The organism is Pseudomonas sp. MNR3A, from assembly GCF_009650575.1.
GTDB classification, from domain to species: domain Bacteria; phylum Pseudomonadota; class Gammaproteobacteria; order Pseudomonadales; family Pseudomonadaceae; genus Aquipseudomonas; species Aquipseudomonas machongensis.
This window is the reverse complement of record NZ_VZZS01000005.1, coordinates 57672-113585: the sequence shown is the minus strand read 5'-3', so window position 1 is coordinate 113585 and position 55914 is coordinate 57672. Positions and strand designations below refer to the sequence as shown.

The following is a 55914-nucleotide window of genomic DNA, read 5'->3' as shown; positions in this document are numbered from 1 at the left end:
AATGTGGCGTGCAGGCTTCAAGCGCTGGGTCGTGGTGCCGGAACCGGCGAAAGGGGCCAGGCGTCTCGGTGCGCTGCGGGAAAGTACAATATCCTTAACTTTAGTAGGTTTTTTGACGTCAATAATGCCACGGTGCCACTATTATTGACCAGTCATTCAATGTAACTACACGTACAAACAGATCCGTCATTTTTTGACGGATCTGTCAGGTTTATTCGCTTAAACGATGGCGATCATTGGATCGGCAGCGGCCAGGGCCTTGCTGCGATCAGCCTCTGGCGGGTAGATCCACACCGAGTTGATCTGGCGCTTGAGCTGCTTGCCTTCATCGCCCTGCAGCTTCAGTTCACGTTCCCAACCTTCGCTGAAGGCCGCGCCCCAGTCGCCCAGATCGAGGCAGGTGACGTACTTGGGCTGGCGATACACCACCGGCGCCTCGCCGAGCAGGTCGGCCATGGCATTGTTGCCCGAGTGACGGCCCATGGGGATGGCGTGCTGGCAGGTCATCAGCGCGTGGTTGCCCAGGTCATCGACTGCGGCCCAGGCCACGTCGCCGGTGGCGTAGATATGCTGCTGGCCGATGACCTTGAGGTGCTCGTCGACGCGCAGGCGACCCTGGGCATCACGTTCGCCGGCGATCTGCGCGGTCAGCGGGCTGGCCTTGACGCCTGCGGTCCAGATCACCGTCTTGCTGGCGATGTACTCGCCGTTGTCCAGGGTCACGCCACCGGCATCCACCGCGATCACCGAAGCATTGGTGAGCCATTGCACGCCGGCGTGCTGTGAGGCGGCAACGATGGCTGGGGTGATGCCGGCACCCAGGGCTGCACCGACCTGTGCGCCGCGATCAATCACGATCACGCGGATATTGGCCTGCTCGCCGAGTACTGCGCGCAAGCGGGCAGGCATTTCGGTGGCGGTCTCGATGCCGGTGAAACCGCCGCCGCACACCACCACGGTGTTGCGGGCCGGGGAGGCCGGCAGGCTGGCGAGGTCGGTCAGGTGTTGCTCCAGCTTGACCGCCGACTCCATCTGGTCGACATCGAAGCTGTGCTGGTCCAGACCCGGTACGGCAGGGCGGGCAACCTGGCTGCCGGCGGCCAGTACCAGGCGTTCGTAACCCAGTTGGCGGGTCTGGCCATTGGCGTCGATATAGGTGACCGAGCGTGCGTCGGCATCGATGGATTGGGCATGGCCCTGGATGAAATTCACCCCTACAGCCTCGAACAGCTCGCCAAGCGGCGCTTTCATCGTGTGCACATCGGCTTCGTAGAAGCGCGGGCGGATGCGCAGTTCGGCCTGCGGCGCGAGCACGCTGATGTGGATGTCGCCACGCTTGGCGAGGTCGAGCAGGCGGGCGGCGCTCAGGGCGCTCCAGACGCCGGCAAAACCGGCACCGATGATCAGGATGTGTGGGTTCATGGACAGGCTCCGCGAGAGGGTCGAAGGGGTTTGGGTCGAGGTTCGGCGTGCGTTGCTGCGCTTGCCGAATAACTACGACTCTATTGGTCGTAGTTTAAAACGACAAGCTTTTTTTTAGCGGGCAGTCGCAGGCGGCCCTCGCTTTGCGGGTGAAGCAGCGATAAGTCAGGTGTTCTGGGCGATTGAGAAAAATAGGCAGGCGACCGATGGTGGCCGATGGCTTTGCCAGTTCCTGGAGAAGGGCGTACTGTTTGCGACAAATTTGGTCGGAGATTGATATGTCGTTATACAGCGCGGGCGTCGAGTACGGCATTCACTGCCTGCTGTTTCTCATCGACGAGCGCGGCGATAGCCGCGAGTCCAGCGTGCGCGATCTCGCCGAACTGCAAGGGGTGCCGCAGGAATACCTGGCCAAGGTCTTCACCAAGCTGGCGCGTGCCGGGCTGGTGGCGGCCACTGAAGGCGTGCGTGGCGGTTTTCGCCTGGCCCGGCCTTCGGACGAAATCACCGTGCTGGATATCGTCAACGCCATCGATGGGCCGAAGAAGATCTTCGATTGCCGCGAGATCCGCGAGCGCTGCTCGCTGTTCGACGGTGCAGCGCCCGGCTGGGCCACCGAGGGCACCTGTGCCATCCATGCGGTGATGCTCAGCGCGCAGAAACGTATGGAAGAGGCACTGGCCCAGCAGACCATCCTCGACCTGGCGCGGCGCTTCGGGCGCAAGGCGCCGGCCGAGTTCGGGCAGAAGGTCAATGACTGGATGAGCGAGCGGCGTGATGGCAAGGGTGGGGCAGGAGACATCGCGCTCAAGCAGCTCTAGCGCGTAGGGGCTGTGTAGAACACTGCCAGCCAGACCGTCGTCGCATCGGCCTGCGTCCACTCCACGCGGTGTCGGCAATGCGGCGGGATATCCAGGTGGTCGCCTGCCTTCAGTACCCGCGTTTCGCTTTCGTGCTCCAGGCGTAACCCGGCGCTGCCGGTGAGAACCACCACCCACTCGCCTTCGGCCTGGTCGTACCAGAAATCGGGCGGGCTGCATTGGCCGCTGGAGACGATGCGCTCGATGCGCAGCCCTGGGCGGCGCAGCAGTTCGTCGAATTGCTCGGCGGCCGCAGGATCGAGCGGGGGCAGGGGGCTGAACAGGTTATCGGGCATGGACGTTTGCCTTTCTTGATTCCGGACGGTGATTGTAGGAAGGTTCCGGGATTTTCCGCACGGAGCTACGTTGTCACGGAGCTACTTTGCGGAACTACTTTACGGAACTATGTCACGGCACTGCGCAAGGAATCACGCCAATGGACAAGCTGCTGGCCATCAAGATGTTCATGGCGACTGTTGAAGCCCAGGGCTTTTCCGCTGCCGGTCGACGGCTCGGGGTCGCGACCTCGTCGGTGACACGCCTGGTCGATGCGTTGGAAAGCGAGCTGGGTACCAGCCTGCTCAACCGCTCGACCCGGCAGGTCAGCCTGACCGAGGCGGGTGTCGGCTACTACCAGCGCGCCCGCGCTATCGTCGCGGCCTTGGCCGAGGCCGATGCCAGCGTCGCCGATCGCGGGCAGGAACCGGTGGGCGTGCTACGCCTGTGCCTGCCGGTGGAGTTCGGGCGGCGGATGATTGCGCCGCACCTGGGCCGCTTCATGGCCCGCTACCCCTCGCTGGAGCTGGATATCGACCTGAGCGACCGCTTCGACGATTTGCTCGACGGGCGCTACGACCTGTCCATTCGCCTGGGTGATCCGGCGCCGAGCGACGAGCTGGTCAGTCGCACCCTGGGCACTTTTGAACGCTGGCTGGTGGCCAGCCCGGATTACCTGGCCAGCCATGCTGCGCTCGAACACCCCGCGCAGTTGAGCGAGCATGCCTGTTTGCGCTTTCGCTATAGCGGCCTGGGGCGACCTTGGCAACTGCGCCAAGGAGACGAGCTGATCGAGGTGGATGTGGCCGGGCCCTTGCGCTGCGCCAACTCCGACTTGCTGCGCGAGGCGGCGGTGGCGGGCAGTGGCGTCAGCCTGCTGGCAGACTGGCTGGTGCGCGACGATGTCGCTGCCGGGCGTCTGGTGCGGTTGTTCCCGGGCTGGCAGGCCAATCCGATCGCTGCCAGTTGCAATATCAACGCCCTGTACCTGCCCAACCATCGCTGGTCGCGGCGGGTAACGGCGTTCATCGAGTTCTGCGAGTCGTTGCTCAGGCCCTGAACGTGGTGGCTTTGCGCCTGGCGCAACGCCGCTTTGCGTTGCGTTCCGATTCCCTCTGCAGGCCCTGGCCGCTAAGGTGCGTGGCATGTCTTGCCATGTGTGAATAATCTGAAATGAGTGCTTCTTTAGCGACATCCTCTACATCCGGCACGTCACTGAGCCGAGGCCTGGTGACGCTGCTGGCGTTCTGCTGTGGTGCCATCGTTGCCAACATCTATTACGCCCAACCCATCGTCGGCCTGATCGCGCCGGACCTTGGGCTGTCCACCGAGCGTGCCAGCCTGATCGTCTCGCTCACCCAGCTGGGCTACGCCCTGGGGCTGCTGTTGCTGGTGCCGTTGGCCGACCTGGTGGAGAACCGTCGGCTGATGATCGCCACGGCTGTGCTGTCCTGCGCCAGCCTGCTCCTGGCGGGCAGCAGCGGGCACGGCCAAGGTGAGCTGTTTCTCGGTTATGCCTTGCTGATCGGCTTCAGTTCGGTGGCGGTGCAGATGCTGATCCCACTGGCTGCGCATCTGTCGCCGGAGCAACAGCGTGGCCGGGTGGTGGGCAACATCATGGGTGGCCTGTTGTTGGGCATCCTGCTGGCGCGGCCCTTGTCGAGCCTGGTGGCCGATCACTTCGGCTGGCGTGCCGTGTTCCTGGGGGCGGCGGTGCTGATGGCGGCAATCGTCGTGCTGCTGGCCGTGACCCTGCCGCGGCGTGTGCCGGAGCACAAGGCCAGCTACGTCGAGTTGATGGCCTCGCTGGGCGGGCTGCTGCGGCGCTACCCGTTGCTGCGCCAGCGCTCGCTGTATCAAGGCTTGATGTTCGCGACGTTCAGCCTGTACTGGACCGCCGTGCCGCTGGCGCTGGCGACCGAGCATGGCCTGTCGCAGAGCCAGATCGCGTTGTTCGCATTGGTGGGCGCGGTGGGCGCCATTGCGGCCCCGATTGCCGGGCGCCTTGCCGATGCCGGGCATGCGCGCCAGGCGTCGTTGCTGGCCCTGGTGCTGGCGCCGTTGTCGCTGCTGTTCGGGCTCAGCGCGCCGGGCTACAGCGTGATCGGCCTGGGGTTGACCGGGGTGCTGCTGGACTTCGCCGTGCAGATGAACATGGTGATCGGCCAGCGTGAGGTGTACGCCCTGGACCCAGCCAGCCGCGGGCGGCTCAATGCCGTGTACATGACCAGCATCTTCATCGGCGGTGCTCTGGGTTCGGCAGTGGCCAGTGCCTTGTATGCGGGTTATGGCTGGAATGGCGTGGCGCTGGTGGGCGCGGTATTGCCGGGGCTGGCGCTGGTGATCTTCCTGAGGGTTGCGCGGCGGGCTTGACCCACCCTTCGGTAGGCGCGGAACACGTCGCAGCGGCGAACCGCCGCGCCTACCGAGGCGAGAGTCAAGCCTGCATCTGTTCGATCAACGCCCACAGCCGTGGGTCGTTGTAATCCTCGATCACCAGTTGCGCGCCGGCCTGCAGCAGGCGCTCGGCCGGCTGGGTGGTGGCCAGGGCCACGGTGAAGATCCCGGCGTCGACCGCCGCCTTCACGCCGGGCAGCGAGTCTTCGAAGGCCAGTGCCTGCGCGGCCTTGGCTTCCAGGCGCTGGAGGCCGGTGAGGTAGGGCAGTGGGTCGGGCTTGGGCCGGGCCAGTTCGTCGGCCACCAGCACATGCTCGAAGCGCTCGCCCAGGCCCATGGCCCCCAGCATGTGCTCGGCGTTCAGCCGCGGGGCATTGGTCACCACGCACATGCCGATGCCATGGCGCTCGGCGTGCTCCAGCAGGCGCAGCAGGCCCGGCATCGGCTCGAGCGTGGGCGACATTTCGCGGAACAGCGCCTCCTTGCGGTCGGCCAGGTCCTTGCACTCGGCGGCATCGGCCTGGGGGAACAGCTCCTTGAACAGCAGGCCATTGGAGCGGCCGCTGACCTGGGCGTTGAATTGCTCCTGGGTCAGTTCGCGGCCGTCGTAATCGTGCAGCAGCTTGCGAAACGCCTGCAGGTGCAGGGTGTCGGTGTCGGTGAGGGTCCCATCGAGGTCGAACAGCAGGGCGGTCAGCATCGGGCATCCTGGCAGTGAAGAAACAATTCAGCAGCCATCATAGCCAAACTCGGCGACGAAGGGGGCTGTTCAGTGTTTTCGGAAAAGAGTACAAATGTGCTCCATGGACAAATTATCCCCCAAACGCCGCGCCATTCTCGAATTCATCCGCGAGCGCATCGCCGACCACGGCCAGCCGCCGAGCCTGGCCGATATCGCCGAGCGCTTCGGTTTCGCCTCGCGCAGCGTGGCGCGCAAGCACATCACTGCCCTGCATGAGGGTGGTTACATCGAGGTCACGCCTAACCAGGCGCGGGGCATTCGCCTGGCCGAACCGCTGCGCCGACCGGAAATCCTCGAGATTCCGGTGCTTGGCCGGGTCGCCGCCGGTGCGCCGATCGGTCCGGACCTGGGCATCCACGAACAATTGCTGATCGACCCCAGCCTGTTCCGTCGCACGCCCGACTACCTGCTCAAGGTGCGGGGCGATTCGATGATCGGCGACGGTATCCTCGACGGCGATCTGGTTGGCATTCTCCAGCAGGGCGATGCCCGCGACGGGCAGATCGTCGTTGCGCGGCTCGATGGCGAGGTCACCATCAAGCGCCTGCAACGGGTGGCGGGTGGCTATCGGCTGCTGCCACGCAACCCGGCCTATGCCCCCATCGACGTGGGCCCCGAGCACGACTTCTGCATCGAAGGTGTGTTCTGCGGCCTGCTGAGGCGTGACTGATGGGCGCGGTAGTCGATCTCGATGGGCTGCTCGACCAGCGCCGAATCTGGCGTGGGCGGCAGGTCCAGGCACGCCCGCTCGGCTTGCAGCCCACCGGTCATGCCGCGCTGGACGAGCGCCTGCCTGAAGGGGGCTGGCCATCGGCGGCGCTCAGCGAGTTGCTGCTGGCCAGCCCCGGTTGCGGTGAACTGCAGTTGCTCTGGCCGACCCTCGCCCGGCTGAGCGGCGAGGGTGGGCGGGTGGTGCTGGTAGCGCCGCCGTTCATTCCCTACGCGCCGGCCTGGCAGGCGGCAGGCGTCGATCTGCGCTGGCTGGCGCAGGTCGCGGCCGAGCCAGACCATGCCCTGTGGGCTGCCGAGCAGTGCCTGCGCTCTGGCAGTTGTGCGGCGGTACTGTGCTGGCCGGAGCGCGCCGACGACCGCTCATTGCGCCGCCTGCAGGTTGCCGCTGAAACTGGTGAGGCGCTGGCCTTCGCCTGCCGACCACAGCAGGCGGCGCACAATCCGTCGCCTGCGGCTTTGCGTATCGCCATCGATACGCGTCCGGCGCAGTGGCGAGTGCTCAAGTGCCGTGGCGGCCTGGTGCCGGCCACGCCCATCGCCGCTCCCGGACGAGGCTGATGCGCCATGCTCTGGGCCTGCATCCTGCTGCCGCAGCTGGCGCTGGACACCGTTCAGCGCGGGCGTGACGACGCCGATTCGCCGCTGGTACTGCTTGGCGGCCCAGCGCAACGACGGGTGTTGCAGGCGGTCAATGCGGCGGCCGCCGACCTGGGGCTGCGCGCCGGCCAGACGCTGACTGCCGCCCGCGCCCTGGCTGACGGCTTCACCTGTGTCGAAGCCGATCCGGCGCGCATCGACGAAGTACAGCAACTGTTGGCGGCCTGGGCCTACCGGTTCAGCGCTCAGGTCAGCCTGCACTATCCGCGTGCGTTGTTGCTGGAGGTGGGGTCGAGCCTGCAACTGTTCGGTCCGTGGACGAGTTTCGAGGCGCGTCTGCGTACAGAACTGCAGGAACTCGGCCTGCGTCATCGCATTGTGCTGGCGAGCAATCCGGTGGCGGCGCGCATGCTGGTCAACGGGCACGATGGCCTGGCGCTGACCTGCGCCGAGCAGACGCGCGCAGCATTGGCGAACATGCCTCTGGATCGGGTCGGCTTGCCTGCCGATGCCGCCCAGGCCCTCTCGCGCATGGGGTTGCGCCGGCTGGGCGAGGTCATGGCCTTGCCGCGTGATGCCCTGGCCAAGCGTTTTGCCGCGCCTGTGCAGTTGCACCTGGACCAACTTTTCGGCCAGCGTGCGCTGGGGCTGGATTTCTATCAGCCGCCAGACCGGTTCGAGTCCAGGCTGGAGCTGAATTTCGATGTGGAATCGCACCAGGCATTACTGTTTCCCCTGCGCCGGCTGATCAATGACCTGGCCGCTTTTCTTGCTGGGCGCGACTGCGGCGTGCAGCGCTTCGAGCTACATCTGGAGCATGTAGAAGGGCCGGATACCGTGCTGAAGGTTGGCTTGCTGGCGGCCGAGCGCGAAGCGGCGATGCTCTTCGAACTGGCCCGTGGCCGGCTGGAGCCGCTGCGGATTTCGGCGCCGGTGCGCAACGTGCGCCTGCTGGCCGCCGACCTGCCAGCGTTCGTGCCACAGCATCGCGCGCTGTTCGATCCGCGTTCGCAGCAAGCCCAGCCCTGGGAGCAGTTGCGCGAGCGCTTGCGTGCCCGGTTGGGCGACGAGGCGGTCAAAGGCCTGCGCGCAGAAGCCGATCATCGCCCCGAGCACGCCTGGCAAGCCAGCGAGCAGGGCGCTGCGGGCAGCCTGGCAGTCGCGCCCGGCAGCCGTCCTGGCTGGTTGCTGCCCCAGGCCCTGGCCTTGCCCGAGGGTGGCCTGCAATGGCTTGGCCAAGCCGAGCGCATCGAATCGGGCTGGTGGGATGGCGGAGATGTGCGCCGTGACTACTACCGCATCGAAACCCGCGAAGGGTTGCGCGGTTGGGCCTACCGCGACCTCGCCCAACCCGGCCCCTTGTGGCTGCAGGGCTGGTTCGCATGAGCCTGCCTGAGTACGCCGAGCTGCATTGCCTGTCGAATTTCAGTTTTCAGCGCGGCGCCTCCAGCGCCGACGAGCTGTTTCGTCGTGCCCAAGAGCAGGGCTATCAGGCCCTGGCAATCACCGACGAATGTACCCTGGCCGGGATTGTCCGCGCCTGGCAGGCGGCCCGCGAGCATGGCGTACGACTGATCGTCGGCAGCGAAGTGCAGGTGCAGGATGGGCCGCGCCTGGTGCTGCTGGTGGAGAACCTGACCGGCTACCAGAGCCTCTGCGCGCTCATTACCCGCGCGCGGCGTCGGGCAGAGAAGGGCGAGTATCGATTGCTGGCCGAAGACCTGCAGGCGCATTGCTCAGGCTTGCTGGCGCTGTGGATCGCTGACGACCCTGGCGACCCCGAACCCGGCCGCTGGTTGCAGGCACTGTTCCCCGAACGGCTGTGGCTGGCAGTGCACCAGCACCGTGGCAGCGACGACGCAGCGCGCTTGCAGCGTTTGCGTGCCCTGGCCGGGCAACTGGCGATTCGTGCCGTGGCCTGTGGCGACGTGCACATGCATGTACGTGGTCGTCGCGCCTTGCAGGACTGCATGACCGCGATCCGCCAGCACTGCACGGTGGCCGAGGCCGGGCGTTACCTCTACCCCAATGGCGAACGCCACCTGCGTAGCCGCGAGCAACTGGCCGAGCTGCACCCCGGCGACCTGCTGAGCGAAACCCTGGTCATTGCCGAGCGCTGCCGCTTCGACCTGAGCGAGCTGAAGTACCAGTACCCCCGTGAGCTGGTCCCTGAAGGCCACAGCCCGGCGAGCTGGTTGCGTTACTTGTGCGAGCAGCGTCTGTCGATACGCTGGCCGCAGGGTGCCAGCGCCGAGGTGTACCAGACGCTTGAGGGCGAACTGACGCTGATCGAGGAACTGGGCTACGAAAGCTACTTTCTCACCGTCCACGACATCGTCGATTTCGCCCGCCGGCAGAATATCCTCTGCCAGGGGCGGGGCTCTGCCGCCAATTCGGTGGTGTGTTTCGTGCTGGGGATCACCGAGCTCGACCCGATGACTCACCGCCTGCTGTTCGAGCGATTTCTCTCACGTGAGCGCAATGAACCGCCCGACATCGACGTGGACTTCGAACACGACCGCCGCGAAGAGGTGATCCAGTATGTGTTCAGGCGCTATGGCCGGCACCGCGCGGCGCTTACCGCGGTGGTCAGCACCTATCACGCTGCTGGCGCCGTGCGTGACGTGGCTCGGGTGCTGGGTCTGCCGAGCGACCAGGTGGATGCCCTGGCCAAATGCTGCGGGCGCTGGAGCGATCGCATTCCCGATGCGCAGCGCCTGGCCGAGGCTGGTTTCGAGGCGCAGAGCCCATCGTTGCGGCGTATCCTGGTGCTGGCGGGTGAGCTGATCGGTTTCCCTCGACACCTGTCGCAACACCCTGGCGGTTTCGTGATCTGCGAGCAGCCACTGGACCAGCTGGTGCCGGTGGAGAACGCCGCCATGCCCGAGCGCACGGTGATCCAGTGGGACAAGGACGACCTGGACATGGTGGGTCTGCTCAAGGTCGATGTGCTCGCCCTGGGCATGCTCAGCGCCCTGCGCCGTTGTTTCGACCTGCTCCGGCTGCACCGTGGCCGCGAGCTGACCCTGGCCAGCATCCCCCAGGAAGACCCCGCCACCTACGCGATGATCAGCCGCGCCGAGACCATGGGGGTGTTCCAGATCGAGTCGCGGGCACAGATGGCCATGCTGCCGCGCCTGCAGCCGCGCACCTTCTACGACCTGGTCATCGAGGTGGCAATCGTGCGGCCCGGGCCGATCCAGGGGGACATGGTGCATCCCTATCTGCGGCGGCGTCTGAAGCAAGAGCCGGTCACCTATCCTTCGAAAAAACTCGAGGCGGTTTTCGAGCGGACCCTCGGTGTGCCGTTGTTCCAGGAGCAGGTAATGGAACTGGCGATGGTCGCGGCCGACTACACCCCAGGCGAAGCCGACCAGTTGCGCCGCAGCATGGCGGCGTGGAAGCGTCATGGCGGGCTGGAGCCGCATCGGCTGCGCTTGCTCGACGGCATGTTGCGCAATGGTTACGAGCTGGCCTTTGCCGAACGCATCTTCGAGCAGATCAAGGGGTTCGGCAGCTATGGCTTTCCCGAGTCCCACGCCGCCAGTTTCGCCTTGCTGTGCTACGCCAGCAGTTGGCTCAAGTGCCACGAGCCGGCGATCTTCACCTGCGCGTTGATCAACAGTTGGCCGATGGGGTTCTACAGCCCCGACCAGCTTTTGCAGGAGGCGCGTCGACAGGGCATCGAGGTGCGACCGGTGGATGTCGTTCACAGCGTCTGGGACTGCACCCTGGAACCGCAAGGCGGTGATGCCCTGGCGATTCGCCTGGGGCTGCGGCAGGTCCGTGGTTTCGGCGAGGACGATGCCCGGCGCCTGGAGCAGGCGCGGGCACAGCGGCCATGGCGGGATGTCGAGGATCTGTGCCTGCGTGCGTCCCTCGACAGCCGCGCCCGCGCGCGCCTGGCCGATGCCGGTGCCTTGCGTGCCCTGGCTCGCGATCGCCATCAGGCACGCTGGCAGGTCGCTGCCGTGCAGGCGCAACTGCCGTTGTTCGCTGGGGTCGAGTCTGCGCCTGAAAGCGAAGTGAGCTTGCCGGCGCCGAGCATCGCCGAAGACCTGTTCGCCGACTACGCGACCCTGGGCACCACACTTGGCCCGCATCCCTTGACGCTGCTGCGTTCACGCCTGCGCGCGCTGGGTTGCCGCAGCTCTCGTGAGCTGGATGGCTTGAGCCATGGCGACAGCGTTGCCGTGGCCGGCATCGTCGTGGGTCGCCAGCGCCCGCAGACGGCCAGCGGCGTGACCTTCGTCACCCTGGAAGACGAGTTCGGCATGCTCAACGTGGTGGTGTGGCGGGATCTGGCCGAGCGACAGCGGCGAGCCCTGGTGGGCTCGCAATTGCTCAAGGTCAGTGGCCGGCTGGAGCAGGAAAAGGGTGTCAGACACCTGATCGCGCGGCGGTTGGAGGATGTCAGTGGGTTATTGCGGGGGTTGGATGTAAGGAGTCGGGATTTTCATTAGCCTCGCCTGACATGCCGCACCAACACCTTCTCCAGCAACTCCCACATCCCGGGATCCGTACTGAACGCCACATTGAACCGCATCCACCCCGTGGCCTGCGCATCGACCATGAACAACTGCCCAGGCCCAAGCATGATCCCCTGTTCCAGCGCATCGTCGAGCAGCGCCGCACTATCGGGAATGGCCGGGTGGCGGGTCCAGATGTACATGCCTTCATCCGACTCGATGAACAACTCGAAGCCCAGTCGATGCAGGTGCCGACCCACTTCCTGATGCGCTTCTGCCAGGCGCTGGCGCAGGCGCTTGAGGTGCTTGCGCCAGCGTCCGTCGATCACTGCGGCGTATACCACCCGCTCCATCACCTGCGAGGTGGTCAGCCCTGAACGCATCTTCAACTGCAACAGCTGCTGCATCACCTCGGCTTCGGCCACCAGGTAGCCCACCCGCACGTTGGGCGAGATGCTCTTGGAGTAGCTGCCCACGTATACCACCTGCTGCAGATGATCGAGGCTTGCAAGGCACGGCTGCGGCTCGGCGATCATGTCGGCGTAGAGGTTGTTCTCCACCAGGCGCAAACCATGCTGCGACGCCAGTTGCAGCAGGCGGTGCAACTGCGCGAGCGGCGTACGCGAACAGGTCGGGCTGTGCAGGTGTGGCTGGGTGAAGAACACCGTCGGGCGATGGTGGGCGAGCAAGCGCTCCAACTGGTCGAGGTCGTAGCCCACCGGTGTGCGCGGGACGCCCACCAAGGTCGCGCCCTGAAAGCGCAGGATGCTCATCAGGTTGGGATAGCCTGGGTCGTCCACCAGCACCACATCACCCGGTCGCACCAGGGTGCGCACGGCCAGGTCCAGCGCCTGGCTGGCGCCATGGGTGAGCATCAGTTGCGCAGGGCTGGCGACGATCGACAACTCCTGCTGCAGGTTCTGCGCGGTCAGCGCGCGCAATTCAGGCAGGCCCATCGGATCACCATAGCCAGACAGCTCCAGCGGGCTGCCGGCCACCTGGCGCATGCCGCGACGCAAGCCATCTTCGTACATCCAGTCGTTGGGCAGCCAGCCGCAGCCGGGTTTGAACGGCAGTTGGCGGGTCTCGAAGATCTGTTGCAGGTACCACTCGGAGTTGAACGATAGTCGGGTTGTGTCAGCTTGCGGGGTATGCGTGTCGAGCAACTCGCCCGCCGAGCGGCTGACGAAGAAACCCGCGTTGCCGCGACTGACCAGCAGCCCCTGGGCCACCAGGCGGTCGTAGGCTTCGACCACGGTGAAGGTGCTCACCGAGTAGGTCGAGGCAAACGCGCGGATAGACGGCACCTTGGCGCCGGGCTTGAGGGTCTGGTTGTCGATGAGCTCGCGCAATCCGTCGATGATCTGGTTGACCAGCGGGGTAGGGGAGTCTGGATGTAGTCGCAGCATGGGGTGCCTTCAGGTGTGCATAACGCCAAGCGCCTGCAGGGTGTCGCGGGTGTATTGCATTGGCGGCCTGTACAGTGCAGTGCGAGTTTCATGCCACTGTGCATGGCTCTATGTGGCGGACATTTTTACATTAGGTGTCAGATATCGCCAGATGCAACACGTTCAGTTCGCCCGAGCGGCAACCCTCGGGCGCGTCAGCAGGCCGCCATGGATGGTCTGCGTGTGTTCTTCACACCTCCTGCCCGCAATAGCGCTGATGTACAGGTGAGGCCGATAACCATCGGGGTTTCACAGTTTTTCCTTGGATAAAAAGAAGCACGGGGTACACAACTGATGGACGCAACATCCACATCCACCACTTCCGCGGAAGGCGGGCACGAGAGCAAGCTCAGTGCCTCGCTCAAGTCGCGCCACCTGACGATGATGTCGATCGCCGGGGTCATTGGCGGCGCCTTGTTCGTCGGCTCCGGCAGCGTGATCCACAGCGCCGGCCCAGCGGCTGTCTTGGCGTACCTCGCCGGCGGCATCCTGGTGGTGCTGATCATGCGCATGCTCGGCGAGATGGCGACTTCCTCGCCGGACACCGGCTCGTTCTCGACCTACGCCGACCGCGCCATCGGGCGCTGGGCCGGTTTCACCATCGGTTGGCTGTACTGGTGGTACTGGGTCATCCTCATGGCCTGGGAAGCCTACGTGGCGGGCAAGATCCTGCATGGCTTCTTCCCTGATGTCAGCGTCAACGTGTTCGTGCTGGCGACCACCTTGTTGCTGATCACCGTGAACTTCTTCAACGTCAAGCACTACGGCGAATTCGAGTTCTGGTTCGCCTTGATCAAGGTGGTGGCGATCGTCTGTTTTCTGGTGGTGTGTACCGCCGCCGTGATGAACGTCTGGCAGTTCGGTGAGGTGCGCGGCATCACCCACCTGACCGCCGAAGGCTTCATGCCCAACGGCATCACCACGGTGATCGGCGCCTTGCTCGGCGTGATGTTCGCCTTCCTCGGTGCCGAGATCGTGACCATCGCGGCTTCGGAAGCGAAGGACCCGGCTACCCAGATCGTCAAGGCCACCAACTCGGTGGTGTGGCGTGTGTGCCTGTTCTACGTCGGCTCGATCTTCCTGATCGTCTGCCTGGTGCCGTGGAACGATCCGCACCTGGGCGTTTCCGGCTATGGCGCCTACCGTCGCACCCTGGAACTGCTGGGTGTGCCGTATGCCGAGCTGCTGATGAACTTCGTGGTGTTGACCTCGGTGAGCAGTTGCCTGATCTCCGGCCACTACACCGCTTCGCGCATGCTCTTCTCGCTGTCGCAGCGCGGTGATGCACCGTCGTTCTTCAAGATCACCCGCACCGGGACCGGCGTGCCGGTATACGCGATCCTCGGCTCCTGCGCCGTGGCGGTGGTCTGTGCGCTGATCAACTTCAGCGAGACCCTGCGCCCGAAGGACGTACTGGAAACCCTGATGAACACCACCGGCATGATCGCCCTGCTGGTGTACCTGGTGATCGCCTTCTCGCAGCTGCGCATGCGCCGCAAGCTGATCGCCGAGGGCCGTGAGGTGCGCCTGAAGATGTGGCTGTTCCCCTGGCTGACCTACCTGGTGATCGCCTTCATCGTTGCCGCACTGGTGACCATGGCCTTCATGCCTGACTACCAGATCCTAGTGATTTCCACCGGTATCGCCGCGGCCATCGTGGTGGCCATGGGTGTGGTGCATCAGATCCGTAGCGCCAAGCGGCACTGATCGCTACCTGGGTTGTACTGAAAACGCGGCCGGCTCCTCCAGGGACCGGCCGCGTTTTCATTTGCGCCGCACCACCGTCAGCCAATCGGTGTAACGGGCGACCTTGATCGGCAGGGCGGCCTGCAGGTCATCCAGGGCCTGGTCGGTGTCGTCCAGGGCCAGGTCGTCGGCGACCTTCAGGTCGGCCAGCGAGGGGGCATCGAACAGCAGCAGGCCACGGTGGTGCCGGGCCAGGCGCTCGAGCGTTTCGTTCAACGGCTGACCATCGCCGGGTAGGCGCTCCAGATACCAGGCTGCCTGGGTATCGCCGGTATCGACCTGGGTCAGGGTGCCGGGGGTGATGCCATCGAAGCGCAACTGCTGGCCGCGGTTGAGCGAGCGTTGGCGGTCGTTGCCCGCCAGTTCGACCCGCCCCTCCAGCACGGTGACTTCGCTGCTGTCCTGCAGCCGTTCGACGATCAGTTTCGCGTCCAGCGGCCGCAGGCTGCCGTGTGGGGTGACGATGAACAGCGGGCGCGTATCGCCCCGCGCCACCTCCAGCAACAGTTGGCCCTTGAGCAGGTCGATCCGTCGCTGGGCGCGGTCGAACGTCAGGTCCACGGCCGACCCGTTGTCCAGGGTCAACAGGCTGCCGTCCTCCAGTTGCCGGGTCAGGCGGTTCTGGCTGTCGGTGGACAGGTCGGACAGCTCGAAGCCCTGGCCCATCCAGGGCGAGGCGAGCAGGAAGGAGGCGCCGATCAACGCAAGGATGGCCAGAGGCAGGGCAAGACGCGGATAGGGGAAGGCATTCATGGCAAGCGACGTGTGGAGGTTATGCGGATGACCTCCAGCATAGGCTGTCGGTTCCTGTTTTCGTTCAGGCGAAGCGGATCGGTCAGGCCGATACCCCGGACGCTCGGCAAAAGGCCTATGCTAGCGCTTCCAACTGCCGAAGGAGTCGCCCATGGCCTGGTCCGCCACCCAATATTCGCTCTTCGAAAATGAACGCACCCGCGCCGTGCGCGATCTGCTCGCGGCCGTGCCACCGCGGCCGGTGCGCCATGCCACTGACCTTGGTTGCGGCCCTGGCAACTCCACCGAGGTCTTGCTGCAACAGCATGGCGACGCCCAGGTGCTGGCCTTGGACAGCGACCAGGACATGATCGACAAGGCGCGCGAGCGACCACGCCTGAACGTGCCACGGGTGCGTTGCGAGGTAGCCGATATCGCCACCTGGAAGGCTGCCGAACCCCAGGACCTGATCCTCGCCAACGCGTCGTTGCAATGGGTGCCGAACCACCGTGAGCTGTACCCGCACCTGATCCGCCAGCTTTCCGAGGGTGGCAGCCTGGCGGTGCAGACTCCCGACAACCTTGACGAACCTGCCCACAAGCGCATGCGCGAGATTGCCAGCCAAGGCCCGTGGAAAGACAAGTTCAGCGATTTTTCCTTGCCACCGCGACACAGCGGCGCGTTCTACTACGACCTGCTCAGCCCGCTGTGCGAACGCGTGGATGTGTGGCGTACCACCTATCACCATGTCCTCGAAGGCGGCGCGAGCGCCGTGGTGGAATGGTTCAAGGGTTCGGGCCTGCGGCCGTACCTGGCGCGGCTGGACGAGGCCGAGCGCGAAAGCTTCCTGCAGCTCTACTTGCAGGCCATGGAGCAGGATTACCCGAAAGCCACCGATGGCAAGGTGTTGCTGCCGTTCCCGCGGTTGTTCGTGGTCGCTACCCGCTAGCACGCCACCCGCGCCAGAGCACATAGCCATAGATGCCAAGGTTGAGCAGCAACACGATCAACCCGAGCAGCACCTGGATCTGCGGTGTCAGCCCGGCAGGGTAGATCAGCGGCCAGACATAGTGCTCGACGAACCCACCTTGGTAGCCAGCCTGGCCGGCTGCCAGGCGCATGCGGTTTTCCCAGCCGGTCAGCGGGCACTGCAGATGCAGGCATTCCACCGAAAGCCCCCAGGCCAGGGCCGGCAGATGCAGGAGCAGGGCGCGACGCCAGCGCAGCACCAGCAGGCCGCCGAACAGCACCAGCAGGATGAAGGCCAGGTGCAGCAGGACCAGGGCGTCGGCGCTTAGGCGGTAGAGCATGGTGGGCGGGGTCCGCTGTGGGGCGAGTCATCAGCATAGGGCAGATTGCAGGGTTGTCGGGGCCGGCCTGATCGCAGGGGCGGCACCGATGGAGTCACAGCGCCTCTTGCACCATCTGCAGAAACGTCGCCACCACTCGTCGCGTGCGTTGTTCGCTCAGGCACACCAGCGTCTCGGTCAGGTGGCGTTGGCAATCGACGATGGGCAGCGCGCACACCCGTGAGTCGGCGCCGAACTCCGCCGCCGACACCACCCCCACGCCAATCCCCACCACCACCGCTTCACGCGCCGCTTCACGTCCCTCGACCTGGATGGCCGGGCGGATGCGCAGGCCCGCGCGCTGCATCTCTTCTTCCAGGGTCTGGCGTGTCACCGAGCCGGGCTCACGCAAGACCAGCGGCGTGTCGTCCAGGTCGGCCAGGCTGATCGAGGCGCGGCTGGCCCAAGGGTGGTCCCGGGACACGAAGGCCACCATCGGGTCACGCCGCATCGGCACGCAGAACAGCCGCTCGTCATCGACGTCGCGCCCGAGCAGGGCCAGGTCGGCCTGGTAGCTGAACAGGCGCGCCAGCGACTCATCGGTGTTGCCCGTCTCGATCTTGACCTGAATCCCCGGGTAGCGCTGGCAGAAGCGCGCAACCTGCGGCAGTACGTGCACGGGGGCATCCACCGCCAGCACCAGGCTGCCGGTGTGCAGGGCTCGCGAATCCTGCAGCAGCTCCAGGGCTTCGGCTTCACAGGCGAACAGGCGTTGGCTGATGCCCAACAGGCGTTCGCCCAGGTCGGTGAGCTGCACCGAGCGCTTGTTGCGCTGGAACAGCAGCACGCCGAAGCGTTCCTCCAGCTTGCGCACCTGGTCGGACACCGCCGGCTGGGTGAGGAAGAGTTTCTCGGCGGCCCGGGTGAAGCTGCCGTGTTCGGCCACGGCGTGAAAGGCCTTGAGCTGCGCTTGCGAGACCGACATGAACACCTCGGAACAGGTTCATTTAAAAGCTGGGCTTATGTGTGAAATACGATAAATCGATTTTATTTATCAGTCATCAGCTGCTTCCATGTCGCTCAACCCGAGGCGGCGCCAAAAGCGCCTGCACCGGGCCATGGTCCAGCCAGATGACGTCCCTCCGTCATGCAGTGCGCAACACAACAACAAGACAGGCGTTTCTTCACATTCTGCCGGCACACTCAGCAAGAGGTCAGAGTCAAATGAACCAGTCTTTCGGTGCCATCAAGCGGTGGCGCATGCAGATCTTCGCCATCACCTGGCTGGCCTACGCCGCCTTCTACTTCACCCGCAAGGCCTTCTCGGTCGCCAAGCTTGGCATTGCTGAAGATCCAGGCTTCATGCTCGACAAGGCCGCCATGGCCAACCTCGACGCGATCTACCTGGCGGCCTACGCCGTGGGCCAGTTCACCTGGGGCATGCTCGCCGACCGCTTCGGCCCACGCGTGGTGGTACTCGGCGGCCTGCTGATCTCGGCCGCAGCAGCGGTGGTGATGGGCAGTTACGCGACCTTCCCGATCTTCGCCACCTGCATGCTGATCCAGGGCCTGGCGCAGTCGACCGGCTGGGCAGGGCTGTGCAAGAACATCGGCAGTTTCTTCCCGTCGTCCCAGCGTGGCCGGGTACTTGGGCTATGGAGTTCGTGCTACGCCTTTGGCGGCCTGGTGGCCTCGCCCTTTGCCGGGTGGTGGGCGTACACCCTGGTTGGCAGCTGGCACGCAGCGTTTTTCTCCAGCGCCGTGGTGGTGGCAGCGGTAGCGCTGCTGTTCTTCTTCTTGCAGCGCAACAAGCCCGAAGACGTCGGCCTGCCGGCGGTGGAGCCGGAGCCGCAGAGCATGACGCCAGGCGCGAACCTGTGCAGTGTCTGGGCGCCGCTGCGCGAAATCCTGCGCAACCGCACGGTACTCACGTTGGGTCTTGCCTACTTCATGCTCAAGCCGGCGCGCTACGCCATTCTGCTGTGGGGGCCGGTGATCGTTTTCGAGCAGATGCCCTCGGTAGGCAAGGTTGGCGCGGCGATCATTCCCACAGCCTTCGAGCTGGCCGGGTTGCTCGGGCCGATCCTCATCGGCCTGGCCTCGGACAAGCTGTTCGGTGCCCGGCGCATGCCTGCCTGCGTGATCAGCCTAGTGCTGCTGACCTTCACCCTGGCGGGTTTCATGGCCGCAATGCACAGCGGCAGTGTGGTTCTGGTCGTTGCGCTGTTGTTCGTCATGGGCCTGACCCTGTACGGACCTGACTCGATGATCAGCGGCGCGGCCGCGATCGACTTCGGCACCGCCAAGGCCGGCGCCACGGCAGCCGGGTTCGTCAATGGCTGCGGCTCGGTGGGTGCGGTGTTGGGTGGCCTGCTGCCGGGCTATTTCGACAGCGTCACGGTGTTCATCGTGTTCGCCGGCGCTGCGCTGTTCTCCGCCCTGGTGCTGCTGCCGCACTGGAACAGCCGCCCGGCCAGTGCGGAGGCGGTACATGACGTGGCCCCCAACACCGGCATGGCGATCAAGCCGGTACGTACCTGAAGGAAAGTGAAACGATGAGACCGTTCTGGCTGCAACAGGCCCTGGATCCGCAAAACGAAGCGGTATGCCCGCCGCTGCAAGGTGATGTGCGCTGTGATGTGTGTATCGTCGGTGGCGGCTATACCGGCTTGTGGACCGCGCTGATGCTCAAGGAGGCGGTGCCGGCGCTGGATGTGCTGCTGATCGAGGCGGATATCTGCGGCGCCGGTGCCAGCGGGCGCAATGGTGGTTGTGCGCTGTCGTGGTCGGCCAAGTACTTCACCCTGGAGCGCTTGTTCGGTGTGGCCGAGGCGGTGCGCCTGGTCCGTGAGTCGGAGCGCAGTATCGCGGCCATCGGCACGTTCTGCGCCGAACATCACATCGACTGCGACTACCGCATGGACGGCACCTTGTATACCGCCACCAATGCCGCCCAGGTCGGCAGTACCGATGCGGTGATCGCGGCGCTGCAGCGCCAGGGCATCAACTCGTTCCAGCGTCTGGCGCTGGATGAGGTGCAGCGTCGGGCAGGCTCTGACCGCCACCGGGAAGGCTGGTTCTCGCCAGCGGCCGCCACGGTACAGCCGGGCAAGCTGGTGCGTGGCCTGCGCCGGGTCGCGCTGCAGCTCGGCGTGCGCATCCACGAGGGCACGGCGATGACCAGCCTTGAGCACGGCGTCCCGGTGCAGGTGCGCACTGCCCACGGCACCGTGCGTGCCGACCGGGTCGTGCTAGGCCTGAATGCCTGGATGGCGCGACAGTTTGCGCAGTTCGAGCGCAGCGTGGCGATCGTCTCCAGCGACATGGTGATCACCGAGCCGTGCCCCGAACTGTTGCGCCAGACGGGCCTGGAGACCGGCATCAGCGTGCTCGATTCGCGCATCTTCGTGCATTACTACCACAACACCCCCGACGGTCGGCTGATGCTCGGCAAGGGCGGCAATACCTTCGCCTATGGCGGGCGCATGCTGCCGGTCTTCGATCAGCCATCGCCCTATCGATCGCTGCTGAAACGGACCTTGGGCGAGTTCTTCCCGGCGCTGGCCGAGGTGCCGCTGGCCGCGAGCTGGAACGGGCCATCGGATCGCTCGGTGACCGGCTTGCCGTTCTTCGGCCGGCTGGACGGGCAGGGCAACGTGTTCTACGGCTTCGGCTATTCCGGCAGCGGGGTAGGGCCTTGCCACATGGGCGGGCAGATCCTTTCGTCGCTGGCCCTGGGGATGGACAACGCCTGGACGCGCTCGCCCCTGGTCAAGGGGCCGCTGGGGCAGTTCCCGCCGGAGCCGATCCGCTACCTGGGGTCGCTGATGGTGCGCGATGCCGTGCGGCGCAAGGAGCGCGCCGAAGACCGAGGGCTGCGCCCGCGGCGGCTGGATGTGCGGTTGGCGAAGTTCGCGGCGGCGGCGGGGAAGGCGGACAAGGGCTGAGTCGGTGTGGGCTTTTTCGCGGGCAAGTCGGGTCGCCGCACCGCCGCTCCCACAGGTACCCACCGCTTGCAGGGGCGGCGGTTCGCCGCTGCGAGTTGCCCGCGAATGTCCGCCATGCGATTTCTTGTCGATCCCACCCGCGAGGGCGTATAAACTCTCCCCACTTTTGGCCGGTCGCTTCCTGAACCGGCCGCTGAGACAAAGAGAGTCGAGATGGGCGCACAGTGGAAAGCCAAGCATAGAGAAACGGCCGCCAACGCCAAGGGCAAGATCATGGGCAAGTTGGCCAAGGAGATCCAGATCGCGGCCAAGTCGGGCGCCGACCCGGACATGAACCCGCGTCTGCGCTTGGCGATCGTCCAGGCCAAGAAAGCCTCGATGACCCGCGAAACCCTCGAGCGTGCGATCAAGAAAGGCGCTGGCCTGGATGGCGAGGCGGTGCAGTACCATGCCGTCAGCTACGAGGGCTTTGCCCCGCACCAGGTGCCGCTGATCGTCGAATGCCTGACCGACAACGTGAACCGTACCGTCGCCCAGATCCGGGTGTTGTTCCGCAAGGGCCAGCTCGGCGCAAGCGGCTCGGTGGCCTGGGACTTCAACCATGTCGGTCTGATCGAGGCTACCCCGGAAGGTGATGCCGACCCGGAAATGGCCGCCATCGAAGCTGGCGCCCAGGACTTCGAAGACGGCGAGGAAGAGGGCTCGACCCTGTTCATCACCGACACCACCGACCTGGACGCGGTGCAGAAGGCCCTGCCCGAGCATGGTTTCACCGTCACCTCGGCGAAGATTGGCTATACCCCGAAAAACCCGGTGAGCGCCGCCAGCCTGAGTGCTGAAGCCCTGGCCGAGGTCGAGGCCTTCCTCGAGGCGATCGACGAGAACGAAGACGTGCAGAACGTCTATGTCGGTCTGACGGACTGACTTCCTGCCGGGCCGCCTCGCGGCCCGATGGGCCCCGCCATGGGGCCCTCCACCTCACCCGCGCAGGTCACCCCATGACCCCCACCTTCGCCTCACTGAGCCTGGCCCACCTGCGCACCCTCGATTGCCTCCTGCAATTGAAGAACCTCAGCCACGCCGCCGAGCGCCTGGGTTGCAGCCAGTCGGCCCTCAGTCGGCAGCTCGCTCACCTGCGCGATGCCTTCGGCGACCCGCTGCTGGTCCGCCAGGGGCGCGGCTATGTGCTCAGCGAACATGCCGAAACCTTGGTCGAACCCTTGCGCCAGGTGCTCGATGAGCTCAGCGCCCTGCGCCAGCCTGCCGCCTTCGACCCGGCGCGTTGCGAGCGGCGTTTCTGCATCGCCGCCTCCGACTATGTGGCCGAGCACATCCTTCCGGACCTGGTGACGGCACTGGAGCATGAGGCGCCCGGGGTATCCCTCGAGTACCGCACCTGGCAGGCCGGCCAATACGCCTCGCTGGCCAGTGGTGAGGTCGATCTGGCCACCACACTGTTCGATGAGTCCCCGCCCAACCTGCATGGCCGGCTGCTCGGTGAAGACCGTGCGGTGTGCCTGATGGCGGGCGGGCATCCGCTGGCCGCCTGCACCACGATCAGCCAGGACGACTACCTTGCCTACCGCCATGTGCGGGTTTCCGGCGGCGGCGACAAGGACAGCTTCATCGACCGACACCTGCGTGCCCAGGGCCTGCAGCGGCGCATGCAGCTGCAGGTGCCGTTCTTCAGTGCCATGGTGCAGGTGATCGGCAATGGTCAGGCGTTGGCCACGGTGCCGGAGCATATCGCCCGCCAGCTTTGCCGTTTGCATGGCCTGGCCTGGCGGCCGCTGGGCTTCATCGAGCACAGTCAGCGCTACTGGGTGGTCTGGCATCAGCGCTTGCAGGCCTCGGCCGAGCACCGCTGGTTGCGTAACCGGGTATTCGAGCTGTGGCGCCAGTCGTCGTTTGGCGTGCAGGGCGGGGATGCGCGGTTGCGATAGCAGCTATGCGCGAAACGGGGTTATTGCCCGACGGCGGGTTGCCTAGACTGGGCTGATTGCGGGGTGTCGGTGCTGACACCTCATCCCTTCGCCCAGGAGCCAGCCCAGTGACCCCCGAACAATTCCGCCAATACGGCCACCAGCTTATCGACCTGATCGCCGACTATCGCCAGACCGTCGGCGAGCGCCCGGTGATGGCCCAGGTCGAGCCCGGCTACCTCAAGGCCGCGCTGCCCGAGGCTGCGCCGCAGCAGGGCGAGCCGTTCGCCGCCATCCTCGATGATGTCTCCAGCCTGGTGATGCCCGGCCTGTCGCACTGGCAGCATCCCGACTTCTACGGCTACTTCCCCTCCAACGGCACGCTGTCGTCGGTTCTCGGCGACTTCCTCAGCACAGGGCTTGGCGTGCTCGGCCTGTCCTGGCAGTCCAGCCCGGCCCTGAGCGAGCTGGAGGAAACGACCCTCGACTGGCTGCGCCAACTGCTGGGGCTGTCGGCGCAGTGGAGCGGGGTGATCCAGGACACGGCCTCCACCAGCACCCTGGTCGCGCTGATCAGCGCACGTGAGCGCAGCACCGACTACATCCTCGCCCGCGGCGGCCTGCAGGCCCAGGACAAGCCGCTGATCGTCTACGTCAGTGCCCATGCCCACAGCTCGGTGGACAAGGCCGCGTTGCTGGCCGGATTCGGCCGCGACAACATTCGTCAGATCCCGACCGATGAGCGCTTCGCCATGATCCCCGAAGCGCTGCAGGCCGCCATCGAGCAGGACCTGGCCGCCGGCAATCAGCCCTGCGCCGTGGTTGCCACCACCGGCACCACCGCCACCACGGCCCTGGACCCGTTGCGCCCGGTCGGTGAGATCGCCCAGGCGGCGGGGTTGTGGCTGCATGTCGATTCGGCGATGGCAGGCTCGGCGATGATCCTCCCCGAATGCCGCTGGATGTGGGACGGCATCGAGCTGGCCGACTCGGTGGTAGTCAATGCGCACAAGTGGCTGGGCGTGGCCTTCGACTGTTCGATCTATTACGTGCGCGACCCGCAGCACCTGATCCGGGTGATGAGTACCAACCCCAGCTACCTGCAGTCGTCGGTGGATGGCGAAGTGAAGAACCTGCGCGACTGGGGCATACCGCTGGGGCGGCGGTTCCGTGCGCTGAAGCTGTGGTTCATGCTGCGCAGCGAAGGGGTCGAGGCCTTGCAGCAGCGCCTGCGCCGAGACCTGGAAAATGCCCGATGGCTGGCCGAGCAGGTCGCGGCGGCGCCGGGTTGGAAGCTGCTGGCGCCGGTGCAGTTGCAGACCCTGTGCATTCGGCATGAACCAGAGGGGCTGGACGGTGAGGCGCTGGATGAGCACACCCGTGGCTGGGCAGACCGGCTCAACGCTTCCGGCGATGCCTACGTGACCCCGGCCACCCTGCAAGGCCGGTGGATGGTACGGGTGTCGGTCGGCGCGCTGCCGACGGAACGGGCGGATGTGGAGCGGTTGTGGAGGAACCTGCAGGCGGTGGTCAAGGCTTGAGGTTGCCGGGGCCGCTGTGCGGCCCCGACTGTCTTACGGGCTCACCACCTCGAAGCTGCTTTTGCGGCTGGCTTCATAGGCGTCTTTTTCCAGCGGTTTGGCCTGCGGGTTACCCAGGTCTTCCATCGCCATCCGGTAGGTTTCAGGCGCCACATAGGCAGCCAGTGCACACACGCAGGTGATGGCGAAGGCCAGTGCCCCGACCACCAGCCAGATATGCTCCGAACCGGGTGGGGCGACGGCCGCGAACAGTGCCGGCAGCATCGCCGTGAGCATGGTGCCGATGTTCTGTGCGATGGCCATGGCCGACACCCGGTAGCGGGTCTGGAACAGCTCGGGGTAGAAGCTTGGGAACACGGCGTTGTAGCCCTGGTAGACCATGCCCCACATCAGGATCGAGCCGACGAAGGCCAGTGGCACGTTCTGGATGCTGATCGCATACAGGTAGACGAACGCCAGCAGGCCCGATCCCAGGCACCCGGCAATCATGGTCGGGCGCCGGCCGATGCGGTCCGACAGGTTGCCCACGAACGGGATCACCAGCACCGCGACGATATTGCCCACCACCGGGATCCACAGGTACACGCTCTTGTCGAAACCGATGCCGTAGGCCGGCTGCACGGCATAGGCCGCACCGAAGATGGTGGCGACCACCGGGATCACGTTCATCAGTGCCATGAACATCACCAGCACCATGTGTTTCCAGCTGTGGCGGAACGCTTCGCCGATTGGGGACTTGGCCACCTTGTCCTGTTTTTCTTCCTGAACGAATGCCGGGGTTTCGTGCACTTCCTTGCGGATGATGAAGCCTGCGATCAGCACCACTGCACTCATCAGGAACGGAATGCGCCAGCCCCATTCGTTGAACGCTTCGCTGGGCATGAAGTAGGCCAGTGGCAGGAATACCGCAGCGGCCATCACCTGGCCGGCCTGCACGCCTTGCAGGGTGTAGCTGGCGTAGTAGCCGCGACGCCCGAAGGGCGCGTGCTCCATGATCATGGAACTGGCGCCGGAGATCTCTCCGGCCACGGCGAAGCCTTGGACCAGGCGCAGGACCACCAGCAAGGCAGGGGCGAGGAGGCCGATGTCGTGGTAGGTGGGCAGCAGGCCTACGGCCATGGTCGAGATGCCCATCAGGAACATGCACAGCAGCAGCACGTTCTTGCGTCCTCGCGTGTCACCCCAATGGCCGAGCACGAAGGCGCCGACCGGACGAGCCAGGTAGCCGACGCCATAGGTGGCAAGGGAGGCGATGATGGCCATCTTCGGGTCACTGGACGGGAAGAAGATCTGCGGGAAGATCAACGCTGCCGCCTGGGCATAGATGAAGAAATCGTAGTACTCGAGGGCCGAGCCGATCCACCCGCTGGCGGTGGCTTTCTTGGCCTGTGAAGAGTGGGCCATGGTGTCTCCGTTGTTCTTGTTGGTTGTCGGATGGCGGTCGCCCCCGGGCAGGCATGAGCCCGGATGGCGGCGACTGAATCCATGGTGGTCCAGGGTTCTGCGGTGAATCAATTCGCCTGGCTGGCTTTTGTTCGATTATCGAACACAAACTAACCATTTCGTACAAAGTGCATTGCCGTCCCGACTTTACCTGCGAATAATCGATCCTGCCATCGTCGAGAACAAGCAGGCTCATGGGTCAGACGAACCTGCGCCTGTACAAACAACAAGGAACTCAACATGCAGCGTTCGATCGCCACCGTCTCACTCAGCGGTACCCTGCCTGAAAAGCTCGAAGCCATCGCTGCCGCAGGCTTTGATGGCGTCGAGATCTTCGAGAACGACCTGCTCCATTACGCCGGTGCCCCGCGTGAAATTCGGCAGCGGTGTGCGGACCTGGGGCTGGCCATCACGCTGTTTCAGCCGTTTCGCGACTTCGAGGGCTGCCGCCGTGATCGTCTGCACAAGAACCTCGACCGCGCGGCGCGCAAGTTCGACCTGATGCAGGAACTGGGCACCGACCTGGTGCTGGTGTGCAGCAACGTGCAGCCCGATGCGCTGGGCGATGAGCAACTGCTGGTCGATGACCTGCGCCTGTTGGCCGAGCATGCCGGGGCGCGGGGCCTGCGCATCGGTTACGAAGCTTTGGCCTGGGGGCGTCACGTCAACACCTGGCAGCAGGTGTGGCACCTGGTGCGCAAGGTCGATCATCCGGCGCTGGGGGTGATTCTCGACAGCTTCCACACGCTCTCGCTCAAGGGCGATCCCAGTGCGATCCGCGATATCCCTGGCGAGAAAATTTTCTTCGTTCAGATGGCCGATGCGCCGATCCTGGCCATGGACGTGCTGGAGTGGAGTCGGCATTTTCGCTGTTTCCCCGGCCAGGGCGAGATGGACCTCGCAGGTTTCCTTGCGCCGATCATCGCCAGTGGGTATCGCGGCCCGCTGTCGCTTGAGATTTTCAACGATGGCTTTCGTGCCGCACCTTCGCGTCAGAACGCCGCCGATGGTCTGCGCTCGTTGCTGTACCTGGAGGAAAAGACCCGCGTGCGGCTGGCCGAGCAGGCGGTCGCAGTGGAACCCGGCGTGCTGTTCGCACCGCCTGCGGCGAGCCGTTATGACGGGGTGGAGTTCGTCGAGTTCGCCGTAGATGACGCGGTCGGTGCGCGGCTGGGTGGGTGGTTGAAGCGCCTGGGGTTCGCCGAGGCCGGTCAGCACCGCAGCAAGGCGGTCAGGCTGCTGCGCCAGGGTGATATCAATATCGTGCTCAACGCCGAACCCTATTCCTTTGCCCACAACTTCTACGAGGCTCATGGTCCATCGCTGTGCGCTGCAGCCTTGCGCGTGGATGACGCCCAGGCGGCGCTGCAGCGGGCAATGGCCTATCGTGGTCAGCCATTCCGTGGTCTGGTCGGCCCCAACGAGCGGGAAATCCCGGCGGTGCGCGCGCCGGATGGCAGTCTGATCTACCTGGTGGAGCCGGCCGGGGCAGGGCAGAGCATCTATGACAGTGATTTCTGCCTCGATCCGTCGGCCACTGCCGGTGGCGGGCTGCAGCGCATCGACCACATGGCCTTGGCCTTGCCGGCCGAGGGTCTGGACAGTTGGGTGCTGTTCTACAAGAGCCTGTTCGACTTCACCGCCGACGACGAAGTGGTACTGCCCGACCCTTATGGACTGGTCAAGAGCCGCGCCCTGCGCAGCCCGTGCGCGACGTTGCGCCTGCCGCTGAACATCTCCGAGAACCGCAACACGGCCATCGCCCACGCCCTGTCGAGCTACCGTGGTTCGGGCGTGCACCATATCGCCTTCGACTGCGCCGACATCTTCGCCGAGGTCACACGGGCCAAGGAGGCTGGCGTGCCATTGCTGGAGATCCCGATGAACTACTACGACGATCTGGCGGCGCGCTTCGAGTTCGACGATGAGTTCCTCAGCGAGCTTGCGTACTACAACGTGCTGTACGACCGCGATGCGCAGGGCGGCGAGCTGTTCCATGTGTACACCGAACCGTTCGAGGGGCGTTTCTTCTTCGAGATCCTCCAGCGCAAGGGGGACTACGCGGGGTATGGCGCGGCGAACGTGGCGGTGCGCCTGGCGGCGATGGCCAAGCTGCGTGCGAGTGCGGGCAGCTAGCACGTTTCACATTCCACCCTCGCGCTTCCCTGCATCGCCCGGCTCACGGATAATCCCCGCACATTCCAAACAACAGCCTGTGAGTCGGTATGAGTGATCCGCAAGTCAGCCTCGGTCAGCCCGAGGGCGGGGCGCGCAAGTCGCGCAAGAACAACCCGGAGAAAACCCGCGAGGACATTCTCCAGGCTGCGATCCACGAGTTCGTCCAGCAAGGCCTGGCCGGCGCGCGGGTCGATGCGATCGCCGAGCGCACCGCCACTTCCAAGCGCATGATCTACTACTACTTCGGCAGCAAGGAACAGCTGTACCTGGAATGCCTGGTCAAGCTCTACGGCGACATCCGCAAGACCGAGCACAGCCTGGACCTGGAGTCGCTGCCGGTCGAGCAGGCGATCCGCCGACTGGTGGAGTTCACCTTCGATCACCACGACCACAATGTCGACTTCGTACGCATCGTCTGTACCGAAAACATCCATTACGGTGAGTTCGTCAAGCAGGCGCCGGTGATCCGCGAAATGAGCAGCCTGGTGCTCGAATCACTGGCGCGCACCCTGCAGCGCGGGGTCGAGGAAGGCATGTTCCGTGCGGGCATCGAGGTCATCGACCTGCATATGCTGATGAGTTCGTTCTGCTTCTATCGGGTCTCGAACCGGCATACCTTCGGCCAGATCTTCCAGATCGACCTGGCGGACGACGCAATCAAGCTGCGCCACAAGCAGATGATCTGCGAAGCCGTGCTCAACTACATCCGCGCCTGATGCCCAGCATCTGTCACTCGCCCAGCCGCTGCTCACGTGAAGGCGGGTAGCCGAAATACGCCGCGTAGCACTTGCTGAAGTGCGACACCGAAACGAACCCGCACGCCACCGCCACTTCCATGACCGACAGGTCCGAGTACTGCAGCAGCCGCCGGCTCTTGGTGATGCGCAGCTCCATGTAGTAGCGCCGCGGCGAGGTACCGAGCTGGGCCTGGAACAAGCGGTCGATCTGCCGACGCGAGCGGCCGCTGTAGGCGGCCAGCTGATCGAGGCTGAGGGTCTCTTCCAGGTTGTTTTCCATCAGCTCGACAATGGTGCGCAGTTGCAGGCTCATGGACTTCTTCGCCCCGGGCCCGACCTGGCGATAGCGGGCGCCGGAGAACGACAGGATCTCTTCGACACCTTCGGCCAAGGCATCGCCATACAGCCGACGTACCAGGCCCAGCATCAGTTCCATGGCGCCATTGGGGCTGGCGGCGGTCAGGCGATCGCGATCAAGGGTGAAGCTGGCCGGCGTGATGCGCGTCTGCGGGCTGCGTTCGGCGAGGCTGGCACGCTGTTCGGGGTGGATGCTGCAACCGTAGTCGCCCAGCACCCCGGCGCGGCCGAGGAACCATGCACCGCTCCACAAACCACCCAGGGCCATGCCGTGGGCCGCGCAGTCGCCCAGCAGGCGGTCGAGTTCGGGGTATTTGAGCGGGGTGCGCAGGCCGGCGCAGATGACCAGGAGGTCGGGCTCCTTGAGCTTGCGCGGGTCCAGCTCGCTGGCCACCAGTTCCAGCCCCAGGTCACTCAGCACTCGGTCACCTTCGAGCGACAGCGGGGTGAAGCGGAAGCTGTCGGCTCGCAGCAGGTTGGCGGTGACCAGCACGTCCATCGCCACGGTGAAACTGGCCATGGAAAAATGCTCGAGCAGAACGAAGTCGACGCGGTACGGCACCTGTTCGTCGCTGGCGCCGGATTTGAGCCGCAACATGTTACTGGTGCTAGTCTTCTTGCTGAACTGGCGAGGCGTGGGCACAGCGGACTCCGTTTCCTTCGATGGCGCAGGGAGTGTGCTGGGAGTTGCGGGGAAAGACAATCACTGGCCGGATAATGCCGCGAGCCCTGCACTGGCGGTACGCGGATTGGAATGAACCCTTGGCGCCTGGCGTGAACAAATGCATTACATGCTCACAGGAGAACGCTCATGGAAATCGGAACGGTCTGGATCCTCGTCGCAGTGCTGGTGATTCTTCTGCAGATCTGGGCGATATGGCACATCATCGGCAGCGAGCGCCGTGCCGAGCGCAAGATGTTGTGGGTCGTGTTCGTGGTTTGGGCGCCGTTCCCCGGCCTGTTGTTCTGGGCCTGGCGCGGGCCGCGGGCGGTGAAGGGCAGGGCCGTGCTGGAAGAGAAATGAGCCTTGCCTGGCGCCTGTCGCAAGGACAGGCGCCACGGACTTGGATCTCGGTGCCGATCCCTGGAAAAACCTGTCTGGGCGGGTAGAATCGGCGCTCCTGCCTTCAGCGAGCCTGCCCCTATGTCAGCGCCGTCACTCGAGCTGTTCCCGACCGGCCCTGAACACGCCGAAATCATCCGCAATCTTTACCAGTTCTATGCCTACGAGTCCTCGGACTGGGAGCAGGAAGACGTCGAGGCGGATGGACGTTTCTACCTGCACGAGGCGCACATGGCGCGCTACTGGCAATCGTCCGGTTGGGGCGCCAGCCTGGTGCTGGTCGACGGCTTCATCGCCGGTTTCGTGCTGGTCGAGCGTAGCGAGCTGCCAGGGGTCGAGGCCCTCGAGCTGGCCGACCTGTTCATCCTCAAGCGCTACCGTCGCCAGGGCATTGGCCGGGCAATAGCGTGCCAGATGCTCTGCAGTGGCGCGCATGACTGGCTGTTGCGCTGCTATCGGCAGGATGAAGCGGCCATGGCCTTTTGCAGCCGCGTCGTCGCCGAGTTGCCGCGCGCCGTGCAGGCAATCGCGTCGGAAGATGACCCGCAGTTGCACACATGGCGTGTCGCGGCGGTGCGTCACTGAGGTCCAGCATGCGCGAATTTTTGTGATCCACTTCACAAAATCCTGTCGCTCAACGGCATAATGCCAGTATCTTGAAAAACGGCCCCGCAGGTTCAGGAAGAATGCCATGTCGCTAGTCGCGAGCCCCGACGTCATGTACCGGTTGTTGATCCAGAGCGTGGTGGACTATGCCATCTACCTGCTGACCCCGGAGGGGGTGGTCGCCAACTGGAACCCGGGGGCGCAGCGCGCCAAGGGCTATGAGGCCGCCGAGGTTGTCGGGCAGCACTACTCGCTGTTCTACAGCGAGGCGGACCGCGCTGCCGGCCTGCCGCAAGCCAACCTCGAGCAGGCGCGCCGCTGTGGTCGTTTCGAGGAGCATGGCTGGCGCCTGCGCAAGGACGGCAGCCTGCTGCGCGCCCATGTGGTGATCGAGGCGGTGCATGACGACGACGGGCAACTGGTGGGTTTCGCCAAGATCACCCGTGATTGCACCGAGCAGTACCATGCACAGATGGCCCAGCGCGAGCAGGAGCGGCATTTCCGCCTGCTGGTGCAGGGCGTGCGCGACTATGCCATCTACATGCTCGACAGCGCCGGCCATGTGATCAACTGGAACGCCGGGGCCGAGCGAGCCAAGGGCTACAAGGCCGATGAAATCGTCGGCCAGCATTTCTCGGTGTTCTACACCCATGAAGACCGCGTCGGCGGCCTGCCCGAGCAAGGGCTGGAGACGGCCCGTCGGGAAGGGCGCTTCCAGGCCGAAGGTGTACGCCAGCGCAAGGACGGCTCGCATTTCTGGACCAGCGTGGTGATCGAGGCCATCCATGACGAGGACAGCGGCCAACTGATCGGTTTCGCCAAGGTGACCCGTGACATCTCCGAGCGTCGTCGCTACGAGCTGGAGCTGCTGCAGGCCAAGGAGCTGGCCGAGCAGTACAGCCAGGAGATGAGTACCCTGTCGCAGTTTCTCGATTCGGTGATCGCCAATATTCCAGCCTGTGTCATCGTCCAGGACCTGGTCAGCCAGCGCATCCTGTTGGCCAACCAGCAGGCCGAGCGCTTGTTCGGTGGCCAGGGGGCGAGCCTGATTGGCACGCTGCCCGCAGATTGCGCGGTGCCGGCTGCCGCCGAGTTTCTCGAGCAGCAACTGGCGCGCGGCGCACGCAGTGCCAAGGGCTACGCCGCTGAAACCCGTGTCGAAACCGTCGCGGGTGCCCGCACCTTGCGCAGTCGCGCGCTGCTCAGCCAGAACCGCGACAACCAGGCCGATTACGTGCTGTTCATCGCCGAGGACGCCACTGAAGAACTGGCAGCCCATGCGCAGATTCACCACATGGCCCATCACGATGCGCTGACCGGCCTGCCCAATCGCACCTTGTTCCATGAGCGCCTCAAGCAGGCGCTGGCGCGCGGCGAGGACAGTGGCAAGCTGACCGCCACCTTGTGCCTGGACCTGGACAACTTCAAGAACATCAACGACTCCCTCGGCCATGCCTTCGGCGACAAACTGCTGCGTGCCCTGGGCAAGCGCCTGCGTCGGGAGCTGCGCGAGCACGACACCTTGGCCCGGCTAGGTGGGGATGAGTTCGCCGTGGTTCTGGCCGGGCTGGACAACCGCGAAGCGGCCTGCAATACCGCCCGACGCCTGATCGATGCGATCTGCCCGCCGTTCCAGATCGAAGGGCACCAGTTCGCTGTCGGTGTGAGCATTGGCATTGCCTTTGCGCCCGAGGACCAGGACAACGCCGAGCAACTGCTCGGCTACGCCGACATGGCCCTGTACGAAGCCAAGCGCAATGGCCGCAACCGCTACGAATGCTTCCATGTCGAACTCGACGTTGCCGCACGCCAGCGCCGCCTGGTGGAGACCGACCTGCGCACAGCCCTGCACCTGGGGCAACTGCAATTGCACTACCAGCCGGTGGTGGACCAGCAGTGCAACAGCGTCACCGGCTACGAGGCGCTGCTGCGCTGGGAACACCCCAGTCGTGGCCTGATCATGCCCATGGATTTCATTCCCATCGCCGAGGAGACCGGGCTGATCCACGAGATTGGCGCCCGCGTGTTGAATCTCGCCTGCCAGGAGGCGGCGACCTGGGAAGGGCAGGAGGTGGTGTCGGTCAACCTGTCGCCGGTGCAGTTCAAGAACACTGGGCTGGTGCACACCGTTTCCCTGGCACTGTCGGACTCAGGGCTTGCCCCGCATCGCCTGGAGCTGGAGATCACCGAGTCGGTGCTGCTGGGCAACAGCGAGGAGAACGTGCGGATCCTGCGGGAGCTGAAAGAGCTTGGCGTGTCGATCTCGCTGGACGATTTCGGCACCGGCTATTCGTCGCTGGGTTACCTGCGCTCGTTCCCGTTCGACCGGATCAAGATCGACAAATCCTTCGTCCACGACATGTGCGACAGTCGCGAGGCGATGTCGATCATCCGCGCGATCACCGAGCTGTCCAACAGCCTGAAGATCAAGACTACGGCCGAGGGCGTGGAGTCGGCCGAGCAGATGGAGCGCCTGGCGGCAGAAGGGTGTTCGCATTTCCAGGGCTACTTCTATGGGCGACCGGCACCGGCCAGCGAGCGCCTGAAGAAGCCGGGCAGGATTGTCAGGGACTAAGGCACGGTGTCTGCTTCGCGGGTAAACTCGCCCTGACGCGGGCAAAAACACTTGCCATCCGGCGCCCCATCTCTTCTACACTCGCAAGGTTCGTCCTGCCCAGAGATCCGCATGACCACCCGCACCCCGCTGTCCGGCGTCAACCACCCCTTGCGCGGCATCGCCCTGGTGGTGGCCGCGACTTTCCTGTTCGCCAGCCACGATGGGCTGTCGAAATTCCTCGGTGGTATCTACCCGGTGATCATGGTGGTCTGGGCGCGCTATGTGGTGCATACGCTGCTGATGGCCGCCATCTTCATGCCCCAGGCGGGGCTGCGTGTGCTGCGCACCCGGCGTCCGTTGCTGCAGACCTTGCGGGCCTTGAGCCTGCTCAGCACCAGCCTGTTGTTCACGGCGGGCCTGCAGTACCTGCCGCTGGCCGAGGCCACGTCGGTCAACTTTCTCGCCCCGGTGCTGGTCACTGCGCTGTCGGCTCCGCTGCTCAAGGAGCGGGTCACGCTCGGCCAGTGGCTGGCGGTAGTGATGGGGTTCATCGGGGTACTGGTGGTGGTGCATCCGGGCGGGGCGATGTTCACCCCGGCGATCCTGTTTCCCTTCGGTTCGGCCCTGGGTTTCTGCTTCTACCAGCTGCTGACCCGGATTCTGGCTGCCCATGACAGCCCAACCACCAGCAACTTCTACGCAGGCCTGTGCAACACCCTGATCATGAGTGCGCTGGTGCCGTTCTTCTGGCAGACACCGCAATGGCAGCACGTACTGCTGATGCTCGCCCTTGGCGGTTGCGGCATGACCGCCCACCTGCTGCTGACCAAGGCCTTCCGCCATGCAGCTCCGGCGCTGCTGGCGCCGTTCAGCTACTGCCAGATCGTGTTTGCAGGTGTGCTGGGCCTGGTGGTATTCGGCCAGGTGCCGGATACCACCAGCATCGTGGGCATCGCCATCATCTGCCTGAGTGGCCTGGGTGCCGCCTGGATGCAGCGGCGCAAGTGACCGTCAGCCTTTGACCAGGGCCTTGAGCGAGGCGTCGAAGCTACGCAGGGCGTCGGCCTGCACGTTTTGCTCGACCTGCAACTGGCGGGCGACATTCGCCGTGTCGCTGGGCAGCGCTTCACGGGCCTGGCCTTCGGCGCGGCCGATGTAGGTCAGTTGGTCGTCGTAGAAGCGTGCGACCACCTGGGTTTCGATGTCCGGGCTGGTGGCGCTGGCGAGGCGGCTCTGGGCATCGAGCAGCACGATCACGTCGGGGCGATCGGCGAGCAGGGTGTCCAGATCGTCGTAGAAGGTGACCTCGGCGAAGGTTTGCGCCAGCGACTGCGCCAGCCAGCCATAGGCCTGGCTGCCACTGTTGAGCGTGGCCACTTGCACGGCACGCGAGGCGCCAGGCACTGAAGGAGGGACCTCGCGATGGCGCTGCAGGTAGTCCAGGGTGGCAGCGGCATTGCGGCCCAACAGCACGGCGACATGTTGGCCCGGTTTCAGCGACACGCTGGACAGCTCGGTGGCCGAATAGAAGTGGCCGTAGGGTTGCGCCACCTGCGAGGTGGCCGAGGCGGCACAGCCACCCAGAGCGGCCAGCAGGGCCAAAATCGCGGCGAGCATACCGCCTTTGCTGATCGATGCCATGATCGATGCCTCATCGAAGGTTCAATGAAGCCATCTTCCGCCTCCGGGCCCAGCGGTGGAACTTGAAGATATTCATGGTCGCTATCGACGATGTCGATGGGGCGCGGCTGCCTCGTCCTGCCTGACAGACCCAGCCTATCGCCCTTCAATAGTCGCTCTATTAGACCTCTGCCCATGCTGGGCTAGTCTTTCCCGTGGCCTCGCGATTTGCGCGTGCAGCGCCGCGGGCCTGCGTCGGCAACAGACCGACCACCCCCTGATGAAGAGAAGGCCCGAGCCTTGCGGCTCGGGCTGCAGAACACCTGGCATAGACCGGAAATCTGGACAACCGACCCATAAGGTACCCGCAGATGTCGAACGAATCGAAATGCCCGTTCCATCAAACCGCAGGCGGCGGCACCACCAACCGTGACTGGTGGCCCGACCAGCTCAACCTCAGGATTCTCCACCAGCACGGCAGCCAGTCCGATCCGATGGACCCGGCTTTCGATTATGCCGAGGCGTTCAAGAGCCTTGACTTCCAAGCCCTGAAAAAAGACCTCACCGCGTTGATGACCGACTCCCAGGACTGGTGGCCTGCGGATTTTGGCCACTATGGCCCGCTGTTCGTCCGCATGGCCTGGCATAGCGCAGGCACCTACCGCATCGCGGACGGCCGCGGTGGCGCGGGCTCCGGTCAGCAGCGCTTCGCCCCGCTCAACAGCTGGCCCGACAACGTCAGCCTGGACAAAGCCCGGCGGCTGCTGTGGCCGATCAAGCAGAAATACGGAAACAAGATTTCCTGGGCCGACCTGATCGTGCTCACCGGCAACGTCGCGCTGGAGTCGATGGGCTTCAAGACCTTCGGTTTCTCCGGAGGCCGCGCCGATGTCTGGGAGCCGGACGAAGATGTGTACTGGGGCTCGGAGAAGGTCTGGCTGGGGGGCGACACCCGCTACGGCAAGGCCCAGCCGCCCGGTAAAGGTGATCTGGTGGCCGAGCCTGCCAAGCATCCGGAGGAGCAAAGCCGTACCGAGCCGGCAGGGCGCAACCTTGAAAACCCGCTGGCAGCCGTGCAGATGGGCTTGATCTACGTAAACCCTGAAGGCCCGGAGGGCAATCCTGACCCGGTCGCTTCGGGCAAGGACATTCGCGAGACCTTCGGCCGCATGGCGATGAATGACGAAGAAACCGTGGCCCTGATCGCCGGCGGCCACGCCTTCGGCAAGACCCACGGTGCAGGCCCTGCGGACAACGTCGGTGCCGAACCTGAAGCCGCCGGGCTCGAGCTGCAAGGGCTGGGTTGGGCCAACAAGTTCGGCACTGGCAAGGGTGGCGATACCATCACCAGCGGCCTGGAAGTGACCTGGACATCGACCCCGACCCGCTGGAGCAACGAGTACCTGAACAACCTGTTCAACTTCGACTGGGAACTGACCAAGAGTCCGGCGGGCGCCCATCAATGGCGTCCCAAGGATGGCAAGGGGGCCAACAGCGTGCCCGATGCCCACGATCCGGCCAAGCGCCATTCACCGATGATGCTCACCTCTGACCTGGCCTTGCGCTTCGACCCGATCTACGAGCCGATCGCCCGGCGTTTCAAGGAGCATCCCGAGCAACTGGCCGACGCCTTCGCCCGTGCCTGGTACAAGCTGATCCACCGTGACATGGGGCCACTGGCCCGTTACCTGGGCCCGGAAAACCCGCAGGAAGAACTGCTCTGGCAGGACCCGATCCCCAAGGTCGATCACCCGCTGGTAGACGAGCAGGACATCACGACGCTCAAGGCCAAGGTGCTGGCCTCGGGCCTGAGCGTTGCCGAACTGGTGTCCACCGCCTGGGCGGCAGCTTCGACCTTCCGTGGCTCGGACAAGCGCGGTGGCGCCAACGGCGGGCGCCTGCGCCTGGAACCTCAGCGCTCCTGGGCCGCCAACCAGCCTCAGCAATTGGACAAGGTGCTCAAGGCGCTGGAGAAAATCCAGGGCGAATTCAACAACGGCGGCAAGAAGATTTCGCTGGCCGACCTGATCGTGCTGGCCGGCTCCGCTGCGGTCGAGAAGGCCGCCCAGGACGCTGGACACACTGTCAACGTGCCGTTCCGGCCGGGTCGCACCGATGCCTCCCAGGCGCAGACCGATGTCGAGTCGTTCGCCGTGCTGGAGCCGCTGGCAGACGGCCTGCGCAACTTCACCAAGGCCAGGTACAGCGTCAAGGCCGAGAAGCTGCTGCTGGACAAGGCCCAGTTGCTGACCCTGACCGCGCCGGAACTGACCGTGCTGGTCGGTGGCCTGCGGGTGTTGGGCGCCAACCATGGTGGCAGCCAGCATGGGGTGTTTACCGACAAGCCTGGCAGCTTGAGCAACGATTTCTTCCGCAACCTGCTGGACATGAGCGTGGAATGGAAGCCGACCTCGGCTGACAACGAGACCTTCGAAGGCCGTGACCGCAAGACCGGGCAGGTGAAATGGACCGGCACGCGGGTTGACCTGGTGTTTGGTTCCCACGCCCAGTTGCGGGCGTTGAGCGAGGTGTACGGCAGCAGCGATGCCAAGGAGAAATTCGTCAAGGACTTCGTGGCGGCCTGGGTGAAGGTGATGGAACTCGACCGGTTCGACTTGTAGAAGCGGGACTGTAGGGCGCTTTTTCGCGGGTAAATCGGAGCGGCGGTTCGGCGCTCCGATTTACCCGCGAAACAACGCCGAGGTCATCAAGATTCAGGCGACAGCCTTCTGCGCCTCGGCCACCTTGGGCTTCGCCGGCTTGAGCCGTGATACACCCAGCAACACCAGAACCAGCCCGGCAATCTGGTAGCCCGAGATCGCCTCGCTGAGGATGGCCCAGGACGCCAGCATGGTCAGCACCGGCCCCAGGTTGCCGACCGCCGCAGTGTGTGTCGGGCCTAGGCGCTGGATCGCCAGGGCCACCTAGTAGATCGGCAGTACCGTGGAAAACAGCGCCATCATCGCCGCGTTGGCCCACACCGCAGCGGGCAATTGCGCCAACTGGGTGACATCCGCCACCAGCAGGTAGTGCGCCAGCACCATCAGCGACGAGGCCGAACCACACAGCCCGGCCATGCGCATCGAGCCCATGCGCTTGAGCATCATTCCGGTACCGGAGTAATACAGCGCGTAGGTGACGGCGCTGGCGAACACCCACAGCGACCCCACCAGCACTGCGTGCCCACCGCCGGCGGTGCCCAGGTCATGCACGAAGGCGATCCCCAGCCCCAGGTAGCACAACCCCATCGCCACCAGGGTGCGAGGGGTAGGGCGCTCACGCAGAGCGACGGCCTGGAAGATCAGCACCAGGGTCGGGTAGGTGAACAGAATCAGGCGTTCCAGCCCCGCGCTGATGAACTGCAAACCGTAGAAATCGAACAGGCTCGACAGGTAGTAGCCCAGCAGCCCGAGCACAGCCACGCGAAACCCGTCACCCAGGGTCAGCGGGGTACTCGCCGAGCCACGGCTGGCCCACACCAACCAGGCGAACAGCGGCAGCGACAGGCCCATGCGCAGCGCCAGCAAGGTCACTGCATCCACAGGCCCCGCGGCGTAGGCGAGCTTGACGAAGATCGCCTTGAAGCTGAAGCCCAGGGCAGCCAGGACGGCATAGAGGCTGCCGCTTTGCAGGTGTCGCTCAAGTGAGGTACGCAGGCTGTTCATGCTGAATCCGCAACAAAATAAGTCAGAGGCTTATTCTGAATAGAAGGCTCAAAAGCTAGAATCGCTTTTTCTCGAACATGGCGTTCGTTTTTGGAGAAACCCCATGCACTTCGATCTTCAGGACTTGCGCCTGCTGGCTGCCATCGCAGCGACTGGCAGCCTGAGCAAGGCCGCGGCCAGTTTTCCGGTGGCGGTGTCGGCGGCAAGCACACGCTTGCGCCTGTTCGAGGAGCGCAGCGGTCTGATGTTGTTCACCCGCAGGGCTGACGGTATGCAGTTGACCCCATCTGGGCGGTTGGTACTGGAGTCGGCCCGTGGGGTGCTGGGCGAGGCGCAGAAACTGCAGGACACGCTCAAGGAGCTGGCCGGCCAGCGTCGAATCAACCTGCACCTGGCGGCCTCGACGGTCACCAACAGCACCTTGCTGCCGGCGGTACTGGGGCCGTTCCTGGCCGACTACCCCGAGGTCGACCTGCTGCTGGTCGAGCACAAGAGCGTCGATGTATTGCGGGTGGTGCTGGCTGGGGAGTGCGAGATCGGCGTGTTCGACGGCAACCTGGTCAACGATGGGCTGGTGTCGCTGCCGTTTCGCACCGAGCGTCTGGTGCTGCTGGTGCCTGCCGATCATGAACTGGCGACGCGTGAGCAGCTGCGTCTGGTCGATGCCCTGGATCATGCCTTCGTCTGCCTGCCGGCAGAGCGTGCCATGCAGCGCTTTGTCGAGGAGCTGGCGATGAACCTGGCCATGCCGCTGAAGATCCGCGTGCGCGCGCCCAGCTTCGAGGCCATCGCCCAGCTGGTGGCCCAGCGCGCCGGGCTGGCGATTGTCCCGGAGATCGCGGCCTTGCGCGCCGAGCAGGAGTTCGCGGTGCGCAGGGTGGCGCTGGAGGAGCGTTGGGCGACTCTGGAGCTGCGCATCTGCTTTCGCAGTTGGGAAGGTCTCAGTTCCCACGCCAGGCAACTGGTTACCTTCCTTTCCGGGCAGTAATCCGATGAGGTGGCACTCTGCAATCCTGGCCGGAGCGCTTACAATCACCGCTTTTGCCCTCCAAGACAGGCACGCCGGTCAATGACGCTCGACCCCCCAACCCTCCTGGCCCTGACCGTCGCCCTTGCGGCAGCAGCTGCGCTATACCTGGCGATCGAATGGCGCAGTGTGCGCGAGTCGTCGTTGCTCTACTGGAGTGCCGGTTTCGCCACCATCACCGTTGGTTCTACCCTCGCGCTGCTGCGCATGAACGGTTTTCTGCTGATTGGTATCTGGTTCGCCAATGGGATGCTGGTGTTTGCGCATTTCTGCTTCCTGCTGGGCGTTGCTCGTTTCACCGAGGTGCGATTGTCACGGGGCTGGCTGCTGGTCGTGCTGGTGTGGGTGAGCCTGCTGTTGCTGCCGGAAGGGCCGTCGTGGTCGAAGATCATGCTGGTGGTCAATTCGCTGCTGGTGGCCCTGGTGTCGCTACGTGCCAGTTTCCTGCTGCGTCCGCACGGCGTGTCGCTGAGTGTGGGGGCGGTGCAACTGCGCTACGTGATGCTGATCCACGGGCTGTTCTACGTGATCAAGGCCCTGACCGTGGTGATTCCGGGAACCTTGATCGACCTTGCGGCATTTCGCGGTGAAATCATCCAGATTTCGCTGATCGAAGGGGCGATGGCGATCATGCTGATCGCCTTGTCGATGACCGGCACCGAGCGCTACCGGCGTGAGGAGCGCATCGCGCTTCTCGCCGCGCGTGATCCGCTCACGGCGCTGTTCAACCGCCGCGCCCTGGAAGTGCGTGCGCCGGTGTTGCTGCGGGCGACAAGCCACGAGCGCCCTGGCGCCGTGCTGTTGATCGATATCGACAACTTCAAGCTGGTCAACGACCTTTACGGCCATACCGCAGGTGACCGGCTGCTGGTGGCGCTGAGCGAAACCATTCGTGGCCTGCTGCCGGCCAATGCCCTGGCAGCGCGACTGGGGGGTGATGAGTTCGTCATTCTGCTGGGCAATGCGCGCCGCGACGAAGTCGAGGTGCTGGGCACTATTCTGCGCGAGCGCTTCCAGGACATCGCTGCACAATCCTTCGTCACCCCGATGGCGGTGACCCTGAGCATCGGTGCCAACCTGTTCGATCAGCCGCCGGCCAGCCTCACGGCGCTGATCGAGCAGAGCGATGCCGCGCTGTATCAGTCCAAGCGCAGTGGACGCGACAGCATGCGCCTGGTGGACCTGACCTTGACGGGCGATTGAGCCGGCATCGGGCTTTCACTTGTTGTTGATGCATTCGGACTGCACCGAATAACGCACGGTGCGCAGGGTGCCCTGGCTGTCCTCGAAGGTCATCAGGCGCGGTACCACCTCGCACGTGCGCGGGTCGCCTGACTGGCGCACCAGCCGCGCCACATCCAGTGACATGCCATAGCGGTAGTCGACGATCTCCGGCATGGGCTTGTCGCGCTTGATGGCGTAGGCGGCCACGGCTTGCTGGTGCGCCTGCAGCAACTGCTCGCTGCGCTGAGCGGAAAAGCCGGTGGCTTGGACGCCGAAGGCCAGCAGGAGCAGGGCGATCGCTGTACTCAGTCGTTTCATGGGGTGTCTCCGGAAGGGCTGTGGTTTCCGGATCACGCTAGCGAGCAGCAGCCAACAAGGGCATGACGACAGCCTTACAGTTGTGAAAGGTCCGCACGCATGACGCCATTGTAATGTGCCGATCACCTTCCCGTTATCCACCTGCGGCGAGCATCGATGCTGGCCGCGAACGCACCTGCGAAACGGCCTGACAAGAACAACAGCCGTTATCGAAGGAGCATCGCATGAGATATCGTCCGGGACTTTCCCTGGCCGCGCTGGTGGCGCTGGCCGGTCCTTCGGCGTGGGCCGAGGACGCTACGAAAGAAGGGTTCATAGAGGGCAGCCGCCTGAGCGTGCTGAACCGCAACTACTACTTCAACCGTGACAACCGCGACGCGGTGGCACCGACCTATAACAGAGCCAAGGCGCCCGACAATGGCTATTCCGAAGCCTGGGCGCATGCTGTCATCACCCGCTTCGAGTCCGGCTTTACCCAGGGCACCGTGGGGGTAGGGGTCGATGCCTTTGCCATGCTCGGGCTCAAGCTCGACACTGGAGGCGGGCGCAACGGTGGACGCAGCTCGTTCGATGTACTGCCGGTGGATCGCGACGGCCAGGCGCGTGACGAATACAGCAAGCTTGGCGGCGCGGCCAAAGTGCGGGTGTTCGACACGGTGCTGAGGGTAGGCGATGTGTTTCCGGCCAACCCGGTGGTCGCGGCGGGCGATTCACGCCTGCTGCCGGAGAGCTTTCGCGGCGTGACCGTCGAGAACACCAGCCTGGCGGGCCTGAACTTGCAGGCCGGGCGCCTGCATGCGATGAGCCAGCCGATGTCCAGCGACATGCGCGAGTCTTTCGCAACCTTCTATGGCGGGCCTGTGGACTCGCCATGGATCGCCTATGGCGGCGGCGACTATGCCATCAACGAACATGTCAGCGTCAGCCTGTTCGGCAGTCGCCTGAAGGATGTGTGGAACCAGTACTACGCCGGTACCAGCGTTACCTGGCCATTGAGCGAAGAGCTGGCGCTGATCGGTGGCTTCAACTTCTACAACGCTAAGGACGAAGGGCGTAAACGCCTGGGCACCTTCGACAACGACATCTGGAGCGCCAAGCTCGGTGTGCGTTACGGCGCCCACACCGTCGCCTTGACCCACCAACGCAACAATGGCGACGACGATTTCGATTACCTGCGCCAGTCCGACTCGATCTTTCTCGACAACTCCATCCAGTACAGCGACTTCAACTCGCCCAAGGAGCGCTCGTGGATGCTGCGCTATGACCTGAACATGGCCGGGTATGGCGTCCCTGGGCTGTCGTTCATGACCCGCTACGGACGCGGCAGTGACGCCGATTACTCGAACGCCAACGCCTACTACATGCGTCGCGATGGCAATGGCGATCCGCTGACCGATCAGAAGCGCTGGGAGCGCGACATCGAGGTCAAGTACGTAGTACAGACCGGCGCGGCCAAGGACCTTTCGCTGCGCGTACGCCAGGCGACCACCCGGGCGACGGCGTTCGAGTCCGACCTGGATGAGGTGCGGGTGATCGTCGAGTATCCGTTGTCGATCCTTTGAGCTTGAGCCCATTCACCTTCAGAAGCCTTGCGCTCCTTTGGTTGCAGGTGAATGTCTTGGCGCCTCGATTGAGGCGCCTTTTTTGTGGCTGCCATTTGGCAGCGCACATCACCCCTTGTCGGAGGACGGCAGGATGCGGTTGATGACCGTGCTGCCGTTGTCGTTGCGGGTCAGGTAGATCGGCAGGACCTTGGGCAGGTTGTTCACCAGACGGTTGACGTCGCGGGTGTCGTAGATGCCGCTGATGCGGATGTTGCCGACACTGCTGTCGGCCAGCAACAGGGGTTTGTCCAGGTAGCGGTTGATCACCGGCAATGCCTGGGACAGGCTGAGGTTGTCGAGTACCAGGCGACCGCTGCGCCAGGCCAGGCTATTGGCATAGTCGTCGCTCTGGGCCAGTTGCGGTTCGAAGTCACCGATGCTGTAGCTGGCCTGCATGCCGGGGCCGAGGCGGTAGCCGCCTTCGCCACTGTTGCTGGAAACCAGCACTGAGCCTTCGACCAGGGTCACCTTGACCTGATCTTCGTACTTCCACACGTTGAACTGCGTGCCGGTGACCCGCGTCTGGCCGTGACCGGCGCGCACGATGAAAGGGTGCTCGCTGTCGTGGGTAACCTTGAAGAAGGCTTCGCCCTTGATCAGGTCGACCTGGCGCCGGTCCTTGTAGTTGAGGTAGCGCAGCTCGCTGTTCAAGTTGAGCTCGACCTGGCTGCCGTCGTGCAGTTGCACCGTACGCACCTGCTGGTCGCTGTCGAAGTGCTGGTAGCGATTGGGCAACCAGCCTTGCTCCCAGCCAACCCAGCCGGCCAGGGGCAGGGCGAGCAGGGTGATCACCGCGGCTGAGGCCAGTGGTCGCCAGTTGCGCTGGTGGGACCTGGCCACAGGCAGTTCGGTCACGTGGGTGACACGCGGCAGCATGTCGGCGGTATGCCAGATCTCCAGCATCGCCTGGTATTCCTCGGCATGCCGGGTGTCGGCGGCCAGCCACTGGGCAAACGCCTCACGCTCGGCGGCCGAGCAGTCCTCGGCGTGCACGCGCATGCACCAGTGCGCAGCGGCATCGGTGATGGCATCGTCGTCGAGGGGGGTGAGGCGGTCTTGGTTCATTGCGGCTCCCGGTTTTGCGCATTCTACCTGCCAGAAGGGCCCTGCGAGAACCAAGATAATGGCGAATGACTATCAGTTGCGATTTTTTTGTCGGTTTTCCGGCGCAGAGGCATAGGGGACACCAAGAGGACTGAGGGAACAACGACTTAGATAGCCTGCTAATAAAAGCTTTGACATTAACTGCCTAGGCAGTAATATTTTCTAACATCTTTTCTGAGCGATGCCGATGGCCCATTTCACCCCGGAAAACTTCCAGACCTGCGCCATTGGCATGTTGCTCGGCCGCGCCTCGTTATTGAAGGACCGCATTCTCGACTGGCACCTGGAAGCTGATGGCGTTACCGCTGCGCAGTTCAAGGTGCTGATCATCGTGACCCAGTACCAGGTAGATACTCCGGCCGAACTGTGCCGCTGCCTGGGGCTGGACAGCGGTTCGATGACGCGCATGCTCGATCGCCTCGAGCAGAAGGGCCTGATCCTGCGCAACCGCTGCCCCGACGACCGTCGTCAGGTGCGGCTGGCGCTGACCGACGACGGTCAACGTCTGGCTGACCGTCTGCCGGAGATCGGGGCAATGGCGATGAACGAGCTGGTCGGTTCGCTCGAACCCGACGAGCTCAAGATCCTCGAGACGCTGCTGGCGAAGATTCTCTTGGCCGCCAGCGACCCGTTGACGATTGCCCGTTTCGGCGATCGCACCCCTGATCCGACTTGATTCAAAGGTACTTCTCATGGCCACACCCTCGGATGCACCCACTCCCGCCGAAGTGCCCGACGCCACGCGCAAGCGCAAGACCTGGCTGCTGGCCCTGTTGCTGGTATTGATATTGGCCGGCGCCGCCGGCTGGGCCTGGTACAGCTTGGTCGGGCGCTGGCACGAAAGCACCGACGATGCCTACGTCAACGGTAACGTGGTGGAGATCACTCCATTGGTGACGGGTACCGTCACCAGCATCGGCGCCGACGATGGCGACCTGGTGCATGCCGGCCAGGTGCTGTTGCGCTTCGACCCCAGTGATAGCGAGGTCGCCCTGCAGGCCAGCGAGGCCAAGCTGGCGCGCACGGTGCGCCAGGTGCGCGGCTTGTACAGTAACGTCGATGCACTCAAGGCCCAGGTGCAGACGCGCCAGGCCGAACTGAAGAAGGCTCGCGAGAACTACGCCCGGCGCAAGGTCCTGGCTGACAGCGGGGCGATCGCCGCTGAAGAGCTGTCGCACTCACGCGACGACCTGACCGCTGCGCAGAGCGCCCTGGACAACGCCCGCCAGCAACTCAACACCAGCACTGCGCTGATCGACGACACCGTGGTGTCGTCGCACCCGGACGTGATGGCCGCGGCCTCCGACCTGCGTCAGGCTTACCTGGACAACGCTCGCACCACGTTGGTGGCGCCGGTGACCGGCTACGTCGCCAAGCGCACCGTGCAATTGGGGCAACGCCTGCAGCCGGGCACCGCGACCATGGCGGTGATTCCGCTCGACCAGGTATGGATCGACGCCAACTTCAAGGAAACCCAGCTGCGTGACATGCGTATCGGTCAGCCAGTGGAGATCACCGCCGACCTGTACGGTAGCGAAGTCAAGTACAGCGGGACCGTCGACAGCCTGGGCGCCGGCACTGGCAGTGCCTTCGCCCTGCTGCCCGCGCAGAACGCCACGGGCAACTGGATCAAGATCGTCCAGCGTGTGCCGGTGCGGGTGCACCTGAACCCCGAGCAGCTCAAGGACCATCCGCTGCGCATCGGCCTGTCCACCGTGGTCGAGGTCGACCTGCACGACCAGAGTGGCCCGGCGCTGGCCCAACAGCCGCCGCAACAGGCCAGCTACACCACCCAGGTGTATGACCGTCAGTTGGCCGAGGCCGATCGTCTGATCGCCCAGCTGATCCATGACAACAGCGCCGCCAGTGGCAAGACGGCGCAGCGATGAGCAACGGCGCATCCGCCCAGTTCACCCCGCCGAGCCTGCTGCTGACCACCATTGGGTTGTCGCTGGCGACCTTCATGCAGGTGCTCGACACCACCATCGCCAACGTGGCGTTGCCAACCATTTCCGGCAACCTGGGGGTGAGCTACGAGCAGGGCACCTGGGTCATCACCTCCTTTGCGGTAAGCAATGCCATTGCGCTGCCGCTGACGGGGTGGCTGAGCCGCCGTTTTGGCGAGGTGAAACTGTTCATCTGGGCCACCTTGCTGTTCGTGCTGGCGTCGTTCCTCTGTGGTATTGCCCAGTCGATGCCCGAGCTTGTGGGCTTTCGCGTGCTCCAGGGCGTGGTCGCAGGCCCCTTGTATCCGATGACCCAGACCTTGCTGATTGCGGTCTACCCTCCCGCCAAACGGGGGATGGCGCTTGCGTTGCTGGCAATGGTGACGGTGGTGGCCCCGATTGCCGGGCCAATCCTCGGCGGCTGGATCACCGACAGCTATAGCTGGCCGTGGATTTTCTTCATCAACGTACCGATCGGTCTGTTCGCTGCCGCCGTTGTGCGCCAGCAGATGCGCACACGTCCGGTGACCACCAGTCGCCAGCCGATGGATTACATCGGCCTGCTGACGCTGATCGTCGGTGTCGGCGCCTTGCAGGTGGTGCTCGACAAGGGTAACGACCTGGATTGGTTCGAGTCCTCGTTCATCGTGGTGGGTAGCCTGATTTCCGCGGTCTTCCTGGCCATCTTCGTGATCTGGGAACTCACCGATCGGCACCCGGTGGTGAACCTGCGGCTATTCGTGCACCGCAATTTCCGCATCGGCACCCTGGTGTTGGTGGGCGGGTATGCGGGCTTCTTTGGCATCAACCTGATCCTGCCCCAGTGGCTGCAGACGCAGATGGGCTACACGGCGACTTGGGCGGGGCTTGCGGTAGCGCCGATCGGCCTGCTGCCGGTGATCATGTCGCCCTTCGTTGGCAAGTATGCGCATCGCTTCGACCTGCGCCTGCTGGCAGGGATCGCCTTTCTGGCCATTGGCGCAAGCTGCTACATGCGTGCGGGTTTCACCAACGAGGTCGACTTCCTGCACATCGCCCTGGTGCAATTGTTCATGGGGATCGGGGTAGCGCTGTTCTTCATGCCGACCCTGACCATCCTGCTTTCGGACCTGCCGCCGCATCAGATTGCCGACGGCTCTGGGCTGGCCACGTTCCTGCGTACACTCGGCGGCAGTTTCGCCGCCTCGCTGACCACCTGGATCTGGATCCGCCGGGCCGACCAGCACCATGCCTACCTGAGCGAGCACATCAGTCAGTACGACCCGGCAACGCGTCACACCCTCGAGCAACTCGGCGGGGCGACTCCGCAGAGCTATGCGCAGCTTGAGCAGATCCTCAACAGCCAGGCCTACATGATGTCGACGGTGGACTACTTCACCTTGCTGACCTGGGTGTTTGGCGCCTTGATCCTGCTGGTGTGGCTCGCTCGCCCGCCTTTCACGGCCAAAGCCGGACCCGCTTCGGCGGGGCACTGAGGTGTACTTGCGGCACGGCTGCGTGCAGCCGTTGCCGCAATCGGGGCTTTTCCCCTAACCTTGCAGGTCTATTCCTTCGACAGTGGCAGTTTCATGGACAAGGTCATTCTCATCACTGGCGCCAGCCGCGGTATCGGTGCCGCGACCGCGCGGTTGGCGGCGCAACAGGGCTACCGCATCTGCATCAATTATCACGCCGACGATCACGCTGCCGAACGCATCCTGGCTGAGGTTCGGGGGCTGGGCGCCCAGGCCATCGCCGTGCGGGCCGATGCCAGCGTCGAGGATGAAGTGATCCAGGTGTTCCAGCGGATCGACCAGGAGCTGGGCCCTGTCACCGCACTGGTCAATAATGCCGGGACCATCGCGACCCAGAGCCGGGTCGACGAAATGTCCGAATTCCGCCTGCTCAAGCTGATGAAAACCAACGTGGTCGGCCCGATGCTCTGTGCCAAACATGCCTTGCTGCGCATGTCGCGGCGCCACGGCGGGCAGGGTGGTGCGATCGTCAACGTGTCGTCGGTGGCTGCACGCCTGGGCTCGCCCAACGAGTACGTCGACTATGCCGCTTCCAAGGGCGCGTTGGACACCTTCACCCTTGGGCTTGCCAAGGAAGTGGCGGGCGAGGGGGTGCGGGTCAACGGCGTGCGTCCCGGTTATATCCATACCGACTTCCACGCCCTGAGCGGTGATGCCCAGCGCGTCACCAAGCTCGAACCTGGCCTGCCCATGGGCCGCGGTGGGCAACCGGAGGAAGTGGCCGAGGCGATCCTCTGGTTGTTGTCGGAGAAAGCATCCTATTCCACCGGCAGCTTCATCGATCTGGGAGGCGGGCGCTGAGCTTCAGCCCAGGATGTGTGTCACCCGTTCGAGCAGTGCTTTGAGCTCGAACGGGCTGGAAATGATTTCGATATTTGTTGGCAACCCGTCGTGGTCTGCCAGCGTCTGGGTGGCGTAGCCGGTGATGAGCAAGGCTGTGCAGCCAGGTGTCAGGGCCGCATTCATTTCGATCAGTTGCCTACCCTTGGGGCTGTCGGACAAGGCGATGTTGCCGACCAGCAGGCCCGGGCGCAGCCCCTTGCGCAGGGCGGCAAGCGCCCGGTCGGTGCTGGCGAAGGCATGCACGTCGTAGCCCGCCTCGCTCAGCAGCTCGCTGATGACCAGCTTCATCGCCGCCTGGTCCTCGACCAGCAGGATTGACCGCGCAGGTGGCGGGGCCGGCAGGCTCTGCGGTTCGGGGGGCGGGAGGTTTTCAGCCCTGGGCAAATAAAGGTGAACGCAGGTGCCGTTGCCCGGAATCGAGTCGAGGTGCATTTGCCCCCCAGACTGCCGCACGAAGCCGTACACCATGGACAACCCCAAGCCAGTGCCCTGCCCGAGCGGCTTGGTGGTGTAGAACGGTTCGATGGCTCGTTGCGCCACCTCCGCTGGCATGCCTTGGCCGTTGTCCTCGACTCGCAAGTGCAGGTATTGGCCCGGGGCGAGCCGCAGACGTTGGGCTTGCGCCGGGGTCATTTCCAGGTTTTCGCAATGAATCACCAAGGTGCCACCGTCGGGCATGGCATCGCGGGCATTGATGCACAGGTTGAGCAGCGCGCTTTCCAGTTGCGAGGGGTCGATGCAGGTTGGCCACAGCTGTGAAGCTGTGCGATCGATGAGCTCGATGTCCGAGCGCAGCGAGCTCTGCAGCAGCGCCAGCATGTCGCCGACCAGTTGCTGGATGTCGGTCGCGCGGGGCAGCAATGTCTGTCTGCGCGAGAAGGCCAGCAGGCGCTGCACCAGTGACGCGGCCTTGGACGCGTTTTGCTCGATGATGCCGAACAGCCGGCTCACCTCATCGTTCTGCGGCCCGCACAGGCGTGGCTGGGCAAGCTCCAGCGCACCGAAGATGCCACCGAGCAGGTTATTGAAGTCGTGGGCGATGCCGCCGGTGAGTTGGCCGACCGCTTCCATTTTCTGCGCCTGGCGCAGCGCCTGCTCGGCTTCGCGCAGGCGCTCCTGCTCAAGGGTGCGCTCGGTGATGTCGTAGGCGAACAGGCAGGCGCTGAGTGGCGGGCGTTCGTCGCTGTGCAGCGGGGTGATCCGCAGCTCGTAGTGGCGCCGATAGGGCGGCCCGTCGAAGGCGACGCTTTCGATCACCGTTTCCCCCGCCAGCGCTCGGTTGACCAGGGGTAGCAGGCATTGGAGCGGCTGTGGCAGGCCGGCAAGCGCTTCATCCAGGCGATCGCCGGTCCTGGGGCAGAAACCGTGCAGGCGCTGGAATGTCTGTCGGGCAGTACGGTTGATCGCTTGCAGACGCAGGTCCGGGGCGATGACGAAGACATTGGCCAGGCTGTGATCGACCAGCTCGATGAACAGCCGGCGTTCGGCCAGGGTCTGGTCGAAGCGCTGCTCGAGTTGCTCGTGCACTCGGCGCAACAGGACGTTGTCCAAGGGCGATACTTCGGCTTGCTGCGCCAGCCGGTTTTCCAGCTCGCCGTTGCGCTGCTGCAAGGCCAGGATCTGTTGGCGCAGTTGAGTGGGGTCTTCCATCGGGTGCTCGTCCATGTGCAGGTAGCCTCACTATAGCGGCTGATCCTTCAAAATGAGCGCACGATACGCCCCAGTGTCTCCATCGCAGTCTCCGTGGCGTCGTTCCACGGGCTGCCGTAGTTCAGCCTGATGCAGTTGCCGAAGCGCCGGGTCGGCGAGAAGATCGGCCCCGGTGCGATGCTGATGCCTTGCGCCAAGGCCATGTGGAACAGCTTGAGCGCGTCCATCTGCTCGGGCAGTTCCAGCCACAGGAAGTAGCCGCCGGCGGGCTGGCTGACCCGTGTCTGCGCCGGGAAGTGGCGGGCAATGGCGGCGAGCATGTTGGCCTGCTGGCCTTCCAGGGCGTAGCGCAACTTGCGCAGGTGGCGATCGTAACCGCCATGTTGCAGGTAGTCGGCGATGGCGGCCTGGGCCGGCATCGAGGCGCACAGCGAGGTCATCAGCTTGAGCCGCTCGATCTTCTGTGCGAAACGGCCGGCGGCGACCCAGCCCACCCGGTAGCCTGGGGCGAGGCTCTTGGAGAACGAGCCGCAGTGCATGACCAGGCCATCGCGGTCGAAGGCCTTGGCCGGCTTGGGCGCTTGCTGGGCGTAGTAGAGCTCGGCGTAGACGTCGTCCTCGATCAGCGGCACCTGGTGGCGGTGCAGGAGTTCGACCAGTGCCTGCTTTTTCGCCTCGGGCATGCTCGCACCGACCGGGTTCTGGAAGTTGGTCATCGACCATACGGCCTTGACCGGGTGTTTCTCCAGGGTTTGTGCCAGCACCCCCAGGTCCATGCCTTCACGTGGGTGCACGGGAATTTCCACGGCCTTGAGCTTCAGTCGTTCGAGCACCTGCAGGCACACGTAGAAGGCCGGGGCTTCGATGGCAACCAGATCTCCCGGCTCTGTGACTGCCTGCAGGCACAGGTTGAGGGCTTCCAGCGCGCCATTGGTGATCAGCAGCTCTTCCATCGGCAGCATCAGGCCGGCGACCATGTAGCGCAGGGCGATCTGGCGGCGCAACTGCGGGTTGCCCGGTGACAGGTCGGTGACCACCACGCGTGGGTCCATGGCGCGGCTGGCGCTGGCCAGCGAGCGGGCCAGGCGCTGCAGCGGGAACAGGGTGGGGCTGGGGAAGGCCGAGCCGAAGGGGACGGTGTGAGGGTCCTTGATCGAATCAAGGATGGAAAATACCAGGGCACTGACGTCGACATCGGTGGATTCGCTGACCGGTGCCTGTGCCTGGGGTTCGCTGAACTGGCGAGGTGCGTGGGTATTGACGAAGTAGCCCGAACGCGGCCGGGCACGAATCAGCCCGCGGCGCTCGAGCAGGTAATAGGCCTGGAACACCGTGGAGGGGCTGACCCCGTGGGTCTGGCTGGCGTAGCGTACCGAGGGCACACGCTGTCCGGGGCCAAGCACCCCGGAGCGGATCAGTTCTGCGATATCGTCGGCGAATCGTTCGTAGCGTTTCATCGTTGTGTTATTCGGCCTGGCAGGCAAGGTTCAAGGCAGTGTAAGGGATCAGCGGTTGAGCGGCGCAACGAAACGGCTGCGTGCACGGCTGTGCACCTGCGGCTGGTCGCTGTCCTGTACTTCGAACGTGAGGTCTACCGAACTGCTCGTTGGGCGTTCGGCGAGCATCGCCACCGATACCGGCAGTTCGCTCATTTCTCCGGCAGGAATGAATATCGCTTGCTTGCCGTGCAGCACGAAGCCTTCGGCGTCGACCAGACGTAGTCGATAGTGCTGGGGATGCTGGGTCTTGTTGATGATCTTGAGCAGGTAGATATTCTCGATCTGGCCCTGGGCATTTTCACGGAACAGACCGCGGTCCTTGATGACGTCCAGCGACACCATCGGGCGCATCTGCAAGGCCATCACCAGGGCGCCGATCATGACCAGCAGGGCCGTGGCGTAACCCAGCAGGCGCGGTCTCAGCCAGTGGGTGCGGCCGCCTTGGAGGTTGTGTTCGGACTTGTAGCCGATCAGGCCGCGGGGGTAGCCCATCTTGTCCATGACCCCGTCGCAGGCGTCGATGCACGCAGCGCAACCGATACAGGCCATCTGCAGGCCGTCGCGGATGTCGATGCCGGTGGGGCAGACCTGCACGCACAGTGTGCAGTCGATGCAGTCGCCCAGATGCTGTGCCTGTCGGTCGCTGCCTTTCTTGCGGGGGCCGCGGCTTTCACCGCGGCCTGGATCGTAGGCCACGGCCAGGGTGTCCTTGTCGAACATCACGCTCTGAAAGCGCGCATAGGGGCACATGTGCATGCACACGGCTTCACGCAGCCAGCCGGCGTTCAGGTAGGTGGCGACAGTGAAAAAGACCACCCAGAACAACGCTACGCCGCCCAGCTGAAGGGTCAGCAGCTCCTGGGCCAGCGGGCGGATGGGGGTGAAGTAACCGACGAAGGTGAGGCCAGTGATCACCCCGATGGCCAGCCACAACCCATGCTTGAGGCTGCGGCGGGCGAACTTGCCGAGGCTCCAGGGCGCGGCGGCCAGGCGGATGCGCTGGTTGCGGTCGCCTTCGGTGACCTTCTCGCACCACATGAAAAGCCAGGTCCAGACGCTCTGCGGGCAGCTGTAGCCACACCACACCCGCCCGGCGAAGACGGTGATGGCGAACAGGCCGAAGGCGCAGATGATCAGCAGTGCCGACAGCAGGATGAAATCCTGTGGCCAGAAGGTTGCGGCAAAGATGTGGAACTTGCTGTCGGCAAGGTCCCAGAGCACGGCCTGGCGACCGTTCCAGTTCAGCCAGGCCATGCCGAAGAACAACACGAACAACAGGCCGGCGAAGCCGATCCGCAGGTTGCGGTACAGGCCTGTGAAGCTGCGGGTCTGGATGCGCCCGTCTGCGTGGCGCTTGGGGGTCTTGGCCGCAGGCTCGATCTGGATGATTCGGAAGGGGATTCTCTCGCTCATGGTGGTTCGCTCATCAGGCCTCGATCAGGCCCGGGCACTATGGCCCCCGATCTGTTTACAGCACAGGCTCAGGTAGAGCGATAAAAACCATATCAGATGAACGAGAAGTCCCTTGCAGGCCTCAGATTACGGAGCCTGGAGCACTGCTCTTGAGATGTCTGCGACTATCCACCGCACCGATCACGGTCAGGGCGTCGGCTTCGGCTTCGGTGATCGGTATGCGTTCACCCGCCAGCACCGCGACCGACATGCGCAGCTGTTCATCGGTGAAGATCTCGATCTCTGGCCCCAGGCCTTCTATACGTAGCTTGTCGCCAATCAGTGTGCAGCGTTGGTTGCTTTCGTCGATTTCTACCGGCATGACGTTACCCTCCGCAGGTGGTTACGGGTGTGACCACGGCGTGCTTCGGGTTGCTGCATCGTTCTGCCGGGCGGATGCTGCCGCACTCCGGGCAAACGCAGCGGTCAATCTTTCAATAGGCCACGGCGCGCTGGTGTGGAGAAACCCATGGATTCCTGGTGGCAGAATGTTTGGCAAGCGATACGGGCAGAGTTCACCGACATCACCGATGAAGGCGAGGTGACGCGGATTCTCGTGCGTCTGCTGATGGCGGCGGTGCTTGGCGCGGTGTTGGGTTTCGAGCGCGAGCACAAGGGCAAGTCGGCCGGGGTGCGGACACACATGCTGGTGTCCATGGGTGCAGCCCTGTTCGTGCTGGCACCGAGCATGGCCGGTGCCGATGCACAGGCGCTGAGCCGGGTGATACAGGGGATCGTCGCCGGGATCGGTTTTCTTGGCGCGGGCACCATTCTCAAGGGCCATGGCCAGGACACCAATCACGTTAAAGGGCTGACGACGGCGGCAGGCCTGTGGATGACGGCGGCGATCGGCACGGCGGCGGGCATGGGGCGCGAGGCGACGGCGTTGGTCAGTACGGTGCTGGCCTTGCTGGTGTTGAGCAGCATGCCGGTGCTGGTGGAGAAGGTCGAGGGGGAGGGTGGTGAGGCGAAGAATGAGGAAAACACAAAGCACTGAGGGGAGCCGAAGCTCCCCTCAAAGCGTTGTTGCCTGCTCTTTTTATTATTGAAAACCGGCCTGTTGTTGTTTTTGTCAGCCTGTTTCGGTGTAACCGGGCCCCTATCCGGGGCCAAGAGCAAACGTATTTTTTTGAGCGCTGACCTGCCTTCATCATTGCTGATCCGATCCTGACAGTCGCTACCTCAAGGTAGTTTTGTTGTTCTGCGTCAGGTCGCGGGGACGAACCCCTGGAACGCGTGCCTACTCCAAAAAAATCTGCTTGCTGCGCCTCTGCCGTGTTGTTCTTGTTATGTCAGAGCCGGTGCATGTTGTTTTTATTGGGGTGTCACGTTTTTTTATTTTTGTTGTGCCAGAGATAAAGCAGATGCCGTGCCAACTTTTCAATATCCATTAAAATCAATGGCTTAGAGATTTGAGGCGATTTTTCATGACCTGAAAATCTCTCGAATTGTTTCCGTGTTACCCGATTTTTTGCTGGGTGGACGGGGCCGGGTAACACTTTTGGCACAGTCGTGTGGTCGGGCGCGGCTTATCCCTGTGCGAATGCCTTCAGGCGCTCGCCGTCCAGGCGATAACGTACCCATTCATCTTGCGCTTCTGCGCCCAGCGCCTGGTAAAAACCGATAGCCGGTTCATTCCAGTCCAGTACGCTCCATTCCAGGCGGCCGCAACCTCTGGCTACGGCCTCGCGCGCGATGTGCCGCAGTACCTGGCGACCAGCACCGCCGCCGCGTTGTTCGGGGGTGATGTACAGGTCTTCGAGGTAAATGCCGTTGCGGCCCAGCCAGGTTGAGTAGCTATAGAAGTACACGGCAAAGCCGATGGCCGTGCCGTCGCGCTCGCACATCAGGCTGTGCACGGTGCTGCCTTCATCGAACAGGCTGTGCTCGATATCGGCCAGGGTCGCTACCACTTCGTGGCGCGCGCGCTCGTAGTCGGCAAGCTCGGTGATGAAGGCGAGGATCTTGGCGGCGTCGGCGCGACGGGCAGGGCGGATGGTCAGACTCATGAGGGCTTCCTTGTGGTTGGCGGGCACCATGGTAATGGGCCTGGGCCGGCTTGCCGAGATGTAAAGCAAGCTTGACATGATGCGCGGCCTCGCCTTCAATGTAAAACACACTTTACATCCGAGGCTGTTGGCATGCTGCACAAACGTCATGTGATTTCATTCGTCCTGTTCCTCGTCGCCTATATGGCCTGTGTGCTGGTCAGCAGCCATTTCCTCGCGTCCATGGCGCCAGGCGTTGCCAAGACCCTGGTGGCGCTGGTGCCGGTGCCGGCCATGATCGGTATGGCCTGGGCTGTGGTGCAGCAACTGCGCAGCCTCGATGAAATGGTCCGGCGCATCCAACTGGAGGCGTTGGGGCTGGCATTCGTCGCGACGGCGCTGTTGACCTTCAGCTACGGTTTTCTGGAAACCGCAGGCTTCCCACGTTTGTCGATGTTCATGGTCTGGAGCCTGATGGGGCCGTTGTGGGCGCTGGGGACCTTCATCGGGGTGAGGCGTTACCGTTGAACAACCGCATCCGTGAATTGCGAAGTGGGCGTGGCTGGTCGCAGGCCGAACTGGCCGAGCGGCTCGGTGTTTCGCGCCAGACCGTCAATGCCATCGAGACCGGCCGCTACGATCCGAGCCTGCCGCTGGCCTTCAGCATTGCCGGGGTTTTCGAGTTGAGTATCGAAGAGATCTTCGATCCCTCTGCGGCGGTACAGTGATGTGTACAGGTTTAATTTAAGGTAACTGTACCGGTCTAGGCGTGAGGGGTTCCGCTAGTGTGGCAGGACACGATAATCAGTACCTGACGGAAGTCCCTGCCATGCTCGGCTCATACGATCTGCTCACCGCATTCATCCTGTTCGCCTTCGTTTCTTCGATCACCCCAGGGCCGAACAACACCATGTTGCTGGCGTCCGGCGTCAACTTCGGTGTGCGCCGTTCGATCCCCCATGCAATGGGCATCAGCATCGGCTTCATGCTGATGGTGCTGGGCGTGGGGTTCGGGCTGGGCGAACTGTTCAAGGCCTGGCCGCCGCTGTACAGCATCCTGCGCTACGTGGGAGCCGCTTACCTGCTGTACCTGGCGTGGAAGATCGCAACTTCCGGGCCGATCTCCGGGGATGCCGCAGGGACGCGCAAGCCCCTGAGCTTCTGGGGAGCGGCTGCTTTCCAGTGGGTCAATCCGAAGGCCTGGGTCATGGCGGTCGGTGCGATCACCACCTACACCCCGGCCCAAGGCTATGTGCTCAACGTGATTGTCATCGCCGCGCTGTTCGCCTTGGTCAACCTGCCCAGCGTGGGGATCTGGGTCATGTTTGGCAGCGCCTTGCGCAACCTTCTGCAAAATCCGCGCTGGCTGATGCTGTTCAATGTCCTGATGGCCTTGCTG

The 55914-nt window shown here is 64.2% G+C and carries 49 protein-coding genes and 1 pseudogene (1 of these 50 cut by a window edge); 32 read left to right on the top strand and 18 right to left on the bottom strand.

Annotated features, from left to right (window positions below; translation table 11 throughout):
• Positions 1-219: 219 nt before the first annotated feature.
• Positions 220-1422, bottom strand: a complete 1203-nt coding sequence (locus tag F6X62_RS03970; RefSeq protein ID WP_153772751.1) for an NAD(P)/FAD-dependent oxidoreductase — start codon at positions 1420-1422, stop codon at positions 220-222.
• A 278-nt stretch (positions 1423-1700) separates the two neighbouring features.
• Between F6X62_RS03970 and F6X62_RS03965 the strand changes: the two genes are divergently transcribed.
• Positions 1701-2243 (top strand): Rrf2 family transcriptional regulator, encoded by a 543-nt coding sequence (locus F6X62_RS03965; RefSeq protein WP_065862557.1) that lies wholly within the window; start codon positions 1701-1703, stop codon positions 2241-2243.
• On the opposite strand, the gene F6X62_RS03960 is transcribed toward F6X62_RS03965, so the two are convergent.
• Complete coding sequence (locus F6X62_RS03960; RefSeq protein WP_063545275.1) at positions 2240-2578, bottom strand: cupin domain-containing protein; 339 nt, start codon at positions 2576-2578, stop codon at positions 2240-2242. The genes F6X62_RS03965 and F6X62_RS03960 overlap by 4 nt on opposite strands.
• A 140-nt stretch (positions 2579-2718) precedes the next feature.
• On the opposite strand from F6X62_RS03960, the gene F6X62_RS03955 reads away from it, so the two are divergent.
• Together F6X62_RS03955 and F6X62_RS03950 are read left to right on the top strand one after the other, a co-directional pair.
• Positions 2719-3618: a LysR family transcriptional regulator gene (locus F6X62_RS03955; RefSeq protein ID WP_063545274.1), complete on the top strand. Its 900-nt coding sequence runs from the start codon at positions 2719-2721 to the stop codon at positions 3616-3618.
• Positions 3619-3731: 113 nt separating this feature from the next.
• Positions 3732-4931 (top strand): MFS transporter, encoded by a 1200-nt coding sequence (locus tag F6X62_RS03950; protein ID WP_153772750.1) that lies wholly within the window; start codon positions 3732-3734, stop codon positions 4929-4931.
• Between the two features lie 64 nt (positions 4932-4995).
• On the opposite strand, the gene F6X62_RS03945 is transcribed toward F6X62_RS03950, so the two are convergent.
• Positions 4996-5655 carry an HAD family phosphatase gene (locus F6X62_RS03945; RefSeq protein WP_153772749.1) on the bottom strand — a complete coding sequence of 220 codons (660 nt, stop codon included), beginning with the start codon at positions 5653-5655 and terminating at the stop codon, positions 4996-4998.
• A 94-nt stretch (positions 5656-5749) separates the two neighbouring features.
• Here F6X62_RS03945 and lexA point away from each other — a divergent pair, with 94 nt between their 5' ends.
• From lexA to F6X62_RS03925, 4 genes are read left to right on the top strand one after another with little or no spacing between them, the layout of a single operon-like run.
• The gene (gene lexA, locus F6X62_RS03940) at positions 5750-6367 is read left to right on the top strand and encodes a transcriptional repressor LexA (RefSeq protein ID WP_063545264.1); all 618 of its coding nucleotides are present in this window, start codon (positions 5750-5752) and stop codon (positions 6365-6367) included.
• Positions 6367-6987, top strand: coding sequence for a translesion DNA synthesis-associated protein ImuA (gene imuA / locus F6X62_RS03935; RefSeq protein ID WP_153772748.1), 621 nt, complete (start codon positions 6367-6369; stop codon positions 6985-6987). Before lexA ends, imuA begins: the two co-directional genes overlap by 1 nt.
• Positions 6988-6993: 6 nt before the next feature.
• Positions 6994-8412, top strand: a complete 1419-nt coding sequence (locus tag F6X62_RS03930) for a DNA polymerase Y family protein (RefSeq protein ID WP_153772747.1) — start codon at positions 6994-6996, stop codon at positions 8410-8412.
• On the top strand, positions 8409-11489 hold the full coding sequence (locus tag F6X62_RS03925) for an error-prone DNA polymerase (protein ID WP_153772746.1): 3081 nt from the start codon (positions 8409-8411) through the stop codon (positions 11487-11489). Before F6X62_RS03930 ends, F6X62_RS03925 begins: the two co-directional genes overlap by 4 nt.
• On the opposite strand, the gene F6X62_RS03920 is transcribed toward F6X62_RS03925, so the two are convergent.
• Positions 11486-12904 (bottom strand): PLP-dependent aminotransferase family protein, encoded by a 1419-nt coding sequence (locus F6X62_RS03920; protein WP_153772745.1) that lies wholly within the window; start codon positions 12902-12904, stop codon positions 11486-11488. The genes F6X62_RS03925 and F6X62_RS03920 overlap by 4 nt on opposite strands.
• A gap of 333 nt (positions 12905-13237) precedes the next feature.
• On the opposite strand from F6X62_RS03920, the gene F6X62_RS03915 reads away from it, so the two are divergent.
• Positions 13238-14650, top strand: coding sequence for an amino acid permease (locus F6X62_RS03915; protein WP_063545261.1), 1413 nt, complete (start codon positions 13238-13240; stop codon positions 14648-14650).
• A 57-nt stretch (positions 14651-14707) separates the two neighbouring features.
• Here the strand turns inward: F6X62_RS03915 and F6X62_RS03910 are convergent, their stop codons facing one another.
• Complete coding sequence (locus tag F6X62_RS03910) at positions 14708-15442, bottom strand: FecR family protein (RefSeq protein WP_153772744.1); 735 nt, start codon at positions 15440-15442, stop codon at positions 14708-14710.
• A 151-nt stretch (positions 15443-15593) separates the two neighbouring features.
• On the opposite strand from F6X62_RS03910, the gene tam reads away from it, so the two are divergent.
• Positions 15594-16370: a trans-aconitate 2-methyltransferase gene (gene tam / locus F6X62_RS03905; protein ID WP_153772743.1), complete on the top strand. Its 777-nt coding sequence runs from the start codon at positions 15594-15596 to the stop codon at positions 16368-16370.
• Here the strand turns inward: tam and F6X62_RS03900 are convergent.
• Entirely contained in the window at positions 16360-16731 is a 372-nt protein-coding gene (locus F6X62_RS03900) for a DUF2784 domain-containing protein (protein WP_054891563.1), read from the bottom strand. The genes tam and F6X62_RS03900 overlap by 11 nt on opposite strands.
• Positions 16732-16825: 94 nt before the next feature.
• Positions 16826-17695 (bottom strand): LysR substrate-binding domain-containing protein, encoded by an 870-nt coding sequence (locus tag F6X62_RS03895; protein WP_125929634.1) that lies wholly within the window; start codon positions 17693-17695, stop codon positions 16826-16828.
• A gap of 239 nt (positions 17696-17934) precedes the next feature.
• Between F6X62_RS03895 and F6X62_RS03890 the strand changes: the two genes are divergently transcribed.
• From F6X62_RS03890 to F6X62_RS03870, 5 genes are all read left to right on the top strand, one after another.
• A complete protein-coding gene (locus F6X62_RS03890) occupies positions 17935-19251 on the top strand; it encodes an MFS transporter (RefSeq protein ID WP_153772742.1) in 1317 nt (438 codons plus the stop codon).
• Between the two features lie 14 nt (positions 19252-19265).
• Positions 19266-20657 (top strand): FAD-dependent oxidoreductase, encoded by a 1392-nt coding sequence (locus F6X62_RS03885; protein WP_153772741.1) that lies wholly within the window; start codon positions 19266-19268, stop codon positions 20655-20657.
• Positions 20658-20870: 213 nt separating this feature from the next.
• The gene (locus F6X62_RS03880) at positions 20871-21581 is read left to right on the top strand and encodes a YebC/PmpR family DNA-binding transcriptional regulator (protein WP_023631852.1); all 711 of its coding nucleotides are present in this window, start codon (positions 20871-20873) and stop codon (positions 21579-21581) included.
• Positions 21582-21655: 74 nt separating this feature from the next.
• A complete protein-coding gene (locus tag F6X62_RS03875) occupies positions 21656-22600 on the top strand; it encodes a LysR family transcriptional regulator (protein WP_054891560.1) in 945 nt (314 codons plus the stop codon).
• Between the two features lie 107 nt (positions 22601-22707).
• Positions 22708-24120 (top strand): DOPA decarboxylase, encoded by a 1413-nt coding sequence (locus tag F6X62_RS03870; RefSeq protein ID WP_063545254.1) that lies wholly within the window; start codon positions 22708-22710, stop codon positions 24118-24120.
• A gap of 33 nt (positions 24121-24153) precedes the next feature.
• On the opposite strand, the gene F6X62_RS03865 is transcribed toward F6X62_RS03870, so the two are convergent.
• Positions 24154-25524, bottom strand: a complete 1371-nt coding sequence (locus F6X62_RS03865) for an MFS transporter (protein ID WP_054891558.1) — start codon at positions 25522-25524, stop codon at positions 24154-24156.
• A 279-nt stretch (positions 25525-25803) separates the two neighbouring features.
• Between F6X62_RS03865 and quiC the strand changes: the two genes are divergently transcribed.
• The gene (gene quiC / locus F6X62_RS03860) at positions 25804-27699 is read left to right on the top strand and encodes a 3-dehydroshikimate dehydratase QuiC (RefSeq protein ID WP_153772740.1); all 1896 of its coding nucleotides are present in this window, start codon (positions 25804-25806) and stop codon (positions 27697-27699) included.
• A gap of 89 nt (positions 27700-27788) precedes the next feature.
• Entirely contained in the window at positions 27789-28457 is a 669-nt protein-coding gene (locus F6X62_RS03855; protein ID WP_153772739.1) for a TetR/AcrR family transcriptional regulator, read from the top strand.
• Positions 28458-28470: 13 nt separating this feature from the next.
• Here the strand turns inward: F6X62_RS03855 and F6X62_RS03850 are convergent, their stop codons facing one another.
• Positions 28471-29478 carry a GlxA family transcriptional regulator gene (locus tag F6X62_RS03850; protein ID WP_054891555.1) on the bottom strand — a complete coding sequence of 336 codons (1008 nt, stop codon included), beginning with the start codon at positions 29476-29478 and terminating at the stop codon, positions 28471-28473.
• Between the two features lie 168 nt (positions 29479-29646).
• Here F6X62_RS03850 and F6X62_RS03845 point away from each other — a divergent pair, with 168 nt between their 5' ends.
• From F6X62_RS03845 to F6X62_RS03830, 4 genes are all read left to right on the top strand, one after another.
• Positions 29647-29859, top strand: coding sequence for a PLDc N-terminal domain-containing protein (locus F6X62_RS03845; protein WP_054891554.1), 213 nt, complete (start codon positions 29647-29649; stop codon positions 29857-29859).
• Between the two features lie 120 nt (positions 29860-29979).
• Positions 29980-30483: a GNAT family N-acetyltransferase gene (locus F6X62_RS03840; RefSeq protein ID WP_153772738.1), complete on the top strand. Its 504-nt coding sequence runs from the start codon at positions 29980-29982 to the stop codon at positions 30481-30483.
• A gap of 106 nt (positions 30484-30589) precedes the next feature.
• On the top strand, positions 30590-33079 hold the full coding sequence (locus F6X62_RS03835) for an EAL domain-containing protein (protein WP_153772737.1): 2490 nt from the start codon (positions 30590-30592) through the stop codon (positions 33077-33079).
• Positions 33080-33190: 111 nt separating this feature from the next.
• Positions 33191-34069, top strand: coding sequence for a DMT family transporter (locus F6X62_RS03830; protein ID WP_153772736.1), 879 nt, complete (start codon positions 33191-33193; stop codon positions 34067-34069).
• A 3-nt stretch (positions 34070-34072) separates the two neighbouring features.
• On the opposite strand, the gene F6X62_RS03825 is transcribed toward F6X62_RS03830, so the two are convergent.
• Positions 34073-34702, bottom strand: a complete 630-nt coding sequence (locus tag F6X62_RS03825; protein WP_153772735.1) for a hypothetical protein — start codon at positions 34700-34702, stop codon at positions 34073-34075.
• Between the two features lie 350 nt (positions 34703-35052).
• On the opposite strand from F6X62_RS03825, the gene katG reads away from it, so the two are divergent.
• Positions 35053-37302, top strand: a complete 2250-nt coding sequence (katG, locus tag F6X62_RS03820) for a catalase/peroxidase HPI (RefSeq protein ID WP_153772734.1) — start codon at positions 35053-35055, stop codon at positions 37300-37302.
• Between the two features lie 93 nt (positions 37303-37395).
• Here katG and F6X62_RS03815 read toward each other — a convergent pair.
• Positions 37396-38346, bottom strand: a pseudogene (locus F6X62_RS03815) (DMT family transporter).
• Positions 38347-38449: 103 nt separating this feature from the next.
• Here F6X62_RS03815 and F6X62_RS03810 point away from each other — a divergent pair.
• Positions 38450-39334 carry a LysR substrate-binding domain-containing protein gene (locus F6X62_RS03810; RefSeq protein WP_153772733.1) on the top strand — a complete coding sequence of 295 codons (885 nt, stop codon included), beginning with the start codon at positions 38450-38452 and terminating at the stop codon, positions 39332-39334.
• 81 nt (positions 39335-39415) lie between these two features.
• The gene (locus F6X62_RS03805) at positions 39416-40576 is read left to right on the top strand and encodes a GGDEF domain-containing protein (RefSeq protein WP_153772732.1); all 1161 of its coding nucleotides are present in this window, start codon (positions 39416-39418) and stop codon (positions 40574-40576) included.
• Positions 40577-40591: 15 nt separating this feature from the next.
• Here F6X62_RS03805 and F6X62_RS03800 read toward each other — a convergent pair whose 3' ends face one another.
• Positions 40592-40915 carry a DUF2790 domain-containing protein gene (locus tag F6X62_RS03800; protein WP_153772731.1) on the bottom strand — a complete coding sequence of 108 codons (324 nt, stop codon included), beginning with the start codon at positions 40913-40915 and terminating at the stop codon, positions 40592-40594.
• Positions 40916-41139: 224 nt separating this feature from the next.
• Here F6X62_RS03800 and F6X62_RS03795 point away from each other — a divergent pair, with 224 nt between their 5' ends.
• Positions 41140-42477, top strand: coding sequence for an OprD family porin (locus F6X62_RS03795; protein ID WP_153772730.1), 1338 nt, complete (start codon positions 41140-41142; stop codon positions 42475-42477).
• Positions 42478-42585: 108 nt separating this feature from the next.
• Here F6X62_RS03795 and F6X62_RS03790 read toward each other — a convergent pair whose 3' ends face one another.
• Positions 42586-43584, bottom strand: a complete 999-nt coding sequence (locus F6X62_RS03790) for a FecR family protein (RefSeq protein WP_153772729.1) — start codon at positions 43582-43584, stop codon at positions 42586-42588.
• Between the two features lie 226 nt (positions 43585-43810).
• Between F6X62_RS03790 and F6X62_RS03785 the strand changes: the two genes are divergently transcribed.
• The 4 genes from F6X62_RS03785 (at position 43811) to F6X62_RS03770 (ending at position 47884) form a co-directional block, all read left to right on the top strand.
• A complete protein-coding gene (locus F6X62_RS03785) occupies positions 43811-44299 on the top strand; it encodes a MarR family winged helix-turn-helix transcriptional regulator (protein WP_054925628.1) in 489 nt (162 codons plus the stop codon).
• A gap of 16 nt (positions 44300-44315) precedes the next feature.
• Entirely contained in the window at positions 44316-45512 is a 1197-nt protein-coding gene (locus tag F6X62_RS03780; protein ID WP_153772728.1) for an HlyD family efflux transporter periplasmic adaptor subunit, read from the top strand.
• Positions 45509-47044 carry a DHA2 family efflux MFS transporter permease subunit gene (locus F6X62_RS03775; protein WP_153772727.1) on the top strand — a complete coding sequence of 512 codons (1536 nt, stop codon included), beginning with the start codon at positions 45509-45511 and terminating at the stop codon, positions 47042-47044. The genes F6X62_RS03780 and F6X62_RS03775 overlap by 4 nt, the downstream gene beginning before the upstream one ends.
• Before the next feature lie 93 nt (positions 47045-47137).
• Complete coding sequence (locus F6X62_RS03770; RefSeq protein WP_054891540.1) at positions 47138-47884, top strand: SDR family oxidoreductase; 747 nt, start codon at positions 47138-47140, stop codon at positions 47882-47884.
• Between the two features lie 3 nt (positions 47885-47887).
• On the opposite strand, the gene F6X62_RS03765 is transcribed toward F6X62_RS03770, so the two are convergent.
• The 4 genes from F6X62_RS03765 to F6X62_RS03750 form a co-directional block, all read right to left on the bottom strand.
• The gene (locus F6X62_RS03765) at positions 47888-49576 is read right to left on the bottom strand and encodes a PAS domain-containing sensor histidine kinase (protein ID WP_178117518.1); all 1689 of its coding nucleotides are present in this window, start codon (positions 49574-49576) and stop codon (positions 47888-47890) included.
• A 47-nt stretch (positions 49577-49623) separates the two neighbouring features.
• Positions 49624-51033 carry a GntR family transcriptional regulator MpaR gene (gene mapR, locus F6X62_RS03760; RefSeq protein ID WP_054891539.1) on the bottom strand — a complete coding sequence of 470 codons (1410 nt, stop codon included), beginning with the start codon at positions 51031-51033 and terminating at the stop codon, positions 49624-49626.
• Between the two features lie 48 nt (positions 51034-51081).
• Positions 51082-52488 carry a cytochrome c oxidase accessory protein CcoG gene (ccoG, locus tag F6X62_RS03755; RefSeq protein ID WP_153772725.1) on the bottom strand — a complete coding sequence of 469 codons (1407 nt, stop codon included), beginning with the start codon at positions 52486-52488 and terminating at the stop codon, positions 51082-51084.
• A gap of 121 nt (positions 52489-52609) precedes the next feature.
• The gene (locus tag F6X62_RS03750; RefSeq protein ID WP_054891537.1) at positions 52610-52849 is read right to left on the bottom strand and encodes a DUF3203 family protein; all 240 of its coding nucleotides are present in this window, start codon (positions 52847-52849) and stop codon (positions 52610-52612) included.
• 147 nt (positions 52850-52996) lie between these two features.
• On the opposite strand from F6X62_RS03750, the gene F6X62_RS03745 reads away from it, so the two are divergent.
• Positions 52997-53524, top strand: a complete 528-nt coding sequence (locus F6X62_RS03745; protein ID WP_054891536.1) for an MgtC/SapB family protein — start codon at positions 52997-52999, stop codon at positions 53522-53524.
• Positions 53525-54056: 532 nt separating this feature from the next.
• Here F6X62_RS03745 and F6X62_RS03740 read toward each other — a convergent pair.
• Positions 54057-54536, bottom strand: a complete 480-nt coding sequence (locus F6X62_RS03740; RefSeq protein ID WP_153772724.1) for a GNAT family N-acetyltransferase — start codon at positions 54534-54536, stop codon at positions 54057-54059.
• 132 nt (positions 54537-54668) lie between these two features.
• On the opposite strand from F6X62_RS03740, the gene F6X62_RS03735 reads away from it, so the two are divergent.
• From F6X62_RS03735 to F6X62_RS03725, 3 genes are all read left to right on the top strand, one after another.
• Positions 54669-55043, top strand: coding sequence for a hypothetical protein (locus F6X62_RS03735; protein ID WP_153772723.1), 375 nt, complete (start codon positions 54669-54671; stop codon positions 55041-55043).
• On the top strand, positions 55040-55243 hold the full coding sequence (locus F6X62_RS03730) for a helix-turn-helix transcriptional regulator (RefSeq protein WP_054891534.1): 204 nt from the start codon (positions 55040-55042) through the stop codon (positions 55241-55243). The genes F6X62_RS03735 and F6X62_RS03730 overlap by 4 nt, the downstream gene beginning before the upstream one ends.
• 101 nt (positions 55244-55344) lie before the next feature.
• A protein-coding gene (locus tag F6X62_RS03725; protein ID WP_054891533.1) for a LysE family translocator crosses the window boundary here: on the top strand, positions 55345-55914 show its 5' portion. 51 nt of this gene lie beyond the right edge of the window; 570 of the gene's 621 nt are visible here — the first part of the coding sequence; it begins with the start codon at positions 55345-55347; its stop codon lies beyond the right edge, outside the window.

What these genes read in the sequence shown, in the direction of transcription:
- F6X62_RS03970 (WP_153772751.1), bottom strand. Translation starts at nt 1,422, where the DNA reads ATGAACCCACACATCCTGATCATCGGTGCCGGTTTTGCCGGCGTCTGG.
- F6X62_RS03965 (WP_065862557.1), top strand. Translation starts at nt 1,701, where the DNA reads ATGTCGTTATACAGCGCGGGCGTCGAGTACGGCATTCACTGCCTGCTG.
- F6X62_RS03960 (WP_063545275.1), bottom strand. Translation starts at nt 2,578, where the DNA reads ATGCCCGATAACCTGTTCAGCCCCCTGCCCCCGCTCGATCCTGCGGCC.
- F6X62_RS03955 (WP_063545274.1), top strand. Translation starts at nt 2,719, where the DNA reads ATGGACAAGCTGCTGGCCATCAAGATGTTCATGGCGACTGTTGAAGCC.
- F6X62_RS03950 (WP_153772750.1), top strand. Translation starts at nt 3,732, where the DNA reads ATGAGTGCTTCTTTAGCGACATCCTCTACATCCGGCACGTCACTGAGC.
- F6X62_RS03945 (WP_153772749.1), bottom strand. Translation starts at nt 5,655, where the DNA reads ATGCTGACCGCCCTGCTGTTCGACCTCGATGGGACCCTCACCGACACC.
- lexA (WP_063545264.1), top strand. Translation starts at nt 5,750, where the DNA reads ATGTGCTCCATGGACAAATTATCCCCCAAACGCCGCGCCATTCTCGAA.
- imuA (WP_153772748.1), top strand. Translation starts at nt 6,367, where the DNA reads ATGGGCGCGGTAGTCGATCTCGATGGGCTGCTCGACCAGCGCCGAATC.
- F6X62_RS03930 (WP_153772747.1), top strand. Translation starts at nt 6,994, where the DNA reads ATGCTCTGGGCCTGCATCCTGCTGCCGCAGCTGGCGCTGGACACCGTT.
- F6X62_RS03925 (WP_153772746.1), top strand. Translation starts at nt 8,409, where the DNA reads ATGAGCCTGCCTGAGTACGCCGAGCTGCATTGCCTGTCGAATTTCAGT.
- F6X62_RS03920 (WP_153772745.1), bottom strand. Translation starts at nt 12,904, where the DNA reads ATGCTGCGACTACATCCAGACTCCCCTACCCCGCTGGTCAACCAGATC.
- F6X62_RS03915 (WP_063545261.1), top strand. Translation starts at nt 13,238, where the DNA reads ATGGACGCAACATCCACATCCACCACTTCCGCGGAAGGCGGGCACGAG.
- F6X62_RS03910 (WP_153772744.1), bottom strand. Translation starts at nt 15,442, where the DNA reads ATGAATGCCTTCCCCTATCCGCGTCTTGCCCTGCCTCTGGCCATCCTT.
- tam (WP_153772743.1), top strand. Translation starts at nt 15,594, where the DNA reads ATGGCCTGGTCCGCCACCCAATATTCGCTCTTCGAAAATGAACGCACC.
- F6X62_RS03900 (WP_054891563.1), bottom strand. Translation starts at nt 16,731, where the DNA reads ATGCTCTACCGCCTAAGCGCCGACGCCCTGGTCCTGCTGCACCTGGCC.
- F6X62_RS03895 (WP_125929634.1), bottom strand. Translation starts at nt 17,695, where the DNA reads ATGTCGGTCTCGCAAGCGCAGCTCAAGGCCTTTCACGCCGTGGCCGAA.
- F6X62_RS03890 (WP_153772742.1), top strand. Translation starts at nt 17,935, where the DNA reads ATGAACCAGTCTTTCGGTGCCATCAAGCGGTGGCGCATGCAGATCTTC.
- F6X62_RS03885 (WP_153772741.1), top strand. Translation starts at nt 19,266, where the DNA reads ATGAGACCGTTCTGGCTGCAACAGGCCCTGGATCCGCAAAACGAAGCG.
- F6X62_RS03880 (WP_023631852.1), top strand. Translation starts at nt 20,871, where the DNA reads ATGGGCGCACAGTGGAAAGCCAAGCATAGAGAAACGGCCGCCAACGCC.
- F6X62_RS03875 (WP_054891560.1), top strand. Translation starts at nt 21,656, where the DNA reads ATGACCCCCACCTTCGCCTCACTGAGCCTGGCCCACCTGCGCACCCTC.
- F6X62_RS03865 (WP_054891558.1), bottom strand. Translation starts at nt 25,524, where the DNA reads ATGGCCCACTCTTCACAGGCCAAGAAAGCCACCGCCAGCGGGTGGATC.
- quiC (WP_153772740.1), top strand. Translation starts at nt 25,804, where the DNA reads ATGCAGCGTTCGATCGCCACCGTCTCACTCAGCGGTACCCTGCCTGAA.
- F6X62_RS03855 (WP_153772739.1), top strand. Translation starts at nt 27,789, where the DNA reads ATGAGTGATCCGCAAGTCAGCCTCGGTCAGCCCGAGGGCGGGGCGCGC.
- F6X62_RS03845 (WP_054891554.1), top strand. Translation starts at nt 29,647, where the DNA reads ATGGAAATCGGAACGGTCTGGATCCTCGTCGCAGTGCTGGTGATTCTT.
- F6X62_RS03840 (WP_153772738.1), top strand. Translation starts at nt 29,980, where the DNA reads ATGTCAGCGCCGTCACTCGAGCTGTTCCCGACCGGCCCTGAACACGCC.
- F6X62_RS03835 (WP_153772737.1), top strand. Translation starts at nt 30,590, where the DNA reads ATGTCGCTAGTCGCGAGCCCCGACGTCATGTACCGGTTGTTGATCCAG.
- F6X62_RS03830 (WP_153772736.1), top strand. Translation starts at nt 33,191, where the DNA reads ATGACCACCCGCACCCCGCTGTCCGGCGTCAACCACCCCTTGCGCGGC.
- F6X62_RS03825 (WP_153772735.1), bottom strand. Translation starts at nt 34,702, where the DNA reads ATGGCATCGATCAGCAAAGGCGGTATGCTCGCCGCGATTTTGGCCCTG.
- katG (WP_153772734.1), top strand. Translation starts at nt 35,053, where the DNA reads ATGTCGAACGAATCGAAATGCCCGTTCCATCAAACCGCAGGCGGCGGC.
- F6X62_RS03810 (WP_153772733.1), top strand. Translation starts at nt 38,450, where the DNA reads ATGCACTTCGATCTTCAGGACTTGCGCCTGCTGGCTGCCATCGCAGCG.
- F6X62_RS03805 (WP_153772732.1), top strand. Translation starts at nt 39,416, where the DNA reads ATGACGCTCGACCCCCCAACCCTCCTGGCCCTGACCGTCGCCCTTGCG.
- F6X62_RS03800 (WP_153772731.1), bottom strand. Translation starts at nt 40,915, where the DNA reads ATGAAACGACTGAGTACAGCGATCGCCCTGCTCCTGCTGGCCTTCGGC.
- F6X62_RS03795 (WP_153772730.1), top strand. Translation starts at nt 41,140, where the DNA reads ATGAGATATCGTCCGGGACTTTCCCTGGCCGCGCTGGTGGCGCTGGCC.
- F6X62_RS03790 (WP_153772729.1), bottom strand. Translation starts at nt 43,584, where the DNA reads ATGAACCAAGACCGCCTCACCCCCCTCGACGACGATGCCATCACCGAT.
- F6X62_RS03785 (WP_054925628.1), top strand. Translation starts at nt 43,811, where the DNA reads ATGGCCCATTTCACCCCGGAAAACTTCCAGACCTGCGCCATTGGCATG.
- F6X62_RS03780 (WP_153772728.1), top strand. Translation starts at nt 44,316, where the DNA reads ATGGCCACACCCTCGGATGCACCCACTCCCGCCGAAGTGCCCGACGCC.
- F6X62_RS03775 (WP_153772727.1), top strand. Translation starts at nt 45,509, where the DNA reads ATGAGCAACGGCGCATCCGCCCAGTTCACCCCGCCGAGCCTGCTGCTG.
- F6X62_RS03770 (WP_054891540.1), top strand. Translation starts at nt 47,138, where the DNA reads ATGGACAAGGTCATTCTCATCACTGGCGCCAGCCGCGGTATCGGTGCC.
- F6X62_RS03765 (WP_178117518.1), bottom strand. Translation starts at nt 49,576, where the DNA reads ATGGAAGACCCCACTCAACTGCGCCAACAGATCCTGGCCTTGCAGCAG.
- mapR (WP_054891539.1), bottom strand. Translation starts at nt 51,033, where the DNA reads ATGAAACGCTACGAACGATTCGCCGACGATATCGCAGAACTGATCCGC.
- ccoG (WP_153772725.1), bottom strand. Translation starts at nt 52,488, where the DNA reads ATGAGCGAGAGAATCCCCTTCCGAATCATCCAGATCGAGCCTGCGGCC.
- F6X62_RS03750 (WP_054891537.1), bottom strand. Translation starts at nt 52,849, where the DNA reads ATGCCGGTAGAAATCGACGAAAGCAACCAACGCTGCACACTGATTGGC.
- F6X62_RS03745 (WP_054891536.1), top strand. Translation starts at nt 52,997, where the DNA reads ATGGATTCCTGGTGGCAGAATGTTTGGCAAGCGATACGGGCAGAGTTC.
- F6X62_RS03740 (WP_153772724.1), bottom strand. Translation starts at nt 54,536, where the DNA reads ATGAGTCTGACCATCCGCCCTGCCCGTCGCGCCGACGCCGCCAAGATC.
- F6X62_RS03735 (WP_153772723.1), top strand. Translation starts at nt 54,669, where the DNA reads ATGCTGCACAAACGTCATGTGATTTCATTCGTCCTGTTCCTCGTCGCC.